This window comes from Curtobacterium sp. MCSS17_011 (assembly GCF_003224275.1).
In the GTDB taxonomy this organism is placed as follows: domain Bacteria; phylum Actinomycetota; class Actinomycetes; order Actinomycetales; family Microbacteriaceae; genus Curtobacterium.
This window is the reverse complement of the sequence record NZ_QKLE01000023.1, coordinates 1-50,868: the sequence shown is the minus strand read 5'-3', so window position 1 is coordinate 50,868 and position 50,868 is coordinate 1. Positions and strand designations below refer to the sequence as shown.

Below are 50,868 nucleotides of genomic sequence, written 5' to 3'. Positions count from 1 at the left end.
CCTCGACCGTGTGGCAGGTGGACGTCCGCCCGGGTGACCGGGTGGACGAGGGACAGAAGCTGCGGGAGAAGGGGTCAGACCGCGACGGCGGCCAGCAGGGACTCGGCGTCGCGCCGGGCCTCGGCCACGGCGGCGGTGTCGAGCCCGCAGGCGCGCAGGCAGGCCGCGACGAGGGCATCACGGTCGGCGTCCTGCACGGGGCCGGACCGGCGGAGCTGGATGACGGTCTCGGTGATCTGGATGAGCACGGCACCGAGGCGCGACGGCGAGACTCCGGCGGCGACGTCCGGGGTGGCAGCGCGCGAGCCGAGGCGCCCGTAGGCCTCCTGCAGTTCGACTCGTTCGGCCCGGAACCCGTCGTAGCGCTCGCCCTGCACCTCGGGCAGCAGGTACAGCGTGCCGATGTTGTGCGGCGTGCGGGCAAGGGTGTCGACGTCGGCGACGACCAGGGCGGCGAGGGCACCAGCTGCTGAGGCCGACTCCGGCACGAGCTGCTCGAGGCCGCGGACCAGCTCGAGGCTCGGGCGCACCGAGGTCGTCAGCAGCTCGACGAGCATGTCGTCCTTGCCGGCGAAGTGGTAGTACAGCGAGGCCTGCCGGATCCCGACCCGTTCGGCGATCGCCCGGGTCGAGGTCGCGCTGATGCCGTTCTCGACGAACAGCGCGGCGGCGGCGTCGAGGATCTGGTCGCGCGGGCTCAGCGCGGAGTCGGCGTTCGGCACGACCCGCGGTCGGCCGGGGCGCACGGGCCGGTCGTCGGGGGACATGCCCCCATCCTGACAGCCGGTGTCCGTCACGACTGTTCCCGGTACGCGCGCCAGCCGCCGTGGTGGGTGATGTCCTCGGCCCCCTGGACCGCGAACGGCTCGACCAGGAACCCGGTGACGTCGGTACCGTCGTCGAGCGCCACGGTGCCGATCGCCATCGGTGCCGGCAGGGCCGCGACGAAGGTGCCGAAGCCGGCGGCGGGCAGGCTCCAGACCTCCCCGACGATGCCCGAGCCCGAGCCCGAGCCCGAGCCCGAGCCCGAGCCCGAATCCGGCGCAGCAGCGCCGGACGCGACCGGACCCACGCGGACCAACCCGGGCTTGGGCGGCACCGTGTCGAGGGCGTACAGCCGGTAGTCGGACGCGGTGCGGGCCTCCCGGACGAACGATCCGCCGGACGCGACCAGCTGCCCGTTCAGCGGCTGACCGCGCAGGTGCGCCCCGACGACCAGCAGGTCGACGGTCGGGGCGGCGAACGCGGCGGCCAACGCCGCCAGGCGCCGGTCACTGAACGCCGGGCCGGTGAGCATCACGCCGAACGGCAGGCCGTCTACGAAGCCGGCGGGCACGGCGAGCGACGCCATGTCGAGCAGGTTCGCGAAGTTCGTGTACCGACCCATCCGGCTGTTCGCGCCGATCGGGTCGTCCGCGACCTGCTCGAGCGTCGGATGCCACGTCGTCGTCGGGGTGAGCAGGGCGGTCGCGCCCTCGAGCGCGGCGCGACCGGCTGCCCCGAACGCGTCGAGCCGTTCCTGGTCGGCGAAGAGCTCCGCGGCGGTCGGTCGTGCGCCACCGAGCACGATCGCGGCGACCGACGGGTCGAGGTCGGCACCGACCTCGTCGCGGTGGGCCTCGATGTGGGCGCCGACGGCCGCGTACCGCTCGGCGACGAAGGCGCCGTCGTAGAGCAGCGACGCGGCGTCGAGCAGGGGCGCGATGTCGACCTCGACCACCTGGTGTCCGAGCGCGCGGAACCGGTCGACGGCCGCGGCGAACGCCTCGGCCCAGCCGGGTGCGAGCCCCTCGAGCTGCGACGGCAGCGGCACCGCGATGCGCGGGACGGCGGGCAGGTCGGCGAGGGCGCGGTCGGGCCGTGTGAGCGGGTCGACACCGTCCGGACCGGCCATCAGCTCGGCCGCCGTGCGTGCGAGGTCGAGCGACCGGGCGAACACCGTGACGCAGTCCTGCGACCGGCAGGCGGGGACGACCCCGGTGTTCGGCACGAGTCCCTTCGTCGGCTTCACCCCGACCAGGTTGCCGAGCGCGGCGGGCACGCGGCCGGACCCGGCGGTGTCGGTGCCGAGCGCGAAGTCGACGATGCCCAGGGCGACCGCCGTGGCGGAGCCGCTCGACGAGCCGCCGGAGATCCGCGTCGGGTCCCAGGCGTTCCGGACCGCACCGAAGGGCGAGCGGGTGCCGACCAGGCCGGTGGCGAACTGGTCGAGGTTCGTCTTGCCGACGACGACGGCGCCGGCGGCGCGGAGCCGGGCGACGGCGGTGGCGTCGGCGGCGGGGTCGTGGGCGTAGGAGCGGGCGGCTGCGGTGGTGGGCAGGCCGGCGACGTCGATGTTGTCCTTCACGGCGAACAGCAGGCCGGCCAGGGGCAGGGACGGATCCACGGCTTCGGCCTCGGCCAAGACCGACTCGCGGTCGCGCAGGGTGATCCAGACCTCGGGGCGGTCGACGGCGTCGATGCGGGCGAAGGCGTCGCGGACGCGGGCGGCCGCGGCGGTGGCCCCGCTCACGCTGCCGCTCCGATCGCGGCGAGGACCTGCCCCGGTGCGACCTGGTCGCCCGGCTTGATGTACACCTCGAGCACGTGGCCCGGCACCGGTGCGTGCACCATCGACTCCATCTTCATCGCCTCCACGGCCAGCAGCTTCTGTCCCTCGTCCACCCGGTCACCCGGGCGGACGTCCACCTGCCACACGGTCGAGGTGAACGGGGCGTACACGGCGGTCGACCCCTCGGGCACGGTCACGGCGTCGGCCACCACGGCGGCCGGTTCGTCACGGACGTCGAACTCGCCCGATGCACGCCACCGCTCCTTCTCCTCGCCGAACGCCTGCGCCTGCTGCGCCCGGAAGTCGGCGATGGACCCGGCGTTGTCGGCCAGGAACCGGTTGTACGACGCGATCGAGAACTCGCCCTCGACGGTCTCGAACGAACCCCGCCCCGCGTCCGTCTCGGCGCGCAGCTCGAGCAGCTCGTCGGCACCGACCGGGTACCACTCGATCCGGTCGAAGAACCGCAGCGCCCACGGGTTCTCCTGGAACAGCCCGCCCCGGCGGAACCGGTTCCAGATCTGCACGGTGCGGCCGACGAACTGGTAGCCGCCCGGACCCTCCATGCCGTAGATGCACAGGTACGCGCCGCCGATGCCGACGGAGTTCTCGGCGGTCCAGGTGCGGGCCGGGTTGTACTTCGTCGTGACCAGGCGGTGCCGGGGGTCGAGCGGGGTCGCGACCGGGGCGCCGAGGTACACGTCGCCCAGGCCGAGCACCAGGTAGCTCGCGTCGAACACGGTGCGGAAGACGTCGTCGACGCTCTCGAGCCCGTTGATGCGACGGATGAACTCGATGTTCCACGGCGTCCACGGGGCGTCGTTCCGCACGCCGTTCATGTACCGCTCGATCGCCAGGCGGGTGGCCGGGTCGTCCCACGACAGTGGCAGCCTGACGGTGCGTGACGGCACGACGAGCTGGTCGGTCGGCGGGATCTCGTCCTCGAGCTCGCGGAGCAGCCCCGCCACGTCGCGCGCCTTGAGCACGGACGCGTCGGTGTGCACCTGCAGCGAGCGGATGCCCGGAGTGATGTCGAGGATCCCCTTCGGCGTGTGCTCCTGCAGCTTCGTCATGAGCGCGTGCACGCGCATCCGCAGAGCGATGTCGAGGGTCATGTCGCCGTACTCCACGAGCACGTTGTCGTCGCCGTCACGTCGGTACGCGACGCTCGGTCGCACGTCGGTCGCGTCCAGGTGGGCGATCACACCGTCGTCGCCGTCACCCCCGGTACGCGGCACCGTCCTGGAGGCCCGGTGTGCGTCGAGCGCGGCGGCGTCGGCTTCGCGGACCGGGACGAACCGGACCGTGTCACCCGGTCGGAGCTGGCCCAGCTTCCACAGGTCGCCGCTGGCGACCACGGCGGGGCAGACGAAGCCGCCGAGCGACGGCCCGTCCGGTCCGAGGATGATCGGGGTGTCCCCGGTGAAGTCGATCGCACCGACCGCGTACGGGGTGTCGTGGATGTTCGACGGGTGCAGACCGGCCTCGCCGCCGTCGGTCCGCGCCCACTCCGGCCGCGGGCCGATGAGCCGGATGCCGGTGCGCGCCGAGTTGTGGTGCACGGCGTAGTCGGTGGCGTAGAAGACGTCGAGGTCGGCGCGGGTGAAGAAGTCCGGCGCGGCGTGCGGCCCCTCGGTGACGGCGATCTCCCACGCGTCGGTCAGCGCGGTGCGGCGGTCGGCCGGGGTCGGGCCGCCCACCAGGCCCAGACGGGTTCCGGACGGGAACGCCGGGTGCGGGGCGTCCGAGTCCGGGGAGCCCGGGCGCAGGACGTCGCCGGCGAGCAGGGCCCGCCCGGCGTGACCGCCGAAGCCACCGAGCGTGAAGGTCGCGGTCGAGCCGAGGTAGGTCGGCACGTCGAAGCCGCCCCGGACCGCCAGGTAGGTGCGGAGGCCCGGACCGGGTGCCGTGCCGATCGCCAGGGTCTTGCCGGCGCCGACCTCGACCGGCTCCCACAGCGCCACGGGTTCGCCGTCGAGGGTGACCGGCGCCGGCGCACCCGTGAGCGCGACCACCGCGGCGGCCGAGAACCGGAGCGTCGGGCCGGTGGCGGTGACCTCGAGCGCGGGGGCACCGTCCGGGTTGCCCACGGCGCGGTTCGCCTCGGCGAAGGAGGCCGCGTCGAACGGGCCGCTCGGCGGGACACCCACCTGCCAGTACCCGACCCGGCCGGGCAGGTCCTGGATCATCGTCATGGTGCCGGGCGCGACGACGTCGATGCGCGGGTCCGGGTCCTCGGTCGCGTCGAGCGTCGAGGTGGAGTGCGTGGCGGTGCGGAGCTCGAGGTCGTCGGTCAGCGCGCGGAGGAGCCCGGCGTTCGTGACGATGCCGTCGATGCGGGTGGTCGCGAGTCCGTCGCGCAGCAGGTCGAGGGCGTCGTCGCGAGTCTCCCCGGTGGCGATCACCTTGGCGAGCATCGGGTCGTAGAACGCGGACACCTCGGAGCCGGTCTCGACCCAGCCGTCGACGCGGATGCCGGTGCGCTCGCCGGATGCCGTGGTCGCGCTCGGGAACACGGCCTGGGTGACGAGGCCGCTGGAGGGCAGCGAGCCCTTCGCCGGGTCCTCGGCGTAGACGCGGGCCTCGACGGCGTGGCCGTTCGGGGTCCAGATGCGGTCGAACACGTCGGGGTCGATGCCGACCGCGCCGTCTCGGGCCAGGCGGAGCATGAGCTCGACGAGGTCGACGCCGAACACTTCCTCGGTGACCGGGTGCTCGACCTGCAGGCGGGTGTTCACCTCGAGGAACGACGCCTCTTCGCGCACCGGGTCGTAGACGAACTCGACGGTGCCGGCGCTGCGGTACCCGACGCTCTCGGCCAGGCGGCGGGCGGACGCGTGCAGCTCGGCGCGGACGTGCTCGGGGAGCGCCGGTGCCGGGGCTTCCTCGATGACCTTCTGGTTGCGGCGCTGCAGGGAGCAGTCGCGGTCGCCGATCACCGCGACGCGGCCCTCGCCGTCACCGAAGAGCTGGACCTCGACGTGCCGGGCCGGCCGCACGAGCCGCTCGAGGAAGATGCCGGCCGACCCGAAGTTCGCGGTCGCCAGGCGGACGACGCTCGTGTACGCCTCGCGGACCTCGTCGAGGGTCGAGCAGGCCTGCATGCCGATCCCGCCGCCACCCCCGGTGGCCTTGAGCATGACGGGCAGCCCGATGCGCTCGGCCTCGATCACGGCGTCGTCGACACTGGCGAGCAGCCCGGTGCCGGCGAGCATCGGGACCCCGGCGGCGGCGGCCAGCTCGCGGGCGGTGTGCTTCGCGCCGAACCGGACGATCTGGTCGGCGGTCGGCCCGACGAACCGGATGCCGGCGTCCTCGCAGGCCCGGGCGAAGTCGGTGTTCTCGGACAGGAACCCGTAGCCGGGGTGCACGAGTCCGGCGCCGGTGTCCTTCGCGGCCTGCACCACGGCGTCGATGCGCAGGTACGAGTCGCGGGCGGGTGCGGGTCCGAGCCGGACCGCGGTGTCGGCCTCGCGCACATGGGGTGCGGCTCGGTCGGCGTCGGAGTAGACGGCGACGGTGCGCATGCCGAGTGCCTTGGCGGACCGGATGATGCGGCGGGCGATCTCACCGCGGTTCGCGACGAGGACGGTGTCGGGGCTGAGGGCGGGGGTCTGGTTCACGGTGGCGGTCCCGGTGGGGTCGGGCGCGGCGGTCACGGCTGGACCACGATCATGCGCAGCGGTGTGCAGGAGAAGTCGTTGCAGGGGTTGTTCATCTGCGGGCAGTTCGAGACGACGACGAGCACGTCCCGCTCGGCCCGGATCGCGACCCGCTTGCCGGGGGCGCTCATGCCGTCGACGATCCCGAGGGCGCCGTCGGCCTCGACCGGCACGTTCATGAACCAGTTGAGGTTCGACACGATGTCGCGGGCACCGAGTCCGTGGCGGCCGGCCTCGGCCAGGAAGTTCTCGCGGCAGCCGTGCTGGTACTGGGTGTGGTGCCCGTACCGCAGGGTGTTCGACTCCTTCGAGCACGCGCCGCCGATGGTGTCCTGCCGGTCGATCTCGTTCGCGACGACGGTCATCAGCGGGTGGCCCTCGTTCGACATCAGCACGGTGCCGGTCCGGACGTACGCGTTGCCCTGTGCGGCGAGGGTGTCCGGCACGCTGTACCGCTCGTCGGGGTCGTGGGCGTCGTAGAGCAGGCAGTCGGCGCTCTGGTTGCCGCCGACGTCGACGATGGTGAGCACCTCGCCGGCGCGGACCACGGCGGACCACGGCGCGAGCGGGGCGACCCGGTCGTCGCGGACCACGGTGCCCGGCACCAGGGACTCGCTCCAGTCGAGGGCGACGTCCGGATCGTGGACGGCTCCGACCGGGACGGTCGAGGCGGGGGTGTGGGTCGTCGTGTCGGTCATCACAGGCCTCGGGCTTCCGCGTGGTCGATCGAGTTCAGGTAGGCGCGGGTGAGCTCCGGCGTCGCGGTGAACCGCTCGTCGGCCGCGGTCGTCGGGGCCCCGCGCCAGGCGTGCACCCGCAGTGGTCCGACCAGGTAGTCCGGGCGCGGGTCGATCGGGTGCGCGACGTTCGCGACCAGCACGAGCAGCGGCAGCTCGGCGACGAGCGTGACGTGGGTGCCCGCGCCCGCCGAACCGGTGAAGGTCATCGCCCCCTCGGCGTCGATCCGCACGCCCTGGAAGAACGAGATGCTCGGCGGCAGGTCCCGCTTGGTGAGCCCGTGCTTGGCGGCGGCCTTCGCGAACAGCGACCGACCGCTCGGGGTGCGCCCCTCGGGTGCCGCGTCGCCGTACTTCCGCTCGTTCCAGGCGTCGGTCGAGGTGCCGCAGAACGCGTCGTGGTGCCCCGAGGTGTCCTCGAGCACGGTCGCGAGTGCCCGGCCGTCCCCGCTCAGCAGGGGGGAACCCTGGCCCAGGTACGCCTGCCACGGGATCTTCTGGGTGTCCGCGACGTTGAGCCGCTCCCACGGTTCGAGCGCGTTGAACACCAGGACGTTGGCGCAGGCCTGACCCGTCGGGTCGTCGAACCGCAGCCGTGACCCGCGGGCCAGCACCTTGTGCGTGTACCCGCCCGGCGCCACCGTCTCGGCCCAGACGAGCTCTGCGGGGTCGACGCCCTCGGGGGCGAACGGTGACGACGACGCCGGCAGGTACGGCATGTACTCGGACTGCGAGCCGGCCTGGGCGCGTGCGTCGGACCGGGAGGCGAGCACGCTGTCGGTCTGGTGGAGGTCGCGCATGGGGTTCCTTCCGGATCAGGCTTCGACGGAGGCGGCGGTCGGGCTCGCCGCAGTCGCGGCTGCGGGGACGGGCACCGCCGCGGTGGTGGGCACCTCGGCCAGGGTGATCGGCCCGTGCGTGCGGTGCCGCCAGCTCGACCACGCCCAGCCGACGAGCAGCACGCCGCCGATGAACAGCAGGGCGCTGTACTGCAGCCACCACGAGGTGCCGGTCAGGTCGTAGATCTCCGGCCGGGGCCAGATGAGGTTGATCGCCATGCCGATCTGGAACGCCACGGCCAGGGCGTTCAGCGGGATGCCCCAGCGACCGAGGGTGAACAGCGGCTTGCCGTCCTCGTCCACCCCGGTCGGCAGCCCCGTGCGCCGGAGCTTGATCCGCTGGACCAGCAGCGGCCCGGTGACCCCGAGGTAGGCCAGGTAGAGCATCGCGATGCACAGGCTCGACAGGGCGGTGAAGATCGCGGACTGCCCGATGTTGACGGCGAGGGCCAGCCCGGCGCCGACCCCGACGACGATCGACGCGGCGATCGGGGTGCCGGTGCGGGGCGAGACCCGGGCGAGGGTGCGGTGGAAGGGCAGTGCCTTCTCGCGGGCCATCGAGTAGACCATCCGGGCTCCGGCGGTCTGCACGGCGAGGGTGCACGCGAAGACCGCGACGGCGACGGTGCAGAGCAGGAGCCGACCGAGGACGTCGCCCAGGGTCGAGGTGATCACCCAGGCGAGACCCTGCGTGGCGAGCTTGCCGTCGGTCAGGCTCGGGGCGGCGACGAGGGCGCCGATGATGAGCAGCCCGCCGCCGAGGCCGGAGACCGTGAGTGCCCGGACGATCGTCTTCGGGGTGGTCCGGCGTGGGTTGTGGGTCTCCTCGGCGAGCTCACCGGCCGAGTCGAATCCGACCATCACGTACGCGGCCATCAGCGAGGACGCCAGGAACGCCCACACGTACGGCTCGGTGGTGGTCGACCCGGCGGTGGTGAAGACGACGGAGGCGCTGCGGTGTGGCAGCAGGAACAGGGCGCCGATGAGCACCACCACGCCGACGATCTCGATGAGCACGCCGAAGCTCGTCACGCGGGCCATCAGCCGGACGCTCGTGATGTTCACGATCGTCGTCACGGCGAGCATCACCAGGCCGAGGACCACCGCGTTCGCGGCACCGGTCGACGACGCGACGGACGGGTCCGCGCCGGGGCCACCGACGACCTGGAACCCGTCCCAGATCGCGGGGAGCACGGCCTGCACGGCGATGGCCGCCACCGCGACGGTGAGGATCTGGCCGATGATCATCGTCCAGCCGGTGAACCAGCCGAACCGGGCTCCGGCCAGGCGGCTCGACCACTGGAAGATCGCGCCGGAGATCGGCCAGCGGGCCGCGAGCTGCGCGAAGTTCAGCGCGACGAGCAGCTGGCCACCGAAGACGAGCGGCCACGCCCAGAAGAACGCGGCACCGCCGAGCCCGAAGCCGAGTCCGAACAGCTGGAAGACCGTGGTGAGGATCGAGACGAAGGAGAAGCCCGCCGCGAAGGAGGAGAACGAGCCGACCCCGCGGTGGAGTTCCTGCTCGTAGCCGAGGCGGGCGAGCCCCTGGGTGTCGACGTCGGACGTGGCGCGCGGTGCGTGGAGCGGTGCTTGCGGAGAACGCATGACTGCAGACCTTTCGCGGAGTACCTGTCGGGTGACAGGTAGTGCGACAAGTGTCTTGCGGCCCTGTGTCGTCGCCGTTGCCCGTCTGTTTCGAGTGCGTGACGGCAGGCCTCGGCGTGTAAACGTTCCGAGTCGGCGCGCAGATCAGCGGCGGGGGATCACCGGTGGGGGATCACTCGACGTCGACGTCCCGCTTGCCGCGGCGGACGATGAGCGGGTCCGGCTTGCCGATGACGTCGGTGTCCTTGTCCGGGTAGTCGAACTGCGTCAGGAAGTACCGCATCGCATTGAGCCGCGCGCGCTTCTTGTCGTTCGACCGCACGATCGTCCACGGCGCGTAGCGCTTGCTCGTCCGGGTGAACATCGCCGTCTTCGCCTCGGTGTAGTCCTCCCACCGGTCGAGCGACAGCAGGTCGATGTCGGACAGCTTCCACCGCCGCACCGGGTCGAGCTGGCGCATCGCGAACCGGGTCCGCTGCTCGCGCCGGGTGACCGAGAACCAGAACTTCGTCAGGTGGATGCCGGAGTCGACGAGCATCCGCTCGAACTGCGGCACCTGGGTCATGAACGACTCGTACTCGTCGTCGCTGCAGAAGCCCATCACCCGTTCGACGCCGGCACGGTTGTACCAGGAGCGGTCGAACAGGACCATCTCACCGGCGGCCGGCAGGTGCTGCACGTACCGCTGGAAGTACCACTCACCACGCTCGCGCTCGGTCGGCTTGCTCAGTGCCACGACCCGCGAGGTCCGGGGGTTGAGGTGCTCCGTGAACCGCTTGATCGTGCCGCCCTTGCCCGCGGCGTCACGCCCCTCGAAGAGCACGACGACCTTCTGGCCGGTGTCCTCGAGCCAGTACTGGCACTTCAGCAGCTCGATCTGCAGCAGGTACTTCTGGTACTCGTACTCGTCCCGCGGCAGGCGCTCCGAGTACGGGTAGTCGTCCTGCCAGGTGAGCACCGGGTTGCCGTGCGGGTCGATCAGCTCCGGGTCGGCCGTCTGGCCGTCCGCGACGCTGTACCCCTCGGTCCGCAGCTGTTCGATGTACTCCCGCAACGGCTGCGAGTACGGCGCTGTGTCCACGGTGTCCTCCCTCTGCGAGCCGATCGGCTGTCGGCCCCAGGCCATCCTGGCCCGGCCACCCGCACGACCGCCCCATGCCTCGCCCTGGACGCGACCCGACGACGGCCTGGAGGCGCGGTGCGGGCCCGCCCCGTGCCTCCCGACCGCATGTGCCCTGTCTCAGGCCATGATGGTGCCATGACGGACCAGGCCGAGATGATCCACCCCGAGATCGCACCGAGCGGAGACGGGTGCGTCGAGTGCGACGCGACCGGCTCGTGGTGGGTGCACCTGCGCCGCTGCGCGGCGTGCGGCCACGTCGGCTGCTGCGACGACTCCCTCAACACGCACGCGACGCGGCACTGGGAGGAGACCGGGCACGCGGTCATCCAGAGCTACGAGCCCGGCGAGACCTGGGCGTGGGACTACCGCGACGACACCCGTTCCGAGGGGCTCGAGCTCGCAGCACCCACCAGCCACCCCGTGACGCAGGCAGTCCCCGGGCCGGCGGATCGCCTTCCCGGGGACTGGTTGGAACTGCTCGGCGGATCGCGCTGATCCGCGGCGGTCGTCAGGTCAGACGGCCGCAGTCGCCTCGTCGCGGTGCGGGAGCTTCCAGCCCGGACGCACGAAGTGGCAGGTGTAGCCGTGCGGGTTCTTCTCGAGGTAATCCTGGTGCTCGTCCTCGGCCTCCCAGAACGGGCCGGCCGCGGTGACCTCGGTGACGACCTTGCCGGGCCAGATGCCCGACGCGTCGACGTCCGCGATGGTGTCGAGCGCGACCTGCTTCTGCTCGTCGGTCGTGAAGAAGATCGCCGAACGGTAGCTGCGACCGATGTCGTTGCCCTGGCGGTCCTTCGTCGACGGGTCGTGGATCTGGAAGAAGAACTCCAGCAGGTCCCGGTACGAGATCTGGGACGGGTCGAAGACGATCTCGACCGACTCGGCGTGGTCGCCGTGGTTGCGGTACGTCGCGTTCGGCACGTCGCCGCCGGAGTAGCCGACGCGGGTGCTGACGATGCCGGGACGACGACGGAGGAGCTGCTGCGCTCCCCAGAAGCATCCGCCGGCGAGGATGGCGGTCTCGGTGGTGGTCATGGTGGCCTCCTGGGCTCTCGTGTCACTGGCTGCGACACCGTGTGGTGCAACCGGCAACAGGGACGATCTGTTCCCGTCGTCAGGCCCGCTGTGGGGCGCGGACCCACCCGGGTGTGCGGTCGGTACGACTCGACCCTACGAGTCCGTGCTCCGTGTCACCCCTGCGGTACGGTCAGCCTCACATGAAGCGGTCATCCATCGACGAAGTCCAGCGCCGTCCCCGTGGTTGGTGGCTGCTCGGACTCGCGTTCTGTTTCCTCGTGTTCCTCGAGGTGTTCGCGACGATCGGCTCGCTGCCGGGGATGCTCGCCGCGCAACTGGAGCAGTACACGCCCTGCGCTTTCGACGTGACGTTGCAGTGTTCGTACGCCGTCGGGGAGACTGCGCAGTTCCTCGTACCGCTGGTCGCACTCATCGTCACGATAACGACATGGGTCATCGGAGCGTCCGGTGCTCCCACGGTGCGGCGACGGGTAGTGACGCCGGCGATCGGCCTCGTGGTCATCGTCCTGACCTTCGTACTCGGCGTCGTCGCGATCGATCTGTCGATCAGATGAAGCCCGCCGTCTGACGGACCGGAGGCGCGGTGCCAGCTGGCACCGCGCCTCCCGTCCGGGGTGGGGTCGCGTCAGTTCGCAGTGTCCTCGAGCGCGTCGAGCGCGGCCACGTCCTCGGCGGCCAGCACGAAGTCGACGTCGGCGTTCTCGGTGATGCGCGACGGGGTCGTGGACTTCGGCAGGGGCAGGACGTCCTTCTCGAGCAGGTAGCGGATCGCGACCTGGGCGACGGTCTTGTCGTACTTCGCCGCGATCTCGGCGATCTGCTCGTTCTCGAGCAGGCCACCGGTGGCGAGCGGGGAGTATCCCTCGGTCAGGATGTCGTGCTCGCGGTCGAAGGCGGTCGTCTCGTCCTGGGTGTTGCCGATGAACCAGCGGATCTGGTTGGCGTGCGGGACGACGTCCGTGCGGCCGAGCAGGTCCTCGAGGTCGGCGACGGCGAAGTTCGAGACACCGATGCTCTTGGTGCGGCCGGCGTCGTAGAGCTCCTCGAAGACCTTCCACACCTCGACGTTGCCGTCGCGGTGGTCGGAGCCCATGTCGCTCCAGGGCCACGGCGCGTGGATCAGGTACAGGTCGACGTGTCCGAGGCCGAGATTGTTGCTCGACTCCTCGAAGGCGTCCCGTGCGCCGGACGCCGTCTTGATCTCGGCCGGCAGCTTCGTGGTGATGAAGAGTTCGTCGCGGGGGATGCCGCTGTCGCGGACGGCCTCGCCGACGCTCGCCTCGTTGCCGTACGCCAGGGCGGTGTCGATGTGGCGGTAGCCGAGGTCGAGCGCGGTCTTCGTGGCGTCGTACGCGTCGGAGCCGGACGGGATCTGCCAGGTGCCGAAGCCGATCTTCGGGATGTGGAGACCGTTGGACAGGGTGAACGTGTCGATGAGTGCGGGCATGCAGCGGACAGTACGCCGCAACCGCACAGCGTTCCGAGGGGCTGCCGGGTTGCATGGCGCCCACCTCGAACGGACGGAAGGACGCCCCCATGCCCCTGAACCCCACCGTGCACGACCGGAGGACCGGTGTCACCCCGCCCGGAGAGCCCGGCGGCTTCGAGCTCGCCCTGCTCGACCGCGGCGCCGACGTGCTGCAGACCTCGGCGCCGCTCCGGGGCTTCGACGTCTACGTGGTCGGCTTCCACTGCGTGAAGGGCGAGCCCGACGTGCAGATGGAGGCGCACCACTTCTGCAAGGTGGTGAACGCCGAGATGCTGCAGTGCGTGCTCTTCGACGGCAACACCGCCGACGCGAACCTGATCGGCATCGAGTACATCGTGTCCGAGCGGCTCTTCGACTCCCTGTCCGAGGCCGAGCAGGCGTCGTGGCACCCGCACAACCACGAGGTGTTCTCCGGCGAACTCGTCGCTCCGGGCCTGCCGATCGCGGTGGAGACCGAGCTGATGGGACACCTGGTGAACTCGTACGGCAAGACCTGGCACACCTGGCACAGCACCCCGATGGGCTCGCAGCCCGCACACGACCTGCCGATCGGCGACCCGATGCTCATGTGGTCGTTCAACCGCGAGGGCGAGGTGGACAGCGCGCTGCAGCAGGACCGGAACCAGGCGATGCGCACCGACCCGGAACCGCGCAAGGAGTCGCGGGCGAAGTACCTGGACCGCGCCCGCCCGCAGCGCGGTGTCGGCACGATGCGCGACGCCTTCACCGGCACCACGCCGACCCCGGGAGTCGTCGACGCGGACGACGGACGCCCCTGACCGCAGCCGACGCTTGAATAGGCATACCTTTCCAGCGCCCGGCAGGTCGGTTGCGGACCGCGCGACGGACGGGAGGCCCGTGGCGGTGTCGCCACGGGCCTCCCGTCCGGTGTGTGCTGCGGTTCAGCGGGCGGTGCGCGTGCCGATCCGCGGCAGGACGAAACCGAGCACGATCATCGCGACGGCCAGGAAGGCGTGCAGCACGTTGTCCGCGCTGTTCAGCGGCACGAAGTTCGCGCCACCGGCCATGCCCGCGGTGAAGAGTCCGTAGACGAAGAGCACCGCGTAGACGATGCCGCCGGCGACGAGGTACAGACGTGCAGAGGCTGCACGGCGGGCGGCGAGCAGCCCGACGATCCCGAAGAGCAGGTGCACGATGTTGTGCAGGACGGACACCTGGAACAGGCCCAGGAGCAGGGCCATGGAGCCGTGGCCGGCCATGGACATCGAGCCCATGTCCATGGTGAGTCCGGGGATGAACCCGGCGATGCCGACGATCAGGAAGACGACACCGAAGACGAACGCGCCCCGCTGGGTCCACGTCGAACCGGAGCCGGTGCGTGCGGTTGCTGCGCTGCTGGTCATGATCAGCCCTCTTTTCTGTACGCGCCGCAGTGTGCGGCACACATGACATTCGGAGCGCTTCCCCGGTCGGTTTGCAGCGTGACGGCTCAGCGCGTTCGGGGGACACCGACCCTGTACCAGCGTGCACGAGCGCTGCCTACCGTCCACGGCACACCACGACGAGAGGAAACACCATGGCAAGTGGAGTCGCAGCAGTCTGGGTCCCGGTCAGCGACATGGAGCGCGCCGTCGCGTTCTACCGCGACACGCTCGGTCTCACCGTCAAGGACCAGTCCGACGACTGGAGCGAGATCGACGCCGGCGGCCTGATGATCGGCCTGAACGGGCGCGAGTCCGCCAGCCAGGCGAGCGACGGTGGCGCCGTCGTGTCGTTCCAGCCGGACGGCAGCATCGAGGACGAGGTGGCCGCGCTCAAGGAGCGCGGCGCGGACATCCAGGGCGAGATCAGCGAGCACCCGTGGGGCAAGATCATCCCCTTCAAGGACAGCGAGGGCAACGACCTGCAGCTCTACTCGCCGCCGCGGGGCTGACCCAGCCGGGTGCGGGACGCACCCGTGCACGGACGGGAGGCCCGTGGCGACGCCGCCACGGGCCTCCCGTCCGTACCGTGACCGGCTACGCGGATCCGCGCCAGACGACCTCCGTCGGCAACAGCAGGCCACGTGGACCGTCGTCGGTGCCGCCGATCTGCTCGAGGACCTGGTGCGCCGCCTGCTCACCGAGCAGGCGCGCCGGCTGCCGCACCGTCGACAGCTGCGGGTCGCACCGCAGCGCCCAGGCGCTGTCGTCGAAGCCGACCACGCCGACGTCGTCGGGGACACTCCTGCCGTTGCGCTGCAGCACGTCCATCGCACCGGCGGCGACCGCGTCGGAGGCGGCGAACACCCCGTCGATGTCCGGGGCCTTCTCGAGCAGCTCGCGCATGCCCTCGGCGCCGGCCGTGTAGCTGAACAGGGGGTTCCGGGCGACGAGGTCGGGGTCGAAGCGCTCGCCGAGTGCCGCGGTGAACCCTGCCAGGCGGTCCTGCCCGGAGTCGCGGTCGAGCCCGGAGGCGAGCATCCCGATCCGTCGTCGACCGGTGTCCATGAGCCGCCGGGTGATCTGCTCGGCGGCGTCGCGGTTGTCGATGCCGATGTACGAGATGTTCGCGGCGTCGGACGGGTGCCCGACGAAGCACGCGGGCATGCCGATCTCCTCGATCGCGCCGGTGATCGGGTCGCCGTCGCGGGCGGACAGCACGATGGCGCCGTCGACGAAGCCGCCGCGCAGGTACTCGACCACGCGCTCGCTGTCGCGGGCGGAGTCGACCATGATCGTGACGAGCTGCTGGTCGGCGTCGGACAGGACGGCGTTCGTGCCGATCAGGATGTTGCCGATGTTGGGGTCGTCGAGCACGACGACCGAGGGTTCGTGGACGATGAGCGCGATCGCCCCGGAGCGCCGGGTGACCAGGCTGCGGGCTGCGGCGCTGCGCACGTAGCCGACGCGTCGGACGGCGTCCTGCACGGCCTCGCGGGCCTTGGGCGACACGTACGGCTCGTCGTTCAGCACCCGTGACACGGTGCCGCGGGACATCCCCGCTTCGTCGGCGACGTCCTGGATCGTGGCGCGCTGACGAGCGGATCGGACCTCGGACATGGGGCAACCATATCCGTCCCTGAGGAGCCCTCGGAACGCCTCGCAGTTGACAGGGTGCAGCCGCTGGTGTTTGCTCTGGGAGCGCTCCCAAATACCAACGGCCTCGATCGGCCGGTGCGGACTGGGAGCGCTCCCAGAGCACTGGGTGGCCTTCGCCGTCGAAGGGGTCGCACGCGGCCGAGGCGGCCGGGGTCGCCCCGATCAGCGAGGATCCCCGTGACGACCACCACCCTGCCGACGACCGCCACCGGCGCGCTCGGCCTCGGCTCGACGGGCCTCGCGTTCGGGTGCGACTACAACCCCGAGCAGTGGGACCCCGAGGTGTGGGTCGAGGACGTCCGGCTCATGCGCGAGGCCGGCGTGAACCTCGTCGCGATCAACGTCTTCGGCTGGTCGCACGTCGAACCCCGGCAGGGCGAGTACGACTTCGCCGCGCTCGACACCGTCATCGACCTGCTGCACGGCGCGGGCATCGGCGTCGACCTGGGCACCGGCACCGCGTCGACCCCGCCGTGGCTCACCACCCGGTACCCCGAGGTCCTGCCCGTCGTCGCCGACGGCACCACCCGCTGGCCCGGTGGCCGCCAGGCGTTCTGCCCGAGCTCCCCGGTCTACCGCGAGCACGCCCTCGCCCTGGTCCGCGCCACCGCCGAGCGCTACGGCGACCACCCCGCCGTGCGGCTCTGGCACGTGTCGAACGAGCTCGGCTGCCACAACGCGCACTGCTACTGCGACGTCTCCGCCCAGGCGTTCCGCGGCTGGTTGCAGGCCCGGTACTGCACGGTCGACGCGCTGAACGCCGCCTGGGGCACCTCGTTCTGGAGCCAGCGGTACTCGGCGTGGGAGCAGGTGCTGCCGCCCCGCGCGACGCTGTCGTTCACGAACCCGGCGCAGACCATCGACTTCGACCGGTTCTCGTCCGACGAACTCCTCGGCCACCACCGTGCCGAGGCCGCCGTCCTGCGGGAGCTGAGCGACAAGCCCGTCACGACGAACTTCATGGTCGCCGCGCACATCACGGCGCTCGACTACTGGTCGTGGGCCGGCGACATGGACGTCATCGCGAACGACCACTACCTGGACCACCGCCTGCCCCGGCCGCACGTCGAACTCGCCTTCGCCGCCGACACCACCCGTGGCCTGGCCGGCGGCGCCCCCTGGCTGCTCATGGAGCACTCGACCGGCGCCGTCAACTGGCAGCCGCACAACGTCGCGAAGGCCCCGGGCGAGATGCTCCGGAACACCGCGGCGCACATCGCCCGCGGTGCCGACGGCGTCTGCTTCTTCCAGTGGCGTGCGTCGGTGCAGGGCAGCGAGAAGTTCCACTCCGCGCTGCTGCCGCACGCCGGCACCGACTCGCGCACGTGGCACGACGTGGTCGCGCTCGGCGCCCTGGTCGAGCGGCTCGGCGAACTGAGCGGGTCCCGCGTGGTCGCCGACGTCGCACTCGTGTTCAGCTGGGAGAACCAGTGGGCCGCCGACCTGGAGGCCCACCCCAGCACCGCGCTCCGCTACCTGGAGCAGGTCCACGCGTTCCACGCCGCGCTCTGGGACCTCGGCGTGACCGTCGACGTCGTCGCCCCCGGGGCACCGCTCGACGGGTACGCACTCGTCGTCGTCCCCGAGCTGTACCTGGTCCGCGACGAGCACGCGGCCGTCATCGCCGACCACGTCGCCGGCGGCGGGCACGCGATCGTCAGCTGCTTCAGCGGCATCGTCGACGAGCGCGACCGGGTCCGCACCGGCGGCTACCCGGGCGCCTTCCGCGACCTGCTCGGCGTGCGGGTGGACGAGTTCCTCCCGCTCGCCGCCGACGCCACGATCACGCTGTCCGACGGCACGACCGGCGGCGTCTGGTCGGAGCCGGTCGAGCTGCGCGGTGCGACGAGCGTCGTCGACTACGCCGAGGGCTCGCTCGCCGGCCGCCCGGCCGTCACCCGCAACGAGCACGGCGCCGGGACCGCCTGGTACACGTCCACGGTGCTCGACGCCGGTGCGCTGGGCGGCTTCGTCCACCGCGTCCTCGACGAGGCCGGGGTGCGCGCCGACCCCGCCGTCCGCCCCGGACTCGAGGTCGTGCGTCGCCGGGACGACACCCACGAGTGGGTCTTCCTGCTGAACCACTCCGACCGCACCGTCGAGCACCACGAGGTCGGCCACGAGCTCGTCGCCGACCGCCCCGTCACCGGTACCACCGCCATCGCCCCCGGCGGGACCCAGATCATCCGCACCGACAGGAACCGCTCATGACCACCACCGCACAGTCGCCCAGCGCGACCCGACGACGCCGGGGCGGCGGGTTCCGCTACCGCCGCGCGATCGCGATCTTCGTCCTGCCGTTCGCCGTCCTGTTCACGGCGTTCTACCTGGTCCCCATCCTCTACGCCGTGTGGGAGTCGCTGCAGAAGATCGAGCGGCAGGGCACGTTCGGCGCCCCGACGCAGGTCTTCGGCGGTCTGAGCCAGTACGCCCTGGTGTTCCAGGACGGCGAGTTCTGGAGCTCGGTGCTCCGCGTGCTGCTGTTCGGTGTCGTGCAGGTGCCGGTGATGCTCGGGCTCGCGCTCCTGTTCGCCCTGCTGCTCGACTCCCCGCTGCTGCGCGGCAAGCGGTTCTTCCGCCTGGCGTTCTTCGCGCCGTACGCGGTGCCCGGCGTCATCGCCGCGATCATGTGGGGTTACCTCTACGCCCCCGACCTGTCGCCGTTCTCCGCGGTGACCTCGCGGGTCGACCTGCTGGGCGGCAGCACCGTGCTGTGGGCCGTCGCCAACGTCGTGACCTGGGTCTACGTCGGCTACAACATGCTCATCATCTACTCGTCGCTCCTCGCGATCCCCGCCGAGGTGTACGAGGCGGCGAAGCTCGACGGTGCGTCCCAGCTCCGGATCGCCCTGTCGATCAAGATCCCGCTCGTGGTGCCGGCCATCGTCCTCACCGCGGTGTTCTCCGTCATCGGCACGCTGCAGCTGCTGACCGAGCCGACCGTGTTCCGCCAGTTCACCTCGACCATCTCGTCGACCTTCACGCCGAACATGCTCGTCTACTCGACGTCCTCGGTGCCGAACTTCAACCTCGCCGCGGCGTTCTCGGTGGTCCTCGCCGTCGCCACGTTCGTCCTGTCGATCGGGTTCCTCCGACTGACCCAGCGGAAGGCCGCCCAGTGACCGTCAACGCCCCGTCCCCAGGTGACCTCGTCCGCGACGTCGGCCGACCGCTCGAGCCGAACCGGGCCTCCCGTCCGGACCAGCGCGGAGCGCGCGGTCCCCGTGAGAGCGTCATCTCGCGCAGCGCCGCGATGATCGTGATGGGGGTCTTCACCCTCTACTTCCTGCTGCCGATCTTCTGGCTGCTGGTCTCGTCCACCAAGACCGCCGCGAACTTCAACTCGACGTTCTCGCTGTGGTTCAGCGCCACCTCGGTGCAGGACTTCTCCGGCAACCTCGTCGAGCTGTTCACGCGGCAGGACGGCATCTACCTGCGCTGGCTGCTGAACAGCATCGCCTACGCCGGGGTCGCCGGCCTGCTCGGCACCGTGCTCTCCGCGATGTGCGGGTACGCCCTGGCCAAGTACCGGTTCCGCGGCCGCGAGGTGCTGTTCAACGTGTTCCTCGGCGGCGTGCTCGTGCCGGCGACCGCCCTGGCCCTGCCGCTGTTCCTCATCTTCAGCCAGGTCGACCTGACCGACACGTTCTGGTCGGTGTTCCTGCCGAGCATCGTCAGCCCGTTCGGCGTCTACCTGTCGCGGTTGTTCGCGGCGTCGAGCGTGCCGGACGAGATCATCGAGGCCGCCCGCATCGACGGCTCCGGCGAGGTCCGGACGTTCTTCACCGTGGCGGTGCGGCTCATGTCGCCCGCGCTCGTGACGATCTTCCTGTTCCAGTTCGTCGCCGTCTGGAACAACTTCTTCCTGCCGCTCGTGATGCTCCGCGACTCGTCGCTGTTCCCCGTCACCCTCGGCCTCTACACGTGGAACTCGAGCGTGAACCAGTACCCGGACCTGCGCACCCTCGTGCTCATCGGGTCGTTCGTCTCGATCATCCCGCTGCTCATCGCCTTCCTGAGCCTGCAGCGCTTCTGGCGCTCCGGCCTCGGCTCCGGCGGCCTGAAGTAGCCCCTCGACCCGCACCCCTTCCCGCACCAGTTCTCCCCACACCACATCCGAACGGAAACAGCATGAAGACAACGAAGTTCCTCAGCGTCGCCGTGGCCGCCACCGTGGCCCTCGCCGGCTGCAGCACCGGCGGCAGCAGCAGCGGCGGCGGATCCGACACCGCGGCCGCCAGCTGCAAGCCCTCGGACGGCAAGGTCACCCTCGACTTCACGACCTGGGTGCCGAACATGGACAAGGTCGTCGCGATCTGGAACAAGGCCAACCCGGACATCCAGGTCAAGGTCTCGATCGTCGCGAACGGCAACAGCGGCACCTACCAGAACTTCTTCAACCAGCTGAAGGCCAAGCAGGCGCCGGACATCGGCCAGGTCGAGTACGACACCCTGCCGGCGTTCCGCGTGCAGGGCGGCCTCGAGGACATCGGCGCGTGCGCCGGCATCAGCGACGCGAAGCAGGACTTCTCCGACGGCCTGTGGAACCAGGTCACCTTCGGTGAGTCGAAGTCGGTCTACGCGGTGCCGCAGGACTCCGGCCCGATGGCGCTGTACTACCGCAAGGACCTGTTCGAGAAGGCCGGCCTCGACGCTCCGAAGACGTGGGAGGAGTACGCCGAGGACGCCGTGAAGATCAAGGAGCTCGGCGGCAACATCACCAACTTCGCCAAGGGTGACGTCAACCAGTTCGCGGGGCTCGTCTCGCAGGCCGGTGGCCAGTGGTTCGAGAACTCGGGCCAGGACTGGAAGGTCAACCTGAACGACGACGCGTCGAAGAAGGTCGCCGACTACTGGCAGGACCTGATCGACAAGAAGCTCGTCAACACCCTGCCGAGCTTCACCGACCAGTGGAACAGCGCCTACGACAGCGGCAAGGACTGGACCTGGGTCTCCGCGGTCTGGGGTGCGAACACCATCTCGAGCGGTGCGCCGTCGACCTCGGGCAAGTGGGCCGTCGCCCCGATGCCGCAGTGGGAGTCCGGCGAGACCAAGTCGGCCGCCTGGGGCGGTTCGTCGAACGTCGTCTTCGCGGGCAGCGAGCACCCGGCCGAGGCGTCGAAGTTCCTGGTCTGGCTGAACACCTCGACCGAGGCGCTCTCCGCACTGAACAAGGAGGCCAACCTGTACCCGGCCTCGACCACCGGCGCCGACCTGCCGGCCCTGACCGAGGGGCTCGACTTCTACGGCGGCCAGAAGATCTACGAGGAGTTCGCCACCGCGGCGAAGGACATCCAGCCCTTCACCTGGGGTCCGACGATGACGCAGACCTACTCGGACGTCTCCGACGGCTTCGGGCAGGCGGCGTCCGGCTCGGGCACGTTGGCCGAGGCGCTCGAGTCCGGGCAGTCCAAGACCATCGCGGCGCTCAAGGCGCAGTCGATCCCGGTCAAGGGCTGACGGACGGCGGCTGACGTCGCGCGGTCCACGCGTTGACAGCGGACAGGAGGCCCGTGGCGGGATCGCCACGGGCCTCCTGTCGCGTCTCGGGTCGGTTCCAGCGTCCGTCGGGGCGATTCCGCAAGACACCGGTGTTCGTCCGTCGAACCGCGGTTTGCGCGAGTTCGGTGCGCGAACACCGGCGTCTTGGGGCACCGTGGGGCGAAGGGAAGAGCGACAGCGGCGATCTCAGAATGCGATCACCAGATTTTCTGAGATGATGGCTTAGGTCAGAAAATCTGGCAGACCGAGTCTGGCATCAGGGAGTGATCGTGACCACGTGGCCCGCGCTGCAGTACGAGGAACTCGACTGGGAGCGCCGTGACGCCGACTACGGTCCGCGGGCAGCTCGACGGGGCACGGTTCGGGAAGCGTACGCGGCGGCGGTTCCGCCCGCGATCGCGGGACTCCAGATCGAGCTGAGCGATGACGTGGCGACTCTCGTCGACGAAGCCTCGACCGCGCTTGTGCGGTTCGACAGCGAACTCGGTAGTGAGGTGTCTTCGTTCGCCTCGCTCCTGCTGCGCTCGGAAGCAGCAGCGTCGTCGCAGATCGAGCACCTCACGGCGAGTGCTCGGCAGGTGTTCACCGCCGAGATCGGCGCTCCCGGCAAGCGGAACGCCACCGCGATCGTCTCGAACACACGCGCGATGCGGACCGCGATCGAACTGTCCGATCAATTGACCTCCGCTACCGTGCTCGCGATGCACGAGGTCCTGCTCGAACACGACCCCCATCACGATGCTGGAGCGTTCCGGCGTGAACCCGTGTGGATCGGCACCGACGGTCGCAGCCCGGTCGGAGCCGACTTCGTCGCCCCGGCATGGGAACGCGTTCCGGGACTGGTCGACGACGTCATGACCTTCGCGCGGCGAATTGACCTGCCTCGGTTGGCGCAGGTCGCCGTGACGCATGCGCAGTTCGAGACCATCCACCCGTTCACCGACGGGAACGGTCGCACTGGGCGCGCACTGTTGCAGGCCATGCTGCGGTCCAACGAGCTCACCCGCAACGTGACGGTCCCGGTCTCTGCAGGCCTCCTGATCGACAATGCGGGCTACGTCGAGGCGCTGACGGCGTACCGCCGTGGCGACGTCGAACCGATCATCCGGCGGGTGGCCGAAGCCGTGTTCGCCGCGATCGGGAACGCGACGGAACTCGTCGAGGACATCCGACGGATCCGGAGGAGCTGGCAGGACCGGATCGAGGCTCGCCGGGACTCCGGCGTCTGGGACGCGCTCGACGTGGTCGCGCGGCAGCCCGTGTTGAACGCGACGGTACTCGCCGCCGAGATGGGTGTCGTGACGAGGAACGTGTACCCGCACATCCAGAAGCTCGTCGACGCCGGCATCCTGCTGTCGAAGAACGAGTACCGTCACGGCGTCCTGTACCGCAATGACGAAGTGCTCTCGGCGCTCGACGACTTCGCGGCCCGGTCCGGGCGCCGGGGCTGAAGCAGGCTCAGGCCGTCAGGGGCAGGCGACGGCCACCGGGCCGGTCGGCGTCGGGTCGGCCACGACCGGCTCGACCGCCAGCACGGCGCTCGACTTCCGCAGCCCCATCGCGACGAGCACGACGGCGCCGACGATCGCGACCCCGCCGGCCAGCCAGAAGTCAGCAGCCAGACCGAACGACGACACCGCGGCACCGCCGAGCACCGAACCGGCGGCGATCGCGAGCTGGATCGTCGTGACGAACAGCGCGAGCCCGGTCTCGGACCCGGCCGGCGACGCCGTCGACATCCACGTCTGCATCCCGAGCGGCAGCGCACCCCAAACCAGACCCCAGACGACGAGCAACACGAAGACCCCCACGACCGAGTGGGCGAGCAGCGGCAGCAGCACGACGGCCGCCGCGAGCACGAACTTCGACGCCCCGATCGTGCCGAGGACACTGCGGTCGAGCGTGAAGCCGGCGGCGAAGTTACCGACGATGCCCGCGACGCCGAACACCAGCAGCGCGATCGTCACGGTGTCCGGGCCGACGCCGACGAGCTGCTGCAGGTACGGCGCGATGTAGGTGTACGCGGCGAACTGAGCAGCGAAGACGAAGGCCGCGGCGATGAGCCCGACCCGGGCACGGGGCACGCGGAGCAGCGACCCGAGCGTGGCGAACCGCACCCGCTGCTGCGCGGGGATCCGCGGCAGCATCGCCAGCTGCAGGACGAGCGCGACGAGACCGAGCGCCCCGCCGATCACGAAGCCGAGACGCCAGCTGGCGAGCGACGACACCAGGGCGCCGAGCGGCAGGCTCACGACGGTCGCGACGGAGACGCCGGCCGTGATGAGCGAGGTTGCGCGGATCGTCAGCTCCGGCCGGACGAGTCGCCCGGCGATCCCGGCACCGATGGCCCAGAAGCCACCGATGCCGACACCGAGCAGCATCCGTGCGGTGAGCAGCACCCAGAACGACGGCGCGATCGCGGCGAGGCCGTCGGCGACCACGAGCAGCACGGTCAGGGACACGAGCACCACACGGCGGTCGAGTCGCGAGGTCAGGACGGTGACGACCGGTGCCGCGACGGCGCCGACGAGTCCGGTGGCGACGACCATCAGGCCGGCGGTGCCGATGCCGACGTCCAGGTCGTCGGCGATGGCGGGGAGCAGCCCGATGGGCAGGAACTCGGACAGGACGAGCACGAACGACCCGAGTGCGACGGACGTGACGCTGAGCCACCCGCGGCGCTCTGCTGACGATGTCATGGGGGCATCAAGCCCCGGAGTGCGACGATCCATTCCCGTCGGCGCCGAGCTCGGTCCACAGGTGCGCGATCGTCGCCGCACCGTCGAGCAGGGTGCGCAGGTCGACGCTCTCGTCACTGGCGTGCCAGTGGTCCTCCGGCAACCCCGTCCCGACGAACAGGACGGGTGCGTCGAACACCCGGCCGAGCAGTTCCGCCGGACCGCCCCCGGCGTTCCCCATCCGCCCGGCGGTCTCGGCGCCGTGCCCGAGTTCCATCGCCCGCACGAGCGCGTCGAGCTCGGGGCCCGACGGGGTCACGTACGGATCCTGCCCGGTCTCCTCGGGGATCGTCAGCTCGTAGGTCACCCCGTCGGGCATCGTGTCCCGGACGAACCGGCGCAGCTGCTCGGCGACGGCCTGCACGCGCTGCCCCGGCACGGTCCGGATGCTGATCTCGGCGGTGGCCTCGCGCGGGACCACGGCTCGTGGGAACCCGGTGGGGTCGCCGGCCAGCAGGGTCAGCACCTCGATCGACGGTCGTGCCCAGAGGCGCTCCTCGACCGAGTACCCCGCCTCGCCGGTGATCGCTCCGGTCTCGGTGCGCTCGACCCAGACGTCGGGATCGAAGTGGAGTGCCTGCAGCTCGGCACGGCGTTCGTCCGTGAGCGCGTCGACGTCGTCCAGGAACCCGGGGATCGTGATGCGGCCCTGGTCGTCGTGCAGGGCCGCGAGCACGGTGACGAGCGCGTGCACCGGGTTCGGCGCGGGGCCGGACACGGCGCCGCTGTGGACGTCGCGTGCGGGCCCGGTGACGGTGAGGGTCGCGCCCGTCATGCCACGCATCGACGTGACGACGGCGGGGTTGCCGGCCTTCCACTGCAGGGTGTCCGAGAACACGACGACGTCGCACGCCAGCCGCTCCTGCTCGGCGTCGAGCAGGTCGGCGAAGTGGCTGGAGCCGAGCTCCTCTTCTCCTTCGACGAGGAACCTGAGGTTCACGGCCGGGGTGCCGTCGGGTCGGGTGGCGAGGTGCGCGCGCAGCCCCCACAGGTGGGCGAGCACCTGTCCCTTCGCGTCGGACGCCCCGCGCCCGTACAGGCGTCCGTCGCGGAACACGGGTTCCCACGGTGAGGTCTCGTGCCACTCCTCGGGCTTCGCGTGCCGCACGTCGTGGTGGCTGTAGACGAGCACGGTCGGCAGCGCCGGGTCGACGAGCAGTTCGGCGTACACGGCCGGTGCGGGACCGGCCTGCAGGATCTCGGTCTCGAGGCCGACCTCGCGCATCGCTCCGGCCAGCCAGTGCGCGGACCGGTCGACGTCGATCGCGTGCTCGGGTTGCGATGCGACGGACGGGATGCGGACCCACTCGCTGAGTTGCCGCACCAGGTGCTCGCGGCGCTCCTCGAGGAACCGCGCGACCTCGGCGCGACGGGTGTCGGGTTCGGTGCTGTCGGTCACGGGAGCGGACACGGTTCTCCGTTCGGTCAGGTGGTGCCGACCGTAGGAGCGGGTCCCTCCGGGTGGTCACGGATTGGCCTGGAGGCGCGGTGCGCGTCCGCCACGCGCCGCACCACCGACCCAGTGCGGGTCCGGAGCGCGGTGTGGGTTCGGGGACCCGGTGCGGGTCCGGGACGACTCAGGCGTCGAGCGCGCGCCGCGCGGCCGCGACGACCTCGGCGTCGGTGACGAAGTGCGCGGAGCCGTCGTCCCCAACTCCCATCGGCACCCCGGCGTGCGCGCTGTCCGCGGCCGGTCGCTTGGCCGACAGGTGCACGGCGGCGGCACCGGTGGCGAGCAGCGCGCGGACGTCGGCGGGGGTGACCCCGGCGCCGGCCATCACCTGCACGGGCCCGGCGGCCTCGACCATGCGTGCGATCGTCTCGGCGCCGGCGACCGCGGTGGGGGCGGCCCCCGAGGTCAGGACGCGGGTGAACCCGAGCGCCGCGAGCGACCCGGCAGCGGCGACGGGGTCGGTCGCGTGGTCGATCGCACGGTGCAGGGTGACCTCGGCGGTGGCGCTGACCGAGCGGGCGGCGTCCACGAAGCGGCGGAGGGCGTCCTCGTCCAGGGTCCGGTCGGGCCGCAGGGCTCCGACCACGACGCCGGCGGCCCCGGAGCGCAGGACCGTGCGGACCTCGCGCACCATGAGCTCGACCTCGTCGGGGGAGTGCACGAACCCGCCCGGGCGGCAGCGGACCAGCGCGTGCGCCGGGATCCCGGTCTCGTGGGTCGTCTCGACCAGGGCCTGCGAGGGGGTGAGCCCGCCGAGCTCGAGCCCGACGCAGAGTTCCACGCGGTCGGCGCCGCCGTCCCGCGCGGTGATCGCACCGGCCGGTGAGGTGACGGCGATCTCGAGTGCGGCGGTGGTGCTCATGCAGGGGCTCCGAGCGGTTCGTTGGAGGCGGGGACGATGCGGGCGCGGAGGTCCGGTGCCGTCGGGAACACTCGATCGTAGGGGAACATCGGGCGCTCGATCCTGTGGTGCCCGAGGCGCAGCAGGTCCTGGTCGACACCGCCCGGGGTGAGCGCGAGCATCCAGTCGGCGGACATGTCGAACAGCTCCGGTTCGAGGTACCCGATCTTCACGATGACGACGTCCGCCTGCCGCGGCGCCAGGTCGAGGTCGGTGAAGTCGTGCTCGTGGTGGTACGGCTTCCGCAGCTTCGTCAGGATCGCGAAGACGCTGCCGACCTGCAGCACGACCTCGGTCTCCGCGTCACGGTCGCCGTGCTTGATCGCGTGCACCCGGCCGGTCATCGTGATCGGGCCCGCGTGCACGTGGTCCACCGACGCACCGGCGGTCACGGTGATCGTCGCACCGACGCCGGCGTCCACAGCAGCGGCGACGGCGGCCGGTCCGGGGACGCTCGCGTAGATGACGGTCGGGCCGGACGGGTCCTGGAACTCCGGGCGGGCGAGCACCTGCGTCAGGCCCCACGTCATGTCCCCGGAGCCACCGGCGGTGGGGTTGTCGCCCGAGTCCGAGACGAAGTACGGCTTCGCGGCACCCAGGGCGAGCGCGGCGTCGAGGCACTCCTCGAACGTGCCGGTCGGCGCGACGAACACGAAGTCCTCGCGGACGTCCCAGAACGCCCGGGCGAGTCGCTCGGCACCGGCGGCGACCGCGGCCTCGTCCCACCCGGTGACGACGGTGACGGCCTGGTCGCGGGGCTGGTCGGCCCAGGCGTACCCGACCCAGATCGCGGCGTCGAGCACGCCCTCGGTCTGCTCGACGAGCGGGACCTGCGCGTACAACGACTTCGCGGGCTCGAGGCGGGTCGAGGTCTGCTCGCCCGGCAGCAGGACGGGGATCGGGATCCAGGCCTTCACGGGCCGCTGCGCACCGGCGGGTCGCTCGGTCAGCGCGTCGACCAGGTTGCGGACGGCGCGCTCCTTCGTCTCGAGGGCGTCCTCGTGCGGGGCCATCCGGTAGCAGGTGACGAGGTCGACCTGGTGGGCGAGCTCGCGCGTGACGTTGCCGTGCAGGTCCATCGAGGCGGACACGATGACGTCGGGGCCGACGACCTGGCGGATGCGGCCGAGCAGGTCCGTCTCGGCGTCGTCGAGCCCCTCGACCACCATCGCGCCGTGGATGTCGTACCAGAGCCCGTCGACCGGACCCAGAGTGCGCAGCCGATCCACGATCTCATCGGCCAGGGCTTCGTACGACGCCCGGTCGACGATCCCGCCGGGCAGCGCGTGCCCGATGAGCGCCCCGCGGAAGTCCGCCCGGTCGGCCATGGTCGCCAGGAACGGGTACCGGGAGACGACCTCGGCGCCGCGGTCGGGGTGGAACGCCGGGGCGTGCGTCCGGGTCGGCGTGAACGTCGAGGTCTCGATGGCCAGCCCGGCGATCGCGATGACCGGACGGTTGGCGGCGGGGACGGCTGGGGTGACGGGACCGGTCTCAGACACGGACGCTCCTGTTCCTGGTGGTGGACTGGGGGATGGGCGCGGAGAGCTCCTCGAGCGAGGCGGCGAGGCCCCGCTGCAGCGCGAACTGCCCGGCGCCGACGAGCCCGGCGTCGGCGCCGAGCGACACCGGCTCGATGGCCAGGTGCTGGGTCATCAGCGGGTGGCAGCTCTCGTAGAGCTGGCTCCGCACGGCGGCGATGAACGGGTCGAGGGTCGACAGGATGCCGCCCAGGTACACGGCATCGGGGTTGAAGAAGTTCACGTTGGCGGCGAGCACCTCGCCCAGGTACCTGCCCGCCATCCGCACGGCACGGGTGGCCTCGGGGTGCGCGTCCGAGGCGAGCCGGACGACGTCGGCGGTCGAGGCGACGTCGACCCCGGCGTTCGACAGGATCCGGACCAGGGCGGCCCCGGACGCCACCGTCTCGAGGCAGCCGGTGTTGCCGCACGAGCACGGGGTGTCCCCGGCGGCGTCGATGCGCACGTGCGTGATGTCCCCGGCCGCACCGGTCGACCCGCGGTAGAGCCGGCCGTCGATGACGATGCCCGCGCCGATCGCCGATCCCGCCTTGATCGTGATGGTCTGGCGCCGAGCGGGATCCTGCACGGTCTGTTCACCCGCCGCCATGCAGTTCGCGTCGTTGTCGACGATCGCCGGCAGGCCGAACCGGTCGCTCAGCCACGCGGCCACGGGGAACCCGTTCCACCCCGGCATCCGGCTGGGCAGGTCCACGACGCCGGCGACGACGTCGACGGGCCCCGGCAGGCTGAGCCCGACGCCCCGCAGTCCCTCGCGACCACGGTCGTCGGCGAGCCGCTCGAGCAGCGCGGCCAGGCGCTGGAGCCCGGCGGTCGGACCGTCGGAGAGCGCGAACGGGACGTTCGCGACCGACTCGAGCGCGCCTCCTGGCAGGACCACGCCGATGCGCGCGTGCCCGCCACCGACGTCCGCGGCGACCGCGTACTCGTCGACGCCGCCGATGCGGAGCACCTTGCGGGGGCGACCGCCGGTCGAGACGTCGGTGCCTTCCTCGGCGAGGATCCCGTGCTCCAGGAGCTGGCCGACGACGTGCGAGACGGTCGAGGGAGCGGCTCCGAGCACCTTCGCAATCTCGGTCCGGCTGGCGGCCTGCCCCGAGGCGACGAGCTCCAGGACGCGGGCGCTGAGATCGGCCACGACTTTCTCCAATCCGGGCGGAACGGGAACGGAACACCGGTCGGTGGTCCGTTCTGCCGCGAGCCTACGGGGCGGATCGAGCGGTCCACCCTTTCGTCCGTTCCGCAGTAACGCAGTTTTTACATCGAGATGTTTGTTTTTCCAATCGCTTTGGTCCTTGACTGTCCTCGTGCCGCTCGGCACCCGTGCTCCACCTCCCCGAAGTCCCTCGCACAAGGAGACACCGCATGTCCAAGCCCCGTCGCTGGGCGCTCCTCACCGGAGCTGCGATCGCCGTGAGCGCGCTGCTCGCCGGCTGTTCCGGAGGCGGCAACGCCTCGCAGGGATCGACCGACGAGATCGACTACGCGCTCCCCGCCAACTTCACGCCGAACTGGATCCTGCCGATCGGCACCGCCGCGCACCTCAACACGAACAACGGCTCCATCGCCCAGTCGCTGTACGAGCCGCTCGTCGCGTACGACGGGTCCACCGGCAAGATCGCGTGGAACAAGGCCGGCTCCGTCGCCACCGACGCGCAGTTCGCCGACGACGGCAAGAGCGTCACCATGACGCTCGGCGACCGGCACTGGTCGGACGGCGAGGCGATCACGAGCCGCGACGTCGGGTTCTGGTTCAACCTGATCAAGGCGAACAAGGACCAGTGGGGCTCGTACTCCAAGGGCAAGGCACCGGACAACTGGACGTCGTTCAAGGCCGTCGACGACACCCACTTCACCATCACGTTCGACGAGGCCTACAACTCGGACTGGATGCTCGCCAACCAGCTGAGCCACATCATCCCGCTGCCCCAGCACGCGTGGGACAAGACCAGCGCGACCGCGAAGGTGACCGACGCCGACGAGACCACCGCCGGCGCGAAGCAGGTGTGGAAGTACCTGAACACCGCCGCCGGCAAGATCTCCGACTACGCCACCGACGACCTGTGGAAAACCATCTCCGGCCCGTACGGCGTCAAGACCTTCACCACGGCCGGCAAGGTCACCCTGACGGCGAACAAGAAGTACGACGGCGGTGAGAAGCCGGCGATCACGACGGTGAACCTGCTGCCCTTCACCACGGCCGACGCCGAGGTGAACGCCGTCCGCTCGGGCGAGGTCGACTACGGCTACATCAACGCCACCGACATGGACCAGGAGTCCGCGTTCACGGCGAAGGGCTACGAGGTCGAGCCGTGGACCGGCTGGGCGATCACGTACATGCCGTACAACTTCAACAACCCCGACATGGGCGCCGTCTTCAAGCAGCTGTACGCCCGTCAGGCCGTCCAGATGTCGATCGACCAGAAGTCGCTGTCCAAGGTCGTCTTCAACGGCACCGCAACCTCGACCTACGGTCCGATCCCGCAGGCGCAGGAGTCCGACTACGTCTCCGACGTGCAGAAGTCGAACCCGTACCCGTTCAGCACCTCGAAGGCCAAGGACCTGCTGACCAGCCACGGCTGGCAGGAGCAGGGCGGCACGATGGTCTGCACCGACCCGGGCACCTCGGCCAGCCAGTGCGGCGAGGGCGTCGAGGACGGCACGAAGTTCTCGATGCAGGTGCTGTCGCAGTCCGGTTCGACCGTGACCGACAACATGATGAGCGCGATCCAGTCCTCGCTCGCGAAGACCGGCATCGACTTCACCATCAAGACCGCACCGGTGTCGAGCGTGCTGTCGCAGACCCCGACCTGCACCTCGGACGAGGCCAGTTGCGACTGGGACCTGTCGTTCTTCGGCACCGCGGGCAGCTGGTACTTCCCGGCCTACCCGACCGGTGAGTCGCTCTTCCAGACCGGCGGTTCGGCGAACTTCGGCAGCTACTCGAACGAGCAGGTCGACTCCCTGATCGACGCGACCACCACCTCGACCGACGCCACCGCCGTGCAGGACTACAGCGCCGCGGTCGCGAAGGACCTGCCGGTGATCTGGCTGCCGAGCCCCGACTACCAGATCTCGGTCGTCAAGAAGGGCCTGTCCGGCTTCGACCAGGACTCGCTCGCCAACTTCCACCCGGCCCAGTGGAAGTGGAACAAGTAAGACCGTGACCACGGACGGGAGGCGCGGTGCGCGTCCGACGCGCACCGCGCCTCCCGTCCCTCGCACGTCTCCAATCCGACCATCGGAAGCCGCATGACCACAGCTCTCTACCTCACCAGGCGCGTCCTGCAGGCGCTCGCGGTGATCCTCATCGTCACCGTCGTGGTGTTCTGCCTGCTGCACGCGCTGCCCGGCGGACCTGCCCGCGGCGTGCTCGGCGTCTCCGCGACCCCGACGCAGATCGCCCAGTTCAACCAGGCGCAGGGGCTCGACCAGCCGCTGCCCGTGCAGTACCTGCGGTTCCTCGGTCGTCTGCTCACGGGCGACCTCGGTACCTCGTACACGCTCAACGAGCCGGTCTCGCAGCTCATCGCCGAGCGCCTGCCGAAGACCCTCGTGCTCACCGGCATCTCCGCGGTGCTCGGACTCGTCGTCGCGATCCCGGTCGGGATGCTCCAGGCGGCCCGCCGCAACGGAGCGGTCGACTACGCGGCCACCGCCCTGGCGTTCGTCTTCTACTCGACGCCGGCGTTCTTCCTGGGCCTCGTCCTGATCATCGTCTTCAGCCAGCAGCTGCCGTGGCTGCCGTCCCAGGCACCGAGCGGCACCACCCTGGCAGAGGTGTTCCAGGACCCGGCCGGACTCGTGCTGCCCGTGGTGACCGGAGCCCTCGCGATGATCGCGGTGTTCAGCCGGTACATGCGCGCCTCGACGCTCGAGAACCTGCAGGAGGACTACGTCCGCACCGCCCGTGCCGGCGGCGCCTCGACCGCGACGATCCTGCGGCGGCACGTGTTCCGGAACTCGCTGACCCCGGTCGTGGCGATGCTCGGCTACTACCTGCCGGTGCTGTTCGGCGGTGCCCTGGTGACCGAGCAGCTGTTCAACTACCCGGGCATGGGGCTGCTGTTCTGGAACGCCGCGCAGTCGTCGGACTACCCGACGCTGCTCGGCTGCGTGCTCGTCATCTCCATCGCGACCGTCATCGGCACCCTGCTCGCCGACGTCGCACAGTCCTTGATCGACCCCCGAGTGAAGGCGAGCCGCGCATGACCGCCGTCCAGATGGCCCCCGAAGCGCCGGGCGCCCCCGTCACCGTCGCTTCCACCGGGTTCCGGCTCGCCGCACGCCGGTTCCAGGGCAACACCCTGGCCGTGATCGGCCTCGCCCTGATCGTCGTCATCGTGCTGTTCTGCTTCGTCGGCCCGTTCCTGTACCCGACCGACCAGACCCACACGCTGCTCGAGCAGGCCAACCAGGGCCCGAGCGCCGCGCACTGGCTCGGCACCGACGCCGTCGGCCACGACGTCCTCGGTCGTCTGATGTACGGCGGCAAGGTCTCGCTGATGGTCGGTATTGCCGCGGGGGTCCTGGCCACCGTCGTCGGCACGCTGTGGGGATCCGTCGCCGGGTACGTCGGCGGCTGGGTCGACGCCCTGATGATGCGCGTCGTCGACGCCGGCATCGCGATCCCGGCTTTGTTCATCCTGCTCGTCATCTCGGCGATCACGAACCCCGGGGTCGGTGGCCTCATCGTCATCCTCGGGCTGGTGTCGTGGCTCGTGCCGTCCCGCCTGATCCGCGCCGAGACCCTGACGCTCAAGAACCGCGACTACGTCCTCACCCTGCGCGCGATCGGCGGCTCGCACGCCCGCGCGATCGGCAAGCACCTGCTGCCGAACTCGGTGTCGACGATCGTCGTCGCGGCGACGTTCCAGGTCGCCGACGCGATCCTGCTGGTCGCCTACGTGTCGTACCTCGGGCTCGGCGTGCAGCCGCCCGCGACGGACTGGGGCGGCATGCTCTCGGCGGGTCTCACCGCCGCCTACTCCGGACGCTGGTGGCTCATCGTGCCGCCGGGTCTGGCCGTGATCCTGGTCGTCTGTGCGTTCAACGCGGTGGGCGACGGACTGCGGGACGCCTTCGACGTACGGGGACGCTGATGACGACCGAACCGATCCTCGAGACGACCGCCCTCGGCGTCTCCTTCAGCACCGAGTCCGGCACCGTCGACGCCGTGCGGGGGGTCTCCCTGTCGGTCGCCCCCGGCGAGACCCTCGCCCTGGTCGGCGAGTCCGGCTCCGGCAAGTCGACCGTGGCGCTCGCCGCGATGGGCCTGCTGTCCGGCAACGCGACCGCCATCGGCAGCGCCGTCGTCGCCGGCCACCAGGTGGTCGACGCACCAGAACCCTCGCTCCGAGCGCTGCGCGGCTCGACCGTCTCGATGGTCTTCCAGGAGCCCGCGACCGCCCTCGACCCGCTCACCCGCGTCGGTGTCCAGATCGCGGAGGTGATCCGGAACCACCGTGACGTCTCAACGTCCGCCGCCGCCGCCGAGGCCGTCGACCTGCTCCGCCGCGTCGGCATCCCGGACCCCGAGGCACGCACCCGGTCGTTCCCGTTCCAGCTGTCCGGGGGCCAGCGCCAGCGCGTGGTCATCGCGATGGCGATCGCGAACGCACCGAAGCTGCTCATCGCCGACGAGCCGACCACCGCCCTCGACGTGACCGTGCAGGCCGAGATCCTCGAGCTCCTCCGCGCGCTCGCCGTCGAGACCGGCACCGGCGTGCTGCTCGTCACGCACAACATGGGTGTCGTCGCGGACTTCGCCGACCGGGTCGCGGTCATGCTCCAGGGCGAGATCGTCGAGACCGGCGGGGTCGAGGACGTCCTGCTCCGCCCCGAGCACGAGTACACCAAGCGGCTCCTCGCCGCGGTGCCGCGGCTCGACGTGGCGGGGGACCGTCCGCCGGCTCCCGTCGCCGACACGGAGACCGAGCCGGTCGGGAGGCCCGGTGCGGCCCCGGTGGTCGACCTACGGGACGTCTCGGTGACGTTCGGGCGCGGGGCGCGCGCCGTCCACGCGCTCGCGGGCATCGACATCGCGGTGCACGCCGGTGAGACCGTCGGGCTGGTCGGCGAGTCCGGCTCGGGCAAGTCGACCGCGGCCCGGGTGGCGCTCGGGCTCATCAAGCCGACGTCCGGCACGGTGTCCCTGTTCGGGCAGGACCTGCGGACCGCGAAGGGCCGTGACCGCCGGGCCCTGCGGTCCGGCATCGGCGTCGTGCTGCAGGACCCGGTGGCGTCCCTCGACGCCCGGATGTCCGTGGCCGAGTGCATCGCGGAACCCCTCGCCGTGCACCGGCGCGGGATGTCCTCGGCCGACCGCCGTCGCCGCATCGACGAGGTGCTCGACGCGGTCCGACTGCCGCGGACCCTGGCGTCCCGTGCCCCGCGCGAGCTCTCCGGCGGGCAGCGGCAGCGGGTCTCGCTCGCCCGGGCGCTGGTGCTCGAGCCGCGGTTGCTCGTCGCCGACGAACCGACCTCGGCGCTCGACGTCAGCGTGCAGGAGACCGTGCTCGAGGTCCTCGGCGAGCTGCAGGACGACCTGGGGTTCGCGTGCCTGTTCGTCTCCCACGACCTGGCCGTCGTGCAGCACTTCGCCGAGCGCGTCGTGGTGATGCGCCAGGGCGTCGTCGAGGAGCAGGGCACCACCGGCACCACGCTCCTGCACCCCACCACGGACTACACCAGGCGGTTGCTCGCCGCGGTGCCGGTGCCCGACCCGTTGCTGCAACGCCGGCGTCGGGCCGAGCGCCTCGCCTCGCTCGCGGCGGTGACCGCGTGACGCGGGTGCTCGCCGGGGTCGACGTCGGCGGGACGAACACGAAGGTCGTGCTCACCACGCTCGACCTCGAGGTGGTCGACCGCGTCGACCTGCCAACGCCCGCCCACGCGGGCGGAGCGGCGATCGTGACGGCGGCCGTCGGGGCGGTGACGGGTCTGCTCGAGACGCACCGGGCCTCCTTGGCGGGTGTCGGGGTGGGCGCGGCCGGCGTCGTCGACCGGACCACGGGGACCGTCCTGGTGACGGGCAACTCATTCACCGGCTGGGCCGGGTACGGCGTGACCCGTGCGGTCTCCGAGGCCCTCGACGTCCCCGCGACCCTGGACAACGACGTCAACGCGTTCCTGCTCGGCGAGATCGCCACCGGCGCCGTCGTGGGGGAGTCCGACGTGCTCGGCATGACCCTCGGCACCGGTGTCGGCGGCGCGCTCGTGCTCGGCGGAGCGCTGTTCGCCGGGCCGCGCGGCGCCGCGGGCGAGATCGGGCACGTGCCCGGGTTCGGCGACGCTCGGTGCACGTGCGGACAGGTCGGACACCTCGAGACCATCGCGGGTGCACGCGGCATCGCCGACCGTTACGCCGAGCGCTCCGGGCGGATGCTCTCCGCACGGGACGTCGCCGTCGCCGCACGCGGTGGGGACGCCGACGCGGCCGCCGTCTTCGCGACGGCGGGGTGGGGCCTGGCCCGTGCCGCACTGCTGACCGCGGGGATTCTCGACGTCACCACCGTCCTGGTCGGCGGCGGGATCGCACGGTCCTGGGACCTGCTCGAACCGGCCATCACGGCGGCGATCGAGGCGGAACCGCCTGTCAGCGGGGCGACGATCCGGCTCGCGCAGTCGACGCTCGGGTCCGACGCCGTGGCACTCGGCGCGGCGGCGCAGGTGCGGGCCCGGGTGCTGGAGCCGGAGACCGCGTAGCGGGGGAACGCCGGTCAGGGCACCCAGACGACGATGCCGGTCAGGTCGTGGAGCACGGCCGCCAGTCCGGCGCGCAGGCCACGTGCCGCGCGGTCCTCGGTGAAGGTCTCGGGGTCGTAGTGGCTCGACGGACCGAGGCCCTCGCCGCGGAACCCGCCACCCGTCCAGTCCGCCGCCGTGACGTTCGACGTCGGCTCCGCGATCTCGGCGCCGACGACCAGGAACTGCTGGTGGAGCGCGGTCGGTGAGACGGCCGCGAGCGGATCGACCATGTGGTTGCCGACGGTGATGACCAGGTCGGGCTCGGCGTCGACGGCTCGCAGGACCGCGGCGATCCGGTCGTCGGGGCCCTTCGCCGACACGGGGGTGACGGTGACGTCCTCGTCCGCGGCCCACGACTCGACGGCGTCGAGCAGGGTCCGGGTCGGAGCGTCGGCGGCGTCACCCGCGTCGGAGAGCAGCACGACGTCGTAGCCGACGGGGGCGTGCACCCCGGACCACGAACCGGGCTCGGGGTGGATCGTGGCCTCGGGTGCCGGCGGCTGGTCGGGGTCGGAGAACCCGGTGCCCAGGACCCCGGCCGAGGCGTGCGCCGACGCGGTCGCCGTCGGGCCGGTGCCGGTGCCGCCGGTGGCGCCGTCCGACGCCCCGGAGCAGCCGGCCAGCAGGGCGGTGCCGGCCGTGGCGAGGGCGACGGCGGTGAAGAGGACGGTCGTCCGGGTGGCGGGGCGGATCACGGCACCATGCAAGCACGCCCGACGGCCGCCCCGGGCCGGTCGGGGGACCTGTCCAACACCCGTCCCGTTGCTGGTCACCGGCTGTTCACCTGCCGGTCGTCTGGGAGCCGGATCGTCTGCGCGTGCCCTCCGGAACCACCGCCGCGCTCCTGCGCGCCCGCCCTGCCCGCTCCTTACACCTGTTCGCGCTCGTCGCACGGGCCGTCGCCGCGCTCGTGCTGCTCGGGGTGGTCGTGATCGGCGTGCTCGCGGGCGCGGCACCGGCGTCGGCGCACGGCTTCAGCTCGGTGGTCCACGCCGACGTCACGTCCACGAAGCCGACGGTCGTGCAGGCGAAGCTCGGGCTCGAGTACGACCTGATGCTCGTCTCGGCGGCCACGAGCGAGCACGACGACGCGCTGCACGAGCAGGGGCAGCAGGCCTGGGACGACGGGGACTTCCCGGGGATGGTGACGGCTGCCGAGGCGCACACCGACGCGATCGGGAAGTACGTCTTCGACCGGTTCACGGTGACCGGAGCCGGCGGGCAGGCCTGCACGGGCACGCTCGACGACACCGTCACGGTCGACCTGCAGGACGAGGTGCCGTACGCCCACGTGACCGCGGACTTCACCTGCCCGGAACCGTCGGAGACGCAGTCCGGGCACGTGGTGTCGTCGGAGCTCTTCCCCGACGACGAGACCTTCGTGCGCGACACCAAGACGATCGTCACCTACGACGTCGACGACCGGACGGGTTCGGCCACCCTCGACGCCTCGCAGCGCACGTTCTCGACCGAGCAGTCGGCGGGTGAGCGCTTCTGGGAGTTCTTCCGTCTCGGCGCCGAGCACCTGCTGACCGGGATCGACCACATCCTGTTCCTCGTGGCGCTCATCGCCGGGTCGCGTCGCCTGCGCGAGGTCGTCTACACGGCGTCCGCGTTCACGATCGCCCACTCGATCACGTTCATCCTCGCCGCCCTCGGTGTGGTCAGCCCGCCCGCGATCGTCGTCGAGCCGCTCATCGCCCTGTCGATCGCCGCGGTCGCCGGCTGGTACCTGTGGCGGCTCTGGCGTCGTCGATCGCGGGCCGACGAGCTGGTGGTCGGCGAGCACGGACACTTCTCGCTCGACCGCGCCGGGTGGACCCGTCTGGCCGTCGTCTTCGCCTTCGGGCTCATCCACGGGCTCGGGTTCGCCGGGGCCCTGGGCATCCACGAGGCGTTCTCGTGGCAGCTGCTCGTCTCGCTCCTCATCTTCAACGTCGGCATCGAGGCCGTGCAGCTCGCGATCGTCGTGATCGTGTTCCCGCCGCTGTCGCTGTTGCGGCGGAAGGCGCACCGGGTGTCGCTCTGGGTGACCGGGGCCGTGACCGCCGGCGTGTTCGTGATGGGCATGATCTGGTTCGTCGAACGGTTGGCGGCGGGCTGACCCGTCCGTCGGCTGTGCGCACGCGTTCGTTCCTGAACAGCGACGAACCGTCACTCAGCGTTCACCAAGACGTTTTGCAGTGCATGCAGAGTCTTCCGTGCTGCACCATCCCACGTCTGAGAAACGGACCCACATGAGTCTCCTGTCCGGCGCCACTACCCGGCGCAGAACCACCACCCTCCGCGTCTGCGGAGCCGTCCTCGGGGCCGCGCTCATCGCCGGCGCCTCGATGGTCGGCACGAACGCCGCCACCGCGGCGACGAACACCCCCACCACCAACATCTCCACCGGGGGCCCGATCCACATCCTGCTCGGCGTCGGCGCGACCGAGAGCCAGCGCATCGCTTCGTGGTACTTCCCCACGAACGTCGCGCAGTCGCTCGAGATCCAGAAGACCGCGTCCATGACGGGCGGTGTCTTCACCGACGCCAAGAAGACGATCGACGCCTCGGAGGCCGCGAACACCGCCGCCGACACGAGCGCGACCGACTCGAACACCAAGGGCATCGCGGGCATCGCCGCCGAGTCGGGCTACATCAACGCCCACGCGACGATCTCGGACCTCGAGCCGAACACCTCGTACACGTACCACGTCGGTGCGGCGGACGGCTCGGCCTGGTCCGCGTCGTACACGTTCACGACGAAGAGCTTCTCCGGCGACTTCGACTTCCTGTTCTTCGGTGACCCGCAGATCGGTTCGTCGGGCTTCACCGACGACGACGGCGCGGGCTGGGCGGACACGCTCAAGTACGCCACGTCGACCGAGCCGGACGCCGAGCTCTTGGTCTCCGGTGGCGACCAGGTCGAGCACGCCAACAACGAGTACGAGTGGGGCGCGTTCGCCGACAGCAGCGACGTGCTGAAGCGCTACCCGTGGGCCTCGACCATCGGCAACCACGACGTGGGCGGCAAGGCCTACGAGCAGCACAACCAGGTGCCGAACTCCCTCAAGGTGCCGGACTTCTACCCGGGTGGCAACACCACCGCGAACTCGGGTGGCGACTACTGGTACATGTACAAGGGCGTCCTGTTCATCGACATCAACTCGAACGCCTACGCGGCCGGATCGGACGCTGCCCACGTGAACTACGTGCGCGACGTCATCACCCGTCACGGCGACGACGCGAAGTGGACCACGCTGGTCTACCACCACTCGATCTACTCGCCGGCCGACCACGCGAACGACCGTGACAACCAGCAGCGCCGGTTCGACTTCACGCGTTCGTTCTCGGACATGGGTGTCGACCTCGTCCTGCAGGGTCACGACCACTCCTACTCGCGCAGCTACGCGATCAAGAACGGCAAGAAGGCCAACGGCAACGAGCAGCCCGCTGCTCCCGAGGTCTTCTCCGGCCCCGGCGGCGTCATCTACATGACGGCGAACTCGGCCTCCGGCTCGAAGTACTACGACCTCACCACCCCGGACGCAACCCAGGGCTACGGCGCGGACCCGCTCGACCCCACCGGTCAGCGTCACTTCGCCAACTCGGTCGAGAACCAGGAGCACGTCCGCACCTTCGTGAAGGTGTCGGTCACCGACGACAAGCTCGCCGTCGAGAACATCCGCGCCAGCGACTGCACCACGCTCAACTCGGCGGTGCAGCACGGCAAGGTGGACAGCTGCGGCGTGACCCTCCAGCCGACGGCCACCGCCGACCCGGCTGCGATCGGCTCGACGGTCGACAAGTTCGACCTGCACGCCACGCTGCCCACGACGACCACCACGCTCACCGCGTCGGCCGCCGAGCAGACCTACCGCACCGCCAAGCCGGCCACGGTCACCGCGACCATCGCCGGTGGCATCGGCACCCAGCAGGGCACCGTGACGTTCAAGGACGGCACCAAGGTCCTCGGCACCGCCCCGGTCAAGGGCGGCGCGGCCAGCATGACCCTGCCGAGCACGCTCGCCATCGGCAAGCACGCGGTCACGGCTTCGTTCGTCAACGCGGACCCGGTCTACTCGGGAACGAACTCGAAGACGGCGAAGGCCATGACGGTCACCGTCGAGAAGGCCCCGTCCCGCACCGCCATCAAGTACAGCGGCGGCAAGGCGACCGTCCAGGTGAAGGCCACCGGCATCAGCGTCGACGGTACCGCCCGGATCTACCAGGGCTCGAAGCGCCTCGCCACCGTCACGGTGAAGAACGGCGTGGTCACCACCAAGCTCCCGCTGAAGAAGGGCACGCACAACCTGCACGCCGTCTTCGCCGGGACCTCGGAGCTGACCACGAGCACCAGCCCGACCATCGCGGTCGTCATCAAGTAGCACCCGGCACCAGCAAGGGCCCCGCGATCTCGATCGCGGGGCCCTTCGCCGTGTGGGCCGGGGGTGCGCCGCGCGACCCGGGTCGCCCTCCTGGCTCGTCGAGGACGACCTGGTCGTCGCACCGCCGGACGTGAACTCGGTCTCGCCCGGGCCGGCACGGCCGGCGGCATCCGGCACACGGTGCCGGGCCGGGGGTACTACTCGCCCGGCACCCGGCCGTCGCACCCGTGCGGACCCTCAGGGACTGAGCCGCCACCTCATCCTCCAGGACGATCCGCGGCGAGCAGCGCGCTCCCTACTGTTGGCGACGGAGCGTGCGGAGGCGCATGCCCGTCGCACCAGGGGAGATCCGACGTGAACCGTTCGCCGAGGCGCCGTTCCACCATCGCGCTGCAGATCGCGTGTTCGACACTCATCGCCGGGGCGCTCGCCGTCTCCGGCACGATCGCGGCGTTGCCGGCCACGGCCGCTCCGGGTGACGGGTCCACCGCCGCGACGGGGACGACCACGATCACGACCACGGGCACGCCCGTCGCGCAGGGTGACGACTGGACGGTCACGCCGACCGACGGCGGGTACACCGTCGTCCTGACCCTCGCCGATCCCCTGCCGCTCCGTGCGGCGGCCCCCGTCCTGCTCGTGGACGGTGCCGACATCGGCGTCGCGCAGACGAGCCTCGACCAGCGGCAGCTGACGGTCACCACGACCGACCCCGCGGTCGCCGATGCCCGCAGCGTCGAGCTCGGCTGGACGGGCGAGGCCGACCTGCAGGGCAACCGGCAGGCCGCCACCGCGCCGCAGACGGTCGCGCCGAGCGAGGCCCCGGCACCCCTGACCGACGACCCGGCGGCCGCGGGCCAGTACGCGGTCACCCGGGCCGACTACGACCTGGGCAACGAAGCCGAGACGATCAAGGGCTTCGGTCGCAAGGGTGAGGTGCGTGCCGCGGTCTTCGTGCCGAAGGACGCCCCGGGCAAGCGTCCGGTCGTGGTGTTCCTGCACGGCCGCCACGAGGCCTGCTACGGCGGCACGTACAACCCGAAGGCGTGGCCGTGCGGGAAGGGACAGACCGACATCCCGAGCTACCTCGGCTACAACGCAGCGGCGACCGCGCTGGCGAGCCACGGCAACGTCGTCGTGTCGATCTCCGCGAACGCGATCAACGCCCTCGACGGCAGCTACTCGGACGACGGCGGAGCGGTGGCCCGCGGGCAGCTCGTCCTCGACCACCTCAGCCTGCTGCAGCGGGCGGACGCCGGACAGGAGCCCCGGCTCTCGCCGCTGCTCACCGGCAAGCTCGACCTGCAGGACGTCGGCCTCATGGGCCACTCGCGCGGTGGTGACGGCGTGGTCCGCGCGGCCCTGCTCAACACGCAGCGCACGAACCCCTTCGGCATCCGTGCCGTCCTGCCCCTGGCGCCGACCGACTTCGGGCGCATGACCCTGCCGGACACCGACACGGCGGTCGTCCTGCCGTACTGCGACGGCGACGTGTCCGACCTGCAGGGTCAGCACTTCTACGACGACTCCCGCACCGCCTTCGGGGACGACGTGCTGCGGTCCTCGGTCCTGGTAATGGGTGCGAACCACAACTTCTTCAACACGACGTGGACGCCGGGCAAGTACGCGAAGGCGTCGTCGGACGACTGGTACGACGAGTCCGACGCGGTCTGCGGGGCGAAGGCGAAGCGCACCACGAGGCTGTCGTCCGACCAGCAGTACGCCGTCGGCACGAGCCTGATCAGTGGCTTCTTCCGCCTGACGCTCGACGGTGAGCAGCAGTTCCTGCCGATGTTCGACGGCACCAACCGCCAGCCCGCCGCCCTGGGCGCGGCCGACATCCGGGTGAGCGCCTCCCAGCCCGGCGCGAGCCGGAGGGACCTCGCCCTGTTCGACACCGCGAACCCGGCGATCACCACGACCGGTGCCCTGACGGCGAAGACCTGCGCGAGCTCCGGCTCCCTTCCCGCGAAGCAGGTCCTGCCGGCGTGCGTCTCGATCTCGTCCAACGCCCCGGACTACACCCCGGCCTACCTGGCGTCGTCGGTGCCGGCCACTCCCGCCCTGCATGTCTCGCCCACCAAGGCGGCGACCGGCGGCCAGGTGCACGTCCCGGTGGCTCCGGCGGCCGGTGACTTCACCGGGTTCCAGGCGCTGTCGCTCCGCCTCACCCCGGACGACACCGCGACGACGAACGCGAACGTCTCGATCACCCTCCGCGACGCGACCGGTGCCGTGGCGACCCGACGTCTGTCCGACACCAGCCGTGCCGGACAGCTGCTGCCCGGTACCCGGATGGCCCCGCGCAAGACGATCCTGCAGCAGGCGCGCATCCCCCTCGACACGTACACCGGCGTCGACCTGACGTCGGTGCGCGAGGTGACCATCGACGTCCCGCAGAAGAGCGGCGGGGTCCTGCTGAGCGACCTGTCGCTCGTGCCCGCTGCCACCCTCGGTACCCCGGTGGTCACGAAGCGTCCGGCCGCACGCATCGCGGACCGGTTCGTCGACGAGGGCCGCACCCGCACGGTGGTCCGAGCAGCGGTCGTGCTCTCCCGACCGGCCGAGCAGGCCACGACGGTGTACTTCGACCTCGACCAGGCGTACGACGGGCGCATCCGTCCGGCGGTGCAGCCCGTCGCGTTCCAGCCCGGCGAGGTCTGCCGCGCGGTGGCCGTCTCGGTGAACGGTGACCGCACCCCGTCGTTCTCGCGGACGTCGGACTACGCGATGACGCTCAGCAACACCCGAGGCGGGTCGGTGATCGGTGATTCGATCGGCACGATGCGCATCCGCGAGGACGACGGCGTGCGCAGCGTGGACGGACGGTCGACCGCGTCCGCTCCGGCGGTCGGGACCCCCGGTGACGCGTGTGCCGAGGCGCAGGCGACCAGCACGGCGATCGCCGTGACGCCGACGAGCAGTCGGAAGGGTGCCAAGGTCGCGATCTCGGCGACGGGGTTCCGTGCCGGCGAGTCCGTCACCGTCAGCGTCGACGGCGGTCGGGCCACCCGCACGACGGCCAACGCCGACGGCAAGGTCCGCTTGAAGATCACGGGGACGGTGGCGGCACTGGCACCGGGCGCGCACGTGGTGCATGCCCGCGGGTACGGATCGGACCAGCGGGCGCGGGGCACCTTCACGACGACGAAGTAGTGCGCACCCTCGGCAGCACCGTTCAGCCGGTGCTGCCGAGGTCGGCGCCGCGGTGCACGACGTCGTCTGCCAGGGCCCGGATCCCGCGGCCCGCACCGGCAGCAGCACGCCGCAGGACCTGGAACGCCTCGTCCATCCGGATGCCCCGGCGGTAGGCCAGAGCACCCTTTGCCTGCTCCAGGAGCACCCGGGCCTCGAGCGCGTCCTCGATCTGGTCCTCGATCGTGACCGACGCCCCGCGGTCGCGCTGTCGCACGAGGACAGCCGAAGCCGCGTCGGCGAGCAGCTGCATCAGCACGACGTCCTGGTCACTGTGCCCGCGGGTGTGGTCGGCGAAGATGCACAGCGAGCCCATGGTCCGGTCCCGCAGGAGGATCGGTTCGGCGAACGTGCCCTGGAGCCCGCGTTCGCGCATCGTCGCCGAGAACGCCGGCCACTCCGTCTCGTGCGTGGACACGTCGGGCACGTCGATGGTCGTGCCGGTCCGGTAGCAGTCGAGGCACGAGCCCTCGTTCGTACCGAGCTGCGCTTCTTCGGCCTCGCTGCTGCGTTCGCTCGTCGAAGCGATGACCTGCAGCACACCGGACCGGTCGGCGAGCACGATCCCCGCTTCCGTCGCCGAGGTCCCCTCGACGCACGCCGCGATGACACGGTCCATGGCGTCGAGCACCTCGAGGTCCGGGTCCAGGGTCGGCACCAACCGATCCGGCAGGTCGATCGCGTCACTGGTCGTCATGCTTCGACGCTACGACCAGACCGATGGCGCACGACTCAGCCAGTTCGCGTACCGGACGACCGCCCGATGCCCGTGACGACCCTTCCGCAAGCCGCGTCCGTCGAAGTGCGGACTGGTGCGACCCCTGAACAGGGGTCAGGATGACGCATCGGTTGCACAACGCAACTGGCAGGTGCTTCACCGACAGAGGAGTCGTCATGAAGAAGTCCATCGCAGCCGCGTTCGCCGCGGTCGCCGTCGTCACCGCCGGCGTCTTCGCCGCGTCGCCCGCTTCCGCGCTGCCCGTCAGCACGAAGGTCGTCGGCGGCGAGAAGGCCCCCACCACCTCGTGGGCGGTGCAGCTCGAAGCCTCCGGTGGCAGCATCCCCTCCGGTTACGTCAGCAACTGCACCGGCGAGCAGCTCAACGCCTCGTGGATCCTCACCGCCCGGCACTGCATCGACGGCATCGGCGCGATGAACGTCTACCACTCCAACTCCACCGTCAACCGCGGCACGGCCGTCGCCGTCGACCGCGTCAGCGCCTCGCCGGCGGGTGACATCGCGCTCGTGCACCTGCGGACCGCCTACTCGCTGTCCACCTACGCACCCCTCGACCTCACCGCGACGGCCAAGTCGAGCGGCACCGGCACCATCCAGGGCTACGGCCTGCGCGCGAACGCGACCCAGTCCGACGGCCTGTACCAGGCCACCGTCTCGCTCACCGGCGCGAGCACCGACGCCTTCAACGGTCGTGCCCAGCACCTCACCGGCGTGACCGGTGCCTCGAACCACGGTGACTCGGGCGGACCGCTGCTCGTCAACGGCAAGGTCGTCGCCGTCTGCTCCACCGGCGACAACGCCGACCCGGGCGCCAACACCAGGGCCGGCTCGAACTACGCCCTGCTGTCGCAGGCCTCGTCCTGGATGCGGACCACGGCCGGCGTCTGAACCACCTGACGGACTGGAGGCGCGGTGCGGGCCCGCACCGCGCCTCCAGTCCGTCACCGCCCGTCTCCAGAACCCGGGTCGCCTGCTCGGTGTCCGTCAACCCACCAGGTGTCCGTGACCCACCAGCTGAGCGACCGTGCGGGCGCTGCGACGACAGTGGGGCCATGAGCCAGTACGAGAAGCGCGATCCGAACACCCTCTACCCGGCACCGCCGTACCCGAAGCAGGAGCAGTCACTGCCGGGTGCCGCGTGGAAGATGGACCCGAAGCCCGACCACGGCGAGGAGAGCTACGTCGGGCTCGGACGGCTGAAGGGGTACCGCGGCATCGTCACCGGTGCCGACTCCGGCATCGGCCGTGCCGCCGCCATCGCGCTGTCACGCGAAGGCGCCGACCTGGTGCTCTCGTACCTGCCAGACGAGCAGGAGGACGCGGAACAGGTCCGCGACCTGCTCGAGTCCGAGGGCCGTCGCGCCGTGCTGTTCCCCGGGGACATCTCCGACGAGCAGTACTGCACCGACCTGGTGCAGAAGGGCGTCGACGAGTTCGGCGGCCTCGACACCCTGGTCATGGTCGCGGGGCGCATGGAGAGCAACGAGGACATCCTCACGCTCGACACGTCGATGTTCGACTCCACCTTCAAGACCAACATCTACTCGCTGTTCTGGCTGACCAAGGCCGCGGTGCCGCATCTCGAGCCCGGGTCGACCATCGTGACGACCGGTTCGATCCAGGCGTCGACGCCATCGCCGGACAAGATCGACTACGCCGTGTCGAAGGGCGCGATCAAGCTCTTCACCGAGGCCGTCGCGCAGCAGCTCGCGCCGAAGGGCATCCGTGTGAACTCCGTCGCCCCGGGGCCGGTGTGGACGCCGCTGCAGCCGGGCTCCGACGACGCCGAGACGGTGTCGCACTTCGGCGAGAGCTCGCCGTTCGGCCGCCCCGGGCAGCCCGCCGAGCTCGGCGCCGCCTACGTGCACCTGGTCAGCCCGGAGTCGAGCTACCAGTCCGGTTCGACGATCACGATCGCGGGCGGGACGCCGGCGTTCTGATCTGGCGTTCTGGCGTTCTTGCGTTCGAGGAAGGGGACCACGTGTCCGGAGTGACGCACACCGTGCTGGTCGAGTGGGCCGGGGAGGACCGGTCGTCCGAGGCGTCGGCCCTGTCGCGCGAGCACCTGCCACGGATCGAGGGGGTCGAGGCGGTGCAGTCCGGCACGAGCGTGAGCACCGAGGGGCTGGAGGGCGGGTTCCACTGGATGCTCGTCGTCCGGTTCCGCGATCGTGCCGCGCTCGCCGGGTACCTGCCGCACCCGGAGCACCGGCCGGTGGCCGAGTTCATCGGTGCGGCGAGTGCCCGGGTCGTCGTGTTCGACGTCGAGGACGTGGACTGATCGCTGCGGCCGGGTCCGGCGTCGTGGACGGGTCGGGTGCCTGGGACCGGACCTGCTCGGCCGCGAGCAGCCCGAGGAGCGCCAGGGCATCCGTGTCGGGCGAGCCGACGGGGGCTTGACGGCAAGCCGCTCGAACCTGCTGGCAGGATGACGGGCATGGCCAGCGCTGTCCGTCTCATCCGGTCCGACGTCCTGAGCGACGTGGCGCAGTACGCGTACGCGTCCACCCTGCCGGCTGGGACGCGGCTCGTGTTCCTCGCCGGGGCCTGCCCGCTCGCCCCGGACGGGTCGACCGTCGCGGTCGGGGACCACGCGGGCCAGGCCGCCAGGTGCATCGAGACCATGCAGGAGGCGCTGCGTGCGGCAGGTGCCTCCATCGAGGACGTCGTGAGCACCCGGGTGCTCGTGGCGTCCTCGCGGCAGGCCGATCTCGTCACCGCCTGGCAGGTGGTCCGCGATGCCTTCGGCACGCACGACGTGCCGAGCACCCTGCTCGGGGTCACTGTGCTCGGGTACGACGACCAGCTGGTCGAGATCGAAGCCGTCGCGGCCGTCGCCGACTGAAGCCGGCGGGGTCGCTGCGGACCCGCACCGCACAACCACGGTGACTTCGCCTCACTCCACCAACGACTGCGTCCCGACCACGATCGCCAGCGCCAGGCGCTCCGCGTCCACCGATCCGGGCTCGGCCGTGTACGCCAGGATCCGCAGGTCCTCCGGCCCGACGACCAGGGTGTCGCAGTCGAGCGTGATCAGTCCGACACCCGGGTGGTCGATCACCTTCCGGCGGGCGGTCTCGCCGAGCGCGGTCGCGCCCGAGTCCCACAGCTCCACGAACCGCGGGCTCGCCGCCCGCAGGTCACGTACGAGCTGCTGCAGCTGGCGGTCGAGCGGGTAGCGGGCCGCGGTCATCCGGAGCCCTGCCACCAGGTTCGCCTCGAACGCCGCCTGCTCCTCGGGCGTGTGCACGGCTCGGCTGCCGGAGCCGACCAGGTGCCGCCACGTCGTGTTCCGGTCGTTCCCGCGCAGTGCCCCGATCGGCCCCATCAGTGCGTCGTACGGGGCGTTGGCGACGAGCAGGTTCCCGGCGGCGTCGAGCACCGCGACCGGGGTGTCCGCCAGTCGGTCGAGCAGTCGCTGCACGCTCGGCGGGATCCGCGACGGCACCACGTCGGCGCCCGGGACCGCGTGCCCGGCGAGCCGGTAGAGCAGCTCGCGGTCGGCATCGGCAACCCGCAGCGCGCGCGCGAGCGCCTCGACGACCTGGGCGGACGGCGAGGTCGCCCGCCCCTGCTCGAGCCGGGTCAGGTAGTCGGCCGAGATCCCCGCGAGCTGCGCCAGTTCCTCGCGCCGGAGCCCGGCCGCCCGCCGACGCGGCCCGACGACCACGCCCGCAGCCTCGGGGGAGACGTGGTCGCGCAGCCGCCGCAGGGTGTGCCCGAAGTCCGTGTCCGCCATGTCCCCAGTCTGCGCGCGACGAGCGAGCGCGTCCTGGCCCTGCCGGTCCTACGACAACCGGGCGACTCCCTGCGGGCAGCACCGAGCGCGACGCTGGTCCCATGACAACGACACTCATCACCGGGGCCACCCGCGGCCTCGGCAAGGAAACCGCCCGCCAGCTCGTCGAGGCGGGCCACACCGTCTGGATCGGCGCCCGCGACGTCGACCAGGGCGCCGCCGTCGCCACCGAGATCGGCGCCCGCTCCGTCCAGCTCGACGTCCGCGACGACGACTCGGTCGCCGCGGCGTTCGCCCACGTCGACGCGAACGGCGGCCTCGACGTGCTGGTCAACAACGCCGGCATCGCCGTCTGGGGACAGAGCGGCCCCGAGGCACTCGCCGTCTTCGACACGAACGCCGTCGGCACGATCCGCGCGACCGAGGCCGCGCTGCCGCTCCTGCGTCGCTCCGCGAACCCGATCGTGGTGAACCTGTCGAGTGCGCTCGGCTCCTTCACCGCCACCCACGACCCGTCGAAGCCCGCGTTCACCGTGCCGGCCGTGGTCTACGGCGCGTCCAAGGCCGCCGTCTCGATGCTGACGGTGCAGTACGCGCGCGTCGTGCCCGAGGTGCACTTCGTCGCGATCGAGCCCGGCTACACGGCCACCGAGTTCGGTGGCATGCCGAACCCGCACGGTCGCCCCGTCGAAGTCAGCGCCGCGACGATCGCGGCCGCCGCGAGCGCGGGCCCGGACGGCCCCACCGGCGTGTTCCTGGAGGACGGCCAGACGCTCGGGTGGTGACGAAAGGACGGACTGGAGGCGCGGTGCCAGCTGGCACCGCGCCTCCAGGCCGTCGTCCGGTCGCTCTACAGCAGCTGCCGCGCGTTGGTGGACGCGAGGTCCAGCAGCTCGTCGCCGCGACCCGACAGCACCGTGCGGATGGCGTAGAGCGTGAAGCCCTTCGCCTGCTCGAGCGTGACCGCCGGGGGCATCGAGAGTTCCTGGCGGTTCGCGCGGACCGACACGAGCGCGGGACCGTCGTGCGCGAGCGCGGCGGCCATGGCGTCCTCGAAGTCGTCGGACACGTCGACGTGGAACCCCTTGATGCCGATCGCCTCAGCGACGGCGGCGAAGTCCGGGTTCTGCAGCTCGGTGCCGTAGCTCACGAAGCCGGCGGCCTTCATCTCGAGCTCGACGAAGTTGAGCGACGAGTTGTCGAACACGACGATCTTCACCGGGAGCTTGTTCTGCACGATCGTGATGAGCTCACCGAGGAGCATCGTCAGCCCGCCGTCACCGGCAAGAGCGATCACCTGCCGGTCCGGGAACGCCGTCTGCGCACCGATCGCCTGCGGGACGGCGTTCGCCATCGTGCCGTGCACGAACGAGCCGATCAGTCGGCGCTTGCCGTTCATGGTGAGGTAGCGCGAGGCCCAGACGACGGGGGAGCCGACGTCGGGGATGAAGACGGCGTCCTCGGCGGCGAGCCGGTCCAGCACCCGGGTGACGTACTGCGGGTGCAGCGGCTTCTTCCGGCCTGCGGGCACGGCCAGGTCGTCGAGCTTCTCGCGGGTCTTCCGGTAGTGCCCCCGCGAGTCCTCCAGGTGCTTCGTCGGGTGCGAGCCGGTCAGCAGCGGGAGGAGCGCGATGGCGGTGTCCTTGACGGTGCCGACCAGCCCGATGTCGACGGGGTGCCGCCGGCCGAGCTGCGAGCCACGGATGTCGACCTGCACGTGCTTCGCCTCGGCGGGGAAGAACTGCTGGTACGGGAAGTCCGTGCCGAGCATGAGCACGACGTCGGCGTCCTCCATCGCGCGGTACCCGGACGAGAAGCCGAGCAGCCCGGTCATGCCGACGTCGTACGGGTTGTCGTACTCGATGTACTCCTTGCCGCGCAGCGCGTGCACGATCGGGGCCCGCAGTCGCTCGGCCAGGGCGACGACCTCGTCGTGGGCGTCCGCGACGCCGGCTCCGGCCAGGATCGTGATCCGGTCGGCACCGTTCAGCAGGTCGGCGGTGCGCTGCAGCTCGGACTCGCTCGGCACGATGCGCGGCGTGGTCCGCTCGATGCGGGTGACCCGGTCGTCCTTCGCCTCGGCGAGCAGCACGTCGCCGGGGATCACGAGCACCGCGACGCCGCGCTTCTCGATCGCCTCGCGCATCGCGATCTCGAGCAGGCGTGGCATCTGCACCGGGTCGGCGACGTACTCGACGTAGACGGAGCACTCGCGGAACAGCTCCTGCGGGTGGGTCTCCTGGAAGTAGCCGGAGCCGATCTCCGCCGTGGGGATGTGCGCGGCGATCGCCAGCACCGGCACCCGCGAACGGTTCGCGTCGTACAGGCCGTTGATCAGGTGCAGGTTGCCGGGTCCGCAGCTGCCGGCGCAGACGGTCAGGTCACCGGTCAGGGCGGCCTCGGCAGAGGCGGCGAACGCGGCCGCCTCCTCGTGACGGACGTGCTCCCACCGGATCGTGCCGTCCTTGCGCAGGGCGTCGGTGAAGCCGTTCAGGGAGTCCCCGGGCAGACCGTAGACGCGGTGGATGTCGTTGGCCCGGAGGGTGGCGACGATGTTCTCGGCAACGGTTGACATGCTTCCGTCCTACTCGCGCCCGCTGCGCTGAACGCTTTCGGATCATCGTGAGGCCCGCTCGCCCCTGCCTGTCGAGCTTGGGCTGCGACGATGACCGGATGACCGACGATGCGCCGCTCCTCCGTCCCCGCCGACGGGAGCCCGTCGCGTACGGGATCCTCGAGCGCTCGCCGTACCCGCTCGTCTCGGTGGCGATCGCCGTCATCGCGGTCGTCGTCATCACCATCGTCGGGTTCACCCTCGGCACCGTGGACCTCGGATGGTCCGAGGCCCTGAACGCGC

Annotated in this window: 43 protein-coding genes; 23 read left to right on the top strand and 20 right to left on the bottom strand. The window is 71.1% G+C overall.

Translation table 11 applies throughout. The features are described 5' to 3' along the window. Window positions 1-74: 74 nt before the first annotated feature. From DEJ17_RS13885 to ppk2, 7 genes are all read right to left on the bottom strand, one after another. The gene (locus tag DEJ17_RS13885) at window positions 75-767 is read right to left on the bottom strand and encodes a TetR/AcrR family transcriptional regulator (RefSeq protein WP_110894790.1); all 693 of its coding nucleotides are present in this window, start codon (window positions 765-767) and stop codon (window positions 75-77) included. Between the two features lie 26 nt (window positions 768-793). Continuing rightward, a complete protein-coding gene (atzF, locus tag DEJ17_RS13880) occupies window positions 794-2,512 on the bottom strand; it encodes an allophanate hydrolase (RefSeq protein WP_110894789.1) in 1,719 nt (572 codons plus the stop codon). Further along, window positions 2,509-6,210, bottom strand: coding sequence for an urea carboxylase (gene uca / locus DEJ17_RS13875; protein WP_375342577.1), 3,702 nt, complete (start codon window positions 6,208-6,210; stop codon window positions 2,509-2,511). The genes atzF and uca overlap by 4 nt, the downstream gene beginning before the upstream one ends. Next, window positions 6,207-6,911, bottom strand: a complete 705-nt coding sequence (locus DEJ17_RS13870) for an urea amidolyase associated protein UAAP2 (protein WP_110894788.1) — start codon at window positions 6,909-6,911, stop codon at window positions 6,207-6,209. Before DEJ17_RS13870 ends, uca begins: the two co-directional genes overlap by 4 nt. Next, window positions 6,911-7,750, bottom strand: a complete 840-nt coding sequence (locus tag DEJ17_RS13865; protein WP_071404759.1) for an urea amidolyase associated protein UAAP1 — start codon at window positions 7,748-7,750, stop codon at window positions 6,911-6,913. The genes DEJ17_RS13870 and DEJ17_RS13865 overlap by 1 nt, the downstream gene beginning before the upstream one ends. Window positions 7,751-7,765: 15 nt before the next feature. Next, on the bottom strand, window positions 7,766-9,394 hold the full coding sequence (locus tag DEJ17_RS13860; RefSeq protein ID WP_110894787.1) for an APC family permease: 1,629 nt from the start codon (window positions 9,392-9,394) through the stop codon (window positions 7,766-7,768). A 172-nt stretch (window positions 9,395-9,566) separates the two neighbouring features. Next, window positions 9,567-10,520 carry a polyphosphate kinase 2 gene (ppk2, locus tag DEJ17_RS13855; protein ID WP_110858540.1) on the bottom strand — a complete coding sequence of 318 codons (954 nt, stop codon included), beginning with the start codon at window positions 10,518-10,520 and terminating at the stop codon, window positions 9,567-9,569. Between the two features lie 132 nt (window positions 10,521-10,652). Here ppk2 and DEJ17_RS13850 point away from each other — a divergent pair, with 132 nt between their 5' ends. Next, window positions 10,653-11,012, top strand: coding sequence for a UBP-type zinc finger domain-containing protein (locus tag DEJ17_RS13850; RefSeq protein WP_071404761.1), 360 nt, complete (start codon window positions 10,653-10,655; stop codon window positions 11,010-11,012). Window positions 11,013-11,030: 18 nt separating this feature from the next. Here the strand turns inward: DEJ17_RS13850 and msrA are convergent, their stop codons facing one another. Beyond that, window positions 11,031-11,552 (bottom strand): peptide-methionine (S)-S-oxide reductase MsrA, encoded by a 522-nt coding sequence (gene msrA, locus DEJ17_RS13845; RefSeq protein WP_027467243.1) that lies wholly within the window; start codon window positions 11,550-11,552, stop codon window positions 11,031-11,033. Between the two features lie 260 nt (window positions 11,553-11,812). On the opposite strand from msrA, the gene DEJ17_RS13840 reads away from it, so the two are divergent. Further along, window positions 11,813-12,109 (top strand): hypothetical protein, encoded by a 297-nt coding sequence (locus tag DEJ17_RS13840; RefSeq protein WP_146239725.1) that lies wholly within the window; start codon window positions 11,813-11,815, stop codon window positions 12,107-12,109. 71 nt (window positions 12,110-12,180) lie between these two features. Here the strand turns inward: DEJ17_RS13840 and DEJ17_RS13835 are convergent, their stop codons facing one another. After that, complete coding sequence (locus DEJ17_RS13835; protein WP_110894785.1) at window positions 12,181-13,002, bottom strand: aldo/keto reductase; 822 nt, start codon at window positions 13,000-13,002, stop codon at window positions 12,181-12,183. Between the two features lie 89 nt (window positions 13,003-13,091). Between DEJ17_RS13835 and DEJ17_RS13830 the strand changes: the two genes are divergently transcribed. Next, a complete protein-coding gene (locus DEJ17_RS13830) occupies window positions 13,092-13,823 on the top strand; it encodes an OBAP family protein (RefSeq protein WP_110894784.1) in 732 nt (243 codons plus the stop codon). A gap of 123 nt (window positions 13,824-13,946) precedes the next feature. On the opposite strand, the gene DEJ17_RS13825 is transcribed toward DEJ17_RS13830, so the two are convergent. Beyond that, window positions 13,947-14,408, bottom strand: a complete 462-nt coding sequence (locus DEJ17_RS13825; RefSeq protein ID WP_110894782.1) for a DUF4383 domain-containing protein — start codon at window positions 14,406-14,408, stop codon at window positions 13,947-13,949. 173 nt (window positions 14,409-14,581) lie between these two features. Here DEJ17_RS13825 and DEJ17_RS13820 point away from each other — a divergent pair, with 173 nt between their 5' ends. Then, a complete protein-coding gene (locus DEJ17_RS13820) occupies window positions 14,582-14,938 on the top strand; it encodes a VOC family protein (protein ID WP_110894780.1) in 357 nt (118 codons plus the stop codon). 85 nt (window positions 14,939-15,023) lie between these two features. On the opposite strand, the gene DEJ17_RS13815 is transcribed toward DEJ17_RS13820, so the two are convergent. After that, on the bottom strand, window positions 15,024-16,046 hold the full coding sequence (locus DEJ17_RS13815; RefSeq protein ID WP_110894778.1) for a LacI family DNA-binding transcriptional regulator: 1,023 nt from the start codon (window positions 16,044-16,046) through the stop codon (window positions 15,024-15,026). A 216-nt stretch (window positions 16,047-16,262) separates the two neighbouring features. Between DEJ17_RS13815 and DEJ17_RS13810 the strand changes: the two genes are divergently transcribed. From DEJ17_RS13810 to DEJ17_RS13790, 5 genes are all read left to right on the top strand, one after another. Then, entirely contained in the window at window positions 16,263-18,296 is a 2,034-nt protein-coding gene (locus DEJ17_RS13810) for a beta-galactosidase (protein WP_110894776.1), read from the top strand. Continuing rightward, a complete protein-coding gene (locus DEJ17_RS13805) occupies window positions 18,293-19,207 on the top strand; it encodes a carbohydrate ABC transporter permease (RefSeq protein WP_017887606.1) in 915 nt (304 codons plus the stop codon). The genes DEJ17_RS13810 and DEJ17_RS13805 overlap by 4 nt, the downstream gene beginning before the upstream one ends. Continuing rightward, window positions 19,204-20,154, top strand: a complete 951-nt coding sequence (locus tag DEJ17_RS13800) for a carbohydrate ABC transporter permease (protein ID WP_258366818.1) — start codon at window positions 19,204-19,206, stop codon at window positions 20,152-20,154. Before DEJ17_RS13805 ends, DEJ17_RS13800 begins: the two co-directional genes overlap by 4 nt. A gap of 62 nt (window positions 20,155-20,216) precedes the next feature. Further along, entirely contained in the window at window positions 20,217-21,545 is a 1,329-nt protein-coding gene (locus DEJ17_RS13795) for an ABC transporter substrate-binding protein (protein WP_110894774.1), read from the top strand. A 311-nt stretch (window positions 21,546-21,856) separates the two neighbouring features. After that, entirely contained in the window at window positions 21,857-23,038 is a 1,182-nt protein-coding gene (locus tag DEJ17_RS13790; protein WP_258366817.1) for a Fic family protein, read from the top strand. Window positions 23,039-23,053: 15 nt separating this feature from the next. On the opposite strand, the gene DEJ17_RS13785 is transcribed toward DEJ17_RS13790, so the two are convergent. The 5 genes from DEJ17_RS13785 to DEJ17_RS13765 all read right to left on the bottom strand — a co-directional run bounded on the left by DEJ17_RS13785 (window position 23,054) and on the right by DEJ17_RS13765 (window position 29,358). Beyond that, on the bottom strand, window positions 23,054-24,286 hold the full coding sequence (locus DEJ17_RS13785) for an MFS transporter (protein WP_110894772.1): 1,233 nt from the start codon (window positions 24,284-24,286) through the stop codon (window positions 23,054-23,056). Between the two features lie 7 nt (window positions 24,287-24,293). Continuing rightward, window positions 24,294-25,724, bottom strand: coding sequence for a M20/M25/M40 family metallo-hydrolase (locus DEJ17_RS13780; protein ID WP_110894770.1), 1,431 nt, complete (start codon window positions 25,722-25,724; stop codon window positions 24,294-24,296). Between the two features lie 178 nt (window positions 25,725-25,902). Then, window positions 25,903-26,640 carry a copper homeostasis protein CutC gene (locus DEJ17_RS13775; RefSeq protein ID WP_110894767.1) on the bottom strand — a complete coding sequence of 246 codons (738 nt, stop codon included), beginning with the start codon at window positions 26,638-26,640 and terminating at the stop codon, window positions 25,903-25,905. Beyond that, complete coding sequence (locus DEJ17_RS13770) at window positions 26,637-28,181, bottom strand: M81 family metallopeptidase (RefSeq protein WP_110894765.1); 1,545 nt, start codon at window positions 28,179-28,181, stop codon at window positions 26,637-26,639. The genes DEJ17_RS13775 and DEJ17_RS13770 overlap by 4 nt, the downstream gene beginning before the upstream one ends. Next, complete coding sequence (locus DEJ17_RS13765) at window positions 28,174-29,358, bottom strand: ROK family protein (protein WP_027467220.1); 1,185 nt, start codon at window positions 29,356-29,358, stop codon at window positions 28,174-28,176. The genes DEJ17_RS13770 and DEJ17_RS13765 overlap by 8 nt, the downstream gene beginning before the upstream one ends. Before the next feature lie 227 nt (window positions 29,359-29,585). Here DEJ17_RS13765 and DEJ17_RS13760 point away from each other — a divergent pair, with 227 nt between their 5' ends. From DEJ17_RS13760 to DEJ17_RS13740, 5 genes are all read left to right on the top strand, one after another. Then, complete coding sequence (locus tag DEJ17_RS13760) at window positions 29,586-31,379, top strand: peptide ABC transporter substrate-binding protein (RefSeq protein WP_110894763.1); 1,794 nt, start codon at window positions 29,586-29,588, stop codon at window positions 31,377-31,379. Window positions 31,380-31,472: 93 nt separating this feature from the next. Then, on the top strand, window positions 31,473-32,432 hold the full coding sequence (locus DEJ17_RS13755; protein ID WP_027467218.1) for an ABC transporter permease: 960 nt from the start codon (window positions 31,473-31,475) through the stop codon (window positions 32,430-32,432). Then, complete coding sequence (locus tag DEJ17_RS13750; protein WP_110894761.1) at window positions 32,429-33,322, top strand: ABC transporter permease; 894 nt, start codon at window positions 32,429-32,431, stop codon at window positions 33,320-33,322. The genes DEJ17_RS13755 and DEJ17_RS13750 overlap by 4 nt, the downstream gene beginning before the upstream one ends. After that, a complete protein-coding gene (locus DEJ17_RS13745; RefSeq protein ID WP_110894759.1) occupies window positions 33,322-35,007 on the top strand; it encodes an ABC transporter ATP-binding protein in 1,686 nt (561 codons plus the stop codon). Before DEJ17_RS13750 ends, DEJ17_RS13745 begins: the two co-directional genes overlap by 1 nt. Next, on the top strand, window positions 35,004-35,927 hold the full coding sequence (locus tag DEJ17_RS13740) for an ROK family protein (RefSeq protein ID WP_181421208.1): 924 nt from the start codon (window positions 35,004-35,006) through the stop codon (window positions 35,925-35,927). Before DEJ17_RS13745 ends, DEJ17_RS13740 begins: the two co-directional genes overlap by 4 nt. 14 nt (window positions 35,928-35,941) lie before the next feature. Here DEJ17_RS13740 and DEJ17_RS13735 read toward each other — a convergent pair whose 3' ends face one another. Further along, window positions 35,942-36,664, bottom strand: a complete 723-nt coding sequence (locus tag DEJ17_RS13735) for a hypothetical protein (RefSeq protein ID WP_110894757.1) — start codon at window positions 36,662-36,664, stop codon at window positions 35,942-35,944. A 122-nt stretch (window positions 36,665-36,786) separates the two neighbouring features. On the opposite strand from DEJ17_RS13735, the gene DEJ17_RS13730 reads away from it, so the two are divergent. The 3 genes from DEJ17_RS13730 (at window position 36,787) to DEJ17_RS13720 (ending at window position 43,495) form a co-directional block, all read left to right on the top strand. Next, the gene (locus DEJ17_RS13730; RefSeq protein WP_181421206.1) at window positions 36,787-38,073 is read left to right on the top strand and encodes a HupE/UreJ family protein; all 1,287 of its coding nucleotides are present in this window, start codon (window positions 36,787-36,789) and stop codon (window positions 38,071-38,073) included. 133 nt (window positions 38,074-38,206) lie between these two features. After that, window positions 38,207-40,339, top strand: a complete 2,133-nt coding sequence (locus DEJ17_RS13725) for an Ig-like domain repeat protein (protein WP_110894755.1) — start codon at window positions 38,207-38,209, stop codon at window positions 40,337-40,339. 354 nt (window positions 40,340-40,693) lie between these two features. Then, window positions 40,694-43,495, top strand: coding sequence for a hypothetical protein (locus tag DEJ17_RS13720; RefSeq protein WP_110894753.1), 2,802 nt, complete (start codon window positions 40,694-40,696; stop codon window positions 43,493-43,495). Window positions 43,496-43,517: 22 nt separating this feature from the next. Here DEJ17_RS13720 and DEJ17_RS13715 read toward each other — a convergent pair whose 3' ends face one another. Next, window positions 43,518-44,231 carry a GAF and ANTAR domain-containing protein gene (locus DEJ17_RS13715; protein ID WP_110894751.1) on the bottom strand — a complete coding sequence of 238 codons (714 nt, stop codon included), beginning with the start codon at window positions 44,229-44,231 and terminating at the stop codon, window positions 43,518-43,520. A gap of 197 nt (window positions 44,232-44,428) precedes the next feature. Here DEJ17_RS13715 and DEJ17_RS13710 point away from each other — a divergent pair, with 197 nt between their 5' ends. From DEJ17_RS13710 to DEJ17_RS13695, 4 genes are all read left to right on the top strand, one after another. After that, complete coding sequence (locus DEJ17_RS13710) at window positions 44,429-45,160, top strand: trypsin-like serine protease (protein WP_110894749.1); 732 nt, start codon at window positions 44,429-44,431, stop codon at window positions 45,158-45,160. 164 nt (window positions 45,161-45,324) lie between these two features. After that, window positions 45,325-46,212: an SDR family oxidoreductase gene (locus DEJ17_RS13705; RefSeq protein ID WP_110858568.1), complete on the top strand. Its 888-nt coding sequence runs from the start codon at window positions 45,325-45,327 to the stop codon at window positions 46,210-46,212. 41 nt (window positions 46,213-46,253) lie between these two features. Further along, complete coding sequence (locus tag DEJ17_RS17850) at window positions 46,254-46,553, top strand: Dabb family protein (RefSeq protein WP_181421204.1); 300 nt, start codon at window positions 46,254-46,256, stop codon at window positions 46,551-46,553. Window positions 46,554-46,709: 156 nt separating this feature from the next. Beyond that, entirely contained in the window at window positions 46,710-47,117 is a 408-nt protein-coding gene (locus tag DEJ17_RS13695) for a RidA family protein (protein ID WP_110894745.1), read from the top strand. A gap of 51 nt (window positions 47,118-47,168) precedes the next feature. On the opposite strand, the gene DEJ17_RS13690 is transcribed toward DEJ17_RS13695, so the two are convergent. Beyond that, window positions 47,169-48,011, bottom strand: coding sequence for a helix-turn-helix transcriptional regulator (locus DEJ17_RS13690; RefSeq protein ID WP_110894743.1), 843 nt, complete (start codon window positions 48,009-48,011; stop codon window positions 47,169-47,171). Between the two features lie 101 nt (window positions 48,012-48,112). Between DEJ17_RS13690 and DEJ17_RS13685 the strand changes: the two genes are divergently transcribed. Further along, window positions 48,113-48,796: an SDR family NAD(P)-dependent oxidoreductase gene (locus DEJ17_RS13685; RefSeq protein ID WP_110894741.1), complete on the top strand. Its 684-nt coding sequence runs from the start codon at window positions 48,113-48,115 to the stop codon at window positions 48,794-48,796. Between the two features lie 65 nt (window positions 48,797-48,861). Here the strand turns inward: DEJ17_RS13685 and poxB are convergent, their stop codons facing one another. Beyond that, a complete protein-coding gene (gene poxB, locus DEJ17_RS13680) occupies window positions 48,862-50,586 on the bottom strand; it encodes a ubiquinone-dependent pyruvate dehydrogenase (protein WP_110894739.1) in 1,725 nt (574 codons plus the stop codon). Between the two features lie 98 nt (window positions 50,587-50,684). Here poxB and DEJ17_RS13675 point away from each other — a divergent pair. Beyond that, window positions 50,685-50,868: hypothetical protein (locus tag DEJ17_RS13675; protein ID WP_146239724.1), on the top strand; the 184-nt coding region annotated here is incomplete at its 3' end.

Coding starts and splice junctions, on each gene's coding strand:
- DEJ17_RS13885 (WP_110894790.1), bottom strand. CDS start 767: ATGTCCCCCGACGACCGGCCCGTGCGCCCCGGCCGACCGCGGGTCGTG.
- DEJ17_RS13870 (WP_110894788.1), bottom strand. CDS start 6,911: ATGACCGACACGACGACCCACACCCCCGCCTCGACCGTCCCGGTCGGA.
- DEJ17_RS13865 (WP_071404759.1), bottom strand. CDS start 7,750: ATGCGCGACCTCCACCAGACCGACAGCGTGCTCGCCTCCCGGTCCGAC.
- DEJ17_RS13860 (WP_110894787.1), bottom strand. CDS start 9,394: ATGCGTTCTCCGCAAGCACCGCTCCACGCACCGCGCGCCACGTCCGAC.
- ppk2 (WP_110858540.1), bottom strand. CDS start 10,520: ATGGCCTGGGGCCGACAGCCGATCGGCTCGCAGAGGGAGGACACCGTG.
- DEJ17_RS13850 (WP_071404761.1), top strand. CDS start 10,653: ATGACGGACCAGGCCGAGATGATCCACCCCGAGATCGCACCGAGCGGA.
- msrA (WP_027467243.1), bottom strand. CDS start 11,552: ATGACCACCACCGAGACCGCCATCCTCGCCGGCGGATGCTTCTGGGGA.
- DEJ17_RS13835 (WP_110894785.1), bottom strand. CDS start 13,002: ATGCCCGCACTCATCGACACGTTCACCCTGTCCAACGGTCTCCACATC.
- DEJ17_RS13830 (WP_110894784.1), top strand. CDS start 13,092: ATGCCCCTGAACCCCACCGTGCACGACCGGAGGACCGGTGTCACCCCG.
- DEJ17_RS13825 (WP_110894782.1), bottom strand. CDS start 14,408: ATGACCAGCAGCGCAGCAACCGCACGCACCGGCTCCGGTTCGACGTGG.
- DEJ17_RS13820 (WP_110894780.1), top strand. CDS start 14,582: ATGGCAAGTGGAGTCGCAGCAGTCTGGGTCCCGGTCAGCGACATGGAG.
- DEJ17_RS13815 (WP_110894778.1), bottom strand. CDS start 16,046: ATGTCCGAGGTCCGATCCGCTCGTCAGCGCGCCACGATCCAGGACGTC.
- DEJ17_RS13805 (WP_017887606.1), top strand. CDS start 18,293: ATGACCACCACCGCACAGTCGCCCAGCGCGACCCGACGACGCCGGGGC.
- DEJ17_RS13795 (WP_110894774.1), top strand. CDS start 20,217: ATGAAGACAACGAAGTTCCTCAGCGTCGCCGTGGCCGCCACCGTGGCC.
- DEJ17_RS13785 (WP_110894772.1), bottom strand. CDS start 24,286: ATGACATCGTCAGCAGAGCGCCGCGGGTGGCTCAGCGTCACGTCCGTC.
- DEJ17_RS13775 (WP_110894767.1), bottom strand. CDS start 26,640: ATGAGCACCACCGCCGCACTCGAGATCGCCGTCACCTCACCGGCCGGT.
- DEJ17_RS13760 (WP_110894763.1), top strand. CDS start 29,586: ATGTCCAAGCCCCGTCGCTGGGCGCTCCTCACCGGAGCTGCGATCGCC.
- DEJ17_RS13755 (WP_027467218.1), top strand. CDS start 31,473: ATGACCACAGCTCTCTACCTCACCAGGCGCGTCCTGCAGGCGCTCGCG.
- DEJ17_RS13750 (WP_110894761.1), top strand. CDS start 32,429: ATGACCGCCGTCCAGATGGCCCCCGAAGCGCCGGGCGCCCCCGTCACC.
- DEJ17_RS13745 (WP_110894759.1), top strand. CDS start 33,322: ATGACGACCGAACCGATCCTCGAGACGACCGCCCTCGGCGTCTCCTTC.
- DEJ17_RS13725 (WP_110894755.1), top strand. CDS start 38,207: ATGAGTCTCCTGTCCGGCGCCACTACCCGGCGCAGAACCACCACCCTC.
- DEJ17_RS13715 (WP_110894751.1), bottom strand. CDS start 44,231: ATGACGACCAGTGACGCGATCGACCTGCCGGATCGGTTGGTGCCGACC.
- DEJ17_RS13710 (WP_110894749.1), top strand. CDS start 44,429: ATGAAGAAGTCCATCGCAGCCGCGTTCGCCGCGGTCGCCGTCGTCACC.
- DEJ17_RS13705 (WP_110858568.1), top strand. CDS start 45,325: ATGAGCCAGTACGAGAAGCGCGATCCGAACACCCTCTACCCGGCACCG.
- DEJ17_RS13695 (WP_110894745.1), top strand. CDS start 46,710: ATGGCCAGCGCTGTCCGTCTCATCCGGTCCGACGTCCTGAGCGACGTG.
- DEJ17_RS13690 (WP_110894743.1), bottom strand. CDS start 48,011: ATGGCGGACACGGACTTCGGGCACACCCTGCGGCGGCTGCGCGACCAC.
- DEJ17_RS13685 (WP_110894741.1), top strand. CDS start 48,113: ATGACAACGACACTCATCACCGGGGCCACCCGCGGCCTCGGCAAGGAA.
- poxB (WP_110894739.1), bottom strand. CDS start 50,586: ATGTCAACCGTTGCCGAGAACATCGTCGCCACCCTCCGGGCCAACGAC.